This window comes from Ruegeria sp. BI7 (assembly GCF_056537925.1).
Genome location: NZ_JBQFSK010000016.1, coordinates 1 through 42,626 on the forward strand (window position 1 = coordinate 1; position 42,626 = coordinate 42,626).

Here is a 42,626-nt window from a genome sequence, read left to right on the forward strand (position 1 = left end):
GCGAGGTCGAATTCCGCCAGATCGCCGACTGGATCATCGAAGTGGTCGACGGGCTGGCCGCCAATGGCGAAGACGGCAACAGCGCCGTCGAAGCCAAGGTCAAAGCCGAGGTCGCAGACCTCTGCGCGCGCTTCCCTCTCTATCCGAACCTGTAAGACGAAGGACCCTTACCCATGAGCTTTCATAACATCGACCAAGCCCCTGCCCGCCTGAACCGCAGCGAACTGGCCGTTCCGGGCAGCCAACCCGGAATGTTCGAAAAGGCCGCACAATCAGATGTAGATGTGATCTTCCTCGATCTGGAAGACGCGGTCGCGCCTGATGAAAAGGAACAGGCCCGCAAGAACATCATCGAGGCGCTGAACGATATCGACTGGGGCAATAAAACCATGTCGGTGCGGATCAACGGGCTGGATACGCATTATATGTATCGCGATGTGGTGGATGTGGTCGAACAGGCTGGCGAACGGCTGGACCTGATCATGATCCCCAAGGTTGGCACCGCTGCGGACGTCTATGCGGTCGATATGCTGGTAACGCAGATTGAGGACGCCAAAGGCTACAAGAAACGGATCGGGTTCGAACACATCATCGAAACCGCGCTTGGGATGCAGAATGTCAGCGAGATTGCGGCAGCTTCCAAACGCAATGAAAGCCTGCATTTCGGAGTGGCTGACTATGCGGCCTCGACCCGCGCACGAACCACGATCATCGGCGGCGTGAACCCCGATTATTCCGTGTTGACCGACGCAGATGCCGATGGTGGCCGTCTGACCCATTGGGGTGACATGTGGCACTATGCGCTGGCGCGCATGGTGGTTGCGGCACGCGCCAACGGACTGCGTCCAATCGATGGGCCATTTGGCGACTTTCAGGATCCCGACGGCTATCGAGCGGCTGCCAAACGCGCAGCGGTTCTGGGATGTGAAGGCAAATGGGCCATCCACCCCAGCCAAATTGCCCTGGCCAATGAGGTCATGTCACCATCCGAGGCCGAAGTCACCAAGGCACAGCGCATTCTTGTCGCCATGGCCGAGGCTGAATCGGCGGGCAAAGGCGCTGTGTCTCTGGATGGCCGTCTGATCGATTATGCCTCAATCCGTCAGGCCGAAGTGCTGGTCGAAAAAGCAGGCCAGATCGCAGCGGCTTGATCCGAAGGGCTTAGGCTACCTAAATAGGACAGCGCCAAACGGTTTTGTGGATCGGCCACTGGTACAGTTTGGCGCTGCGTTTTTCTGGTCACTCAGCGAGAAGACTTGAAAGTTTGTCCGCGCCCTGCCGCAGTGTTTCCAGAAACGACATCAGGCTGCCGACATCATGGCGTTGGGTCGGGGCGTGAACCGATAGCGTCCCTACCAACCTGCCCTGCCCGTCTTGAACAGGCACCGCAAGTGCGGACATTCCGGTCATGAATTCCTCATCATCGGTAGAATACTGATTGTCGGAAATGCGTTGGACTTCGGCCTTTACTGCATTGGGGTCCGTTAGCGAACGCTCGGTCTGCGGTTGCAATTTTCCGGCCGAAAGAAACCCGTCCAGCGTTTTCTGACGCAGCGTGGACAGGTACATTTTGCCACTGGCCGTACAGTGAAACGGAACCTGCGTGCCCACGGGCAACTGAATGCGCAGGGGCCATTTGGTTTCGACCCGGTCCAGATAGATCATCCCCTCGCGGTCGGGAATGGCGAGGTTGCAGGTCTCTCCCACCTCCTCGGCCACGCTGCGCAATATGGCCAGGCGTGCAGTCCGCAAATGTTCGGCAGACATGGTGTTGACGGACAGCAGCCGCAAACGACGGCCAGGGCCATAAGATCGACCGTCCAGATCGCGTTGCAAAAACCCCTCGGCCTCGGCCGTTTGCAGCAATCGGTGAACGGTGGGTTTTGCCAGACCCAATGCATCGATCAGGTCTGACGGTTTAACAGCTACCCCGCGCCGAGCCACCTCTTCAAGGATCAGCAACAGGCGCAGGTTCGTTGGGATCTGAGTTTCTTTTTCTTGTGTTTCCGTCTCGGCCATCCCGCAACATTCTAGTTATTTGGCAGCAGGATCAAGGCCAGATCGGGCACCAGCGACACCAAAATCCAGACCGACAACAGAGCCACCAGATAAGGCACCGTATACCGCAGCAGCCGGAAATAAGGCACGCCCGTCACACCCGACGCCACATACAGGTTCAGCCCGTAAGGTGGCGTGATGAACCCGATAGAAGCACCCACAAGGAAAATCACCGAGAAGTGGATCGGATCAATGCCAACCGAGGCGGCAATAGGCGCCAAGATCGGGGCGAGAATAATCGTGACCGGAAGGCTTTCCAGTACCATGCCCGAGAAAAAGACGATCACCATCGAGGTGAACAGCACCGCATGATAACCACCCATCGAGGTCACGAAGTTCCCGATGGTCTCTTGCGCGCCGAGCAGCGACAAGATTTGCTGCATCACAACCGAAATTGCGATCAGCGGTGCAAGAATGCCAGTGATCTGGGCAGAGCGGATCACGATCGAGGGGATCTCGGGGATCGTGAAGCCTTCGACCACGAACATCTCGGCATAGCTTTTCTCGGTCGGTGGAATATCGTTCCGGGCACCCATGATCCGGTTGATCGGATAACTAAGCAAACCGGCGATGACGCAGAAGCCCACGGTCACACCCGCCGCCTCGGTCGGGGAAAACTTGCCCGTGTAGATGCCCCACAGCACCAACCCGATGGCGAAAAAGCCCAGCCATGCACCAAACGCGGTTTTCAACACCCGGTTCAGCTGCAACGGGATCAAATATCCCCAGCCGTTGATCCGGCAGATGATCCAGCAGGCAAATTGCATACCAAACACCATCAATGCGCCGGGCAGGATACCCGCCACAAACAGCTCGGAAATCGGCAGGTTCATCAGGAACCCGTAAACGATGAAGATGATCGACGGTGGGATGATGATCCCAACTGTACCACCCGCCGCTGCTGTTGCGGCGCTGAAGCGTTCATCGTAACCGCCCTTGACCATCTCAGGGTGCAGCATCGACCCGATTGTCGCGGTTGTTGCCGAGTTTGACCCCGAGATCGCTGCAAAAAGCCCGCAGGCACCCAGCGATGCCATTGCCAGCCCGCCGCGTATCCAGCCCAGACAGGCATATGCAAAATCACTAAGCCGCCGCGCGATGCCGGATTTGTTGATCAGGTCGCCAGTCAGGATGAACAGCGGCATCGCCAGCAGGGCGAAACCTTTGTTGAACACATTCAGCAGCTCGGCCCCCATATTGTCCAGCGTCAGGCCCAGCACAAACGAGCAGCCAATAACCCAATAGCCGATGACCAGAAGCACTGGCACGCCCAGCATGAACAGAAAGGTGACCCCAAGCGAGATCAGTGTGACCATGGTTCCGTCTGTCATCAGTCTGCTCCAATCACGGCCTGCTTGATCAGCGGCTCACCTGTTTTCCAGTTGTGCAGATCGTCGGCGAGGTTCTGAAACACCCGCCCGACCATCAAAAAGAACGACAGCGGCGCGGCCAACAGGAACCACCACTGCATGATGTTGTCAGTACCCAGAACGATCTGAAAGTTTGATGCCGACAGCGCCACCAACCGAGTGGTGGTCACAATGACGATCACTGCGAAGATGAACCAAAGGACAGCATCTAGGAACAGGCAAGCCAGTTGCCCGCCGCGTGGCATAGAGGTGCGAAATTCGCTAAAGCTTAGATGCGTGCGTAGCCGCACGTTATAAGACGCGCCGAACCACGCCATCACCATGAACAGCAGTGGCGGGATCGTTGTTGACCAAGGCTCCTGATCGTTGAACACGAACCGGTCAATCACGCCCCAAAAGATGATGAAGGCAATCGCAAGGTAGGAATAAACCATCACTGCACGTTCAAAGTGGCGTTCTACAAACGGCACTTTTTGGTAAATCCACATGATGAGGAGCCCACCCAGGGCCGAGACGATTGCGCCTACGACCCATGTTGCGTCGGATTCCAGCGCGGATTGAATCTCGAATGAATCGAAGGTGAGTAAAGCACTGAATATCGCGCCGACATCTGCCCAAAATGACATGAACCCCGTCCTCCCAGTCGGTGTTTAGTGGAACCGGCCCACCCGGGCCGGTTCGTATTAAGCTTAGGTTAGGCTTCGCCTCTCCACCAACGGCGTGGCTCGACGTTTTCCGCAATTGTATCGGCGGGAATCTCACGCGCGATGTCGTAGATCTCCTGATATGTGTCGATACCACCGGCCCATTTGTTAATGCGCTCGCGCCATTGCGCCCAGGGCTCGGGGTTGTAATTGGGGGCACACATTTCTTCGGCCAGTTTAATTTGGTCGTCCGCCAGGAAGGCCGGGCGTACGCCGTTTTCGGCGAAGATCGTATGCGGCAGTTGCGGTTCCGAGAAACCAACGGTGTTCAACAGCGCGGCTTCGTTCGCACCTTGGATCAGCGCCTGAGTGAAGTAGGACGATTCCATCACCGCATCCTGCAACTCACCGCCCAGACCATCAAAGACTTTAGCCGACATCGAGGTATGTTCAGTACCGCAGAAGAATTTCAGGTTCACCGATTGTGACACCACAGGCGCCATGTTGGCGTAGGCCACAGCCGATGCCCAAGTTTCGGCGCCGTCGATCAGGCCGGTTTTCAGCGCGTCCAGCGTTTCCTCCCACGCGACAGGTACCGGATTCAGGTTCAGCAGTTGCATGGCGATACGGCCAAGTTGCGTACCCGTCACACGGTTCTTGGTGCCAAATAGTTCTTCCAGCTTTGTGACGGTTGGCTTGTCGGCAAAGTTCGCGCCCATTTGCAGACCGCGCAGTTCACAATGGGTGAACAGGAATTTCAGACCGTGCCGTTTTTCCAGCGGATCGCGCAGGATGCGCTGGCTCGCCGGGCTGTAGAAGAAGTGGTACTGCGCCGCGCGGCTGGGGAACATATAGGCATAGTCCAGCACGTTCAGATAAGGCGCACCCCCCGCCGAGTTCTGGGTCGAGGCCGCATAGATATCGACAATGCCCTGCTGGGTTTTCTCTACACAGCTCAACTGACCGCAGATCTGGTTGTCGCCGATGAACTCGATGCGAATCTCACCATCGGTGCGCTCTTCCAGATCACGCGCAAATTCGATTGCGCCCGCACGTTCGATCAGCAGGTTGCGGGTATTAAAGCCCGAAGCTCCGAATTTCAGCGTGTGTTTGGGTTCTTTCGAAAAGCGCTTTTCGTAGGTTGATTCGGCAGCCTGCGCCAGATTCGCAAGGCTCATCGCCCCACCGAACCCACCTGCAGCCAGCAGAGTCGAGCTCATACCGTAACGGCCTGCCACGCGGAAAAAATCCCGCCGTGAAATACCACTTAGTTTCCGTCCGATCTCCATTGCTTACCTCCCTGATCGCAAATAATGAGACGTTTTGTATCAAAAAAGGCTAGTATATTTCTCATCGTTTGGCTAGAACTTTTTGAAACCAGTTTCAGGGAGGTGATCATGGAAGTAGACTATGCAGTTGTCGGGGCCGGGTCTTCGGGCTGTGTCATCGCCAATCGCCTGAGCGCCGACCCAAACGTGACCGTTGCTTTGCTCGAGGCCGGCGGTCGCGACACCAATCCGTGGATTCACATCCCGGTGGGCTATTTCAAAACCATGCATAACCCTTCGGTCGATTGGTGTTATCGTACTGAACCTGATCCAGGGCTGAATGGGCGCTCTATTGACTGGCCGCGTGGCAAGGTGCTGGGCGGGTCTTCGTCGCTGAATGGGTTGCTGTACGTGCGCGGCCAGAAAGAGGATTACGACCGCTGGCGTCAGATGGGCAACGAAGGTTGGGGGTGGGACGACGTACTACCCTTGTTCAAGCGCTGCGAGGATCAGGAGCGTGGCGAGGATGAATTCCACGGCGTCGGTGGGCCATTGTCGGTGTCAAACATGCGCATCCAACGGCCAATCTGTGACGCCTGGGTCGCAGCCGCGCAGGCCGCAGGGTATCCGTTTAATCCAGACTACAATGGGGCTGAGCAAGAAGGTGTAGGGTATTTCCAGCTAACCACGCGCAATGGCCGCCGCTGTAGCGCTGCCGTGGCGTATCTGAAACCCATCCGCGATCGACAGAACCTAAACATCATCACAAAGGCCCTGGTGACACGGATCACGCTGGAGGGCAAAAAGGCGACCGGATTGGTCTATCGGGATCGTTCGGGCGCCGAGCAAACCCTGAAAGTTCGGCGCGAAATCATCCTGTCCGGTGGTGCGATTAACTCGCCCCAAATCTTGATGCTGTCGGGGATCGGCGACCCGGACCACCTGAAGGAAAACGGCATCGAACCGCTGCACGCCCTTCCCGGTGTCGGCAAGGGATTGCAGGACCATTTGCAGGCAAGACTGGTGTTCAAATGCAATGAACCCACGTTGAATGATGAGGTCCGCAGCTTGTTCAATCAGGCGCGTATCGCTCTGAAGTACGCCCTGTTCCGTGCCGGTCCGATGACCATGGCGGCCAGCCTGGCGACGGGGTTCATGAAGACCCGCCCCGACGTTGAAACTCCGGACATTCAGTTCCACGTCCAACCATGGTCCGCCGACAGCCCCGGCGAGGGTGTGCATCCGTTTTCGGCCTTTACCATGTCGGTCTGTCAGCTGCGCCCGGAAAGCCGGGGTGAGCTGCGCCTGAACGGGCCAGACCCTTCAAAATACGTCAAAATAATCCCGAATTACCTGTCGACCGAAACGGATTGTCGAACCATCGTCGACGGCGTGAACATCGCCCGCGGGATTGCTAAGCAGAACCCGTTGCATTCGAAGATATCCGAGGAATTCAGGCCCTCGGCGGATCTGAGCTGTGACGATTACGAAGGCACGCTGGATTGGGCCCGGTCAAATTCGACCTCGATCTATCACCCGACCGGCACCTGCGCGATGGGCAACTCTGAGGCATCGGTTGTCGACGCAAAGCTAAGAGTCCACGGAATTGCCAATCTGCGGGTGGCGGATTGTTCGATTATGCCCGAGATCGTCAGCGGTAATACGAACGCTCCTGCGATCATGATTGGAGAAAAGGCCAGCGATTTGTTGGCAGCGGATGCCTAGACGGCAGCGCGAACTGCTTTGTAAAGCGAGCGAAACCGGCCAAGCCGGTCCGACAATGCGCCCATTTCCGCAGGATCGAACCTGACAGATCCTGCGGGCTGGATGGCAAGGTCCTCAATAGTCAGCGCTTTGTCACCGCAAGCCGCCAAACGTGCCGCGCCATAGGCGGGCCCGGAATCCGCCCCCTCAGATCGAAGGATGGGTTTGCCTGTCACCGTTGCAATCAACCCAAGCAGCAGGTCGGACCGGCTGCCGCCGCCGATAGCGGCCAAATCCGACAGGCCGTCTATCGAGTCGCCAAAACTCTGGGCGGCGTCGGCGAAACAAAACGCGATGGCCTCAACCACCGAGCGACAAATTTCTGCACGCGTTGTCGCGTCTTCCAGTCCAAAGAAACAGGCGCGTATATGCGGATCGCCGTGGGGGCTGCGTTCGCCTGTCAGATAAGGCAAGAAAATCGGCACACGGTCTTGCGGTGCTGTTTCTGCCATTGCGATGACTTCCGCCGCGGACAATCCAAGCTGCCCGCCGATCCACGCGATTGGCCTGGCGCCGTTTAGCATTGCCGCCATCTGGAACCAGCGATCAGGGAGTGTATGCGCAAACGCATGCACATATCGTTCAGGGTTTGGCTTATATACGCTATCCGCAACGAATAACTGACCGGAGGTGCCCAGCGAAATAAACCCTCGCCCCGGTTCAGTTGCTCCCAGCGACACTGCGCCGGTGGCCGCATCCCCACCTCCTGCTACAACAGGTACGCCGGGCTTCAGTCCGGTCTGGTTGGCCGCATCTGCCGAAATTGTGCCCACAACTTCGTGCCCATCGGAAATTTGCGGCAGCCAGTGGGTCGCAGCATGGGTCGCCTCGGCGATCCCGCTGTGCCACTGCCGCGCGGCTTGATCCAGCCAAAGGGTGCCCGCCGCATCACAGGGATCCGTCGCGAGGACCCCGTGCAGGCGCAGCCCGATATAATCCTTCGGCAACAGGATATGAGCGATGCGGTCATAGTTTTCAGGCTCATGCCGCTTCAGCCATGTAATCTTGGGCGCAGTGAATCCCGGCAGGGGCAGAACGCCCGCGATCTGACCGATCTGCGGCAACGCATCGCGAAGTTCACCGCATTCCTGCGCCGAACGGCTGTCATTCCACAAAATGGCCGGACGGATTGGGTACAAGTCCTGGTCAAGCAGTACGGCTCCATGCATTTGACCCGACAGACCGACGGCCCGAACTTCCGCCAACGCGATCTGTTCCCCCAGCTTGCGCAGCGCATCGCAGGTGGCGCGCCACCACAGGTCAGGATGCTGTTCCGACCATCCAGGCTGTGGCGAAGAGGTTTGCATTTCAACCGATGCCGTCGCCATTATCCGCGCCGTGCCGGCGCAGACAACCTTGACCGCTGATGTGCCGATGTCGATCCCGAGATACATTTACATCCCTTGCCCTGCGTCCGAGGTGCGGCACATGTCCGGCTATTGATTTTTTAGCGCGCGCAAAGAATATGTAAAGCTATGATAAGATCAAAGCGGCAAAGATCCGCAGGTAGATTGGCATGACCAAGATTAAAAACATGGAAGAGTTCGCGACCCTCAGCGGGATATCCCGGCCGACGGTTTCGAAATATTTCCACGACCCGGACAGCGTGCGGCCCACAACGCGGGCGCGCATCGAAGAGGCGTTAGAGCGTTTTGACTATCGCCCTAATATTTACGCCATAAATCAGAACCGGAAGCTGACCAAGAATATTGGTATCGTCGTGCCCTATCTGGCTGATCCCTTTTTTGCCGAGATCGCGCGCTATCTGGAGCAATCCTGTATCGCGGCGGGGTATCGCCCGTCTCTGTTCAGCTCCCATGGCGAGCAAAAACTGGAGAATGAGATACTCGACAGCTTACGGTCGCTGAAACCAGCAGGTGTTCTGTTAGCACCGCTGGGCCGCGCGTCGGATCAGTCAGCGATTGAAAAATTCTGCGCCGATGTTCCAACGGTTCTGTTCGACAGTAACCTTGATGGTATGGGGGCTGCTTTCATCGGTTCGGACAATTTCAGCTTTGTGTCACAAACCGTGGAATACATGACCCGCACCGGGGAACCACCATCGTTCTTTGAAATGCGCACCCCAGCCAACCCAAATGCCAACAAACGGCGCATAGCCTATGTCGACGTTATGGAGCGTTTGGGGTTTGAACCGCATATCATCAAGATTGACGGCACAGGATGGGCCTTTGAAGAGATCGGTCGGCAAGGTGCGCGAAAAGTGCTGGAAGAACGTAGCCTGCGGACCGACTCGGTGCTGTGCAGTAATGACCGTCTCGCCATCGGATTCCTGGCGGCCTGCTACGAACAGGGGATTCGGGTTGGGCGCAAGGAAGATTGCACATTACGATTGGCCTCAAATGACGATCATCCCTTCGCAAAATTCACATGTCCGTCCCTGACAACGGCGGCGCATGACTATGACAATGTGGCGGCCCGCAGTGTCGAAACACTGTTCGAACTTATTGAAAGCGGTGGGAAATTTGAAAAACGAACAGAAACTTTGTTTCCCGCAAGACTTGTTTTACGCGAGTCCGCCTGAACACTAAATTTAACGCGCGTAAAGTTTTTATTGACGCCGCGACAATTTATGAACTAGGCTTCCTGCACAGCATCCAAGCTCAGGGAGGACAAGGATGTATCTGAAAAACGCACTTCGTGCGGCGACGGCGTTGACATTCGTCGCCACGGCAGCGGCCCACGCGCAATCCATCACCATAGCGACCGTGAACAACGGCGACATGATCCGGATGCAGGGCTATACCGACAAATTCACCGAGGCGACCGGCATCGATGTCGAATGGGTGACGCTAGAAGAAAACGTGTTGCGCCAGCGCGTGACCACCGACATCACCACCAAAGGTGGCCAGTTCGACATCATGACCATCGGTATGTACGAAACCCCGATCTGGGGCGCCAATGGTTGGCTGGTGCCGCTGGAAGGAATGTCCGCTGAATATGATGTGGATGACATCCTGCCCGCGATGCGCAACGGGTTGAGCCATGAGGGGACGCTGTTCGCGGCTCCGTTCTATGGCGAAAGCTCGATGATCATGTATCGCACTGATCTGATGGAGAAAGCCGGTCTGGAAATGCCTGATGCGCCGACCTGGCAGTTCATCCGAGAGGCGGCTGCGGCGATGACGGATCGAGACAACGACATCAACGGTATTTGCCTGCGTGGCAAAGCCGGTTGGGGTGAAGGTGGCGCGTTCATTACCGTGACCGGAAATTCTTTTGGTGCCCGCTGGTTCGACGAAGACTGGAAGCCCCAGTTTGATCAGCCGGAATGGAACGAAGCGCTGACTTTCTTCGTCGACATGATGAGTGAATCCGGCCCCGCGGGTTACGCTACTAACGGGTTCAACGAAAACCTGTCGCTGTTCCAGCAGGGCAAGTGCGGCATGTGGATCGACGCCACTGTCGCGGCATCGTTTGTAACCAATCCTGACGACTCGACTGTGGCCGACAAAGTCGGCTTCGCCTTAGCTCCGAATTCGGAAGGCGTTGACAAGCGCTCCAACTGGCTTTGGGCATGGGCGCTGGCCATCCCTGCAGGCACCGAACAGGCGGATGCTGCCAAGCAGTTCATCGAATGGGCAACCTCGAAAGACTACATTGAGCTGGTGGCCGAAAACGAAGGCTGGGCCAACGTCCCGCCGGGTGCGCGTACATCACTGTACGAGAACCCCGAGTATCAGAAGGTTCCGTTCGCCCAGATGACACTGGATTCGATCCTGTCGGCTGATCCAAATGATCCGACGGTGAAACCGGTGCCCTATGTCGGCATCCAGTTTGCTGCTATCCCTGAATTTGCAGGCATTGCTACGCAAGTGAGCCAGGAATTCTCGGCCGTTTACGCCGGACAGCAATCGGTGGAAGAGGCGCTGGAAAAAGCGCAGGCCTTCACCGCAGAAGAGATGGAAGCCGCAGGTTACTGACGTCTTCTAATTGCGGGTGGGCAGAGGTTTGCCCCCCGCCCTAGCCTTCCACAATCCACGTTTTTCTCGCAGGCTGGTATGCGCCTGAACAGAGAGGTCTTGCGCCATGGCAACCCAACATTCCCGATCAGTGGCCCGCCTAATGATGGCACCCGCCGTGATCCTGCTGCTTGGCTGGATGCTCGTGCCGCTGACAATGACGCTGTATTTTTCCTTCAAGAAATACCTGCCCCTACGCGGTGGTGATCTGGGCTGGGTCGGCTTTGACAACTACGTCCGGTTTGTGTCCTCCAGCTCGTTTTGGCCTGCCGTGCAGGCGACGCTGATGATCGTTGGTGGTGTACTGGTGATCACCGTGATTTTGGGCATCCTGCTTGCCATTCTACTGGATCAACCAATGTGGGGTCAGGGTGTTGTCCGCATCCTTGTGATTGCACCTTTCTTTGTGATGCCTACGGTCTCTGCGCTGGTCTGGAAGAACATGTTCATGGACCCGGTGAACGGTCTTCTGGCGCATCTGTGGCGCTTTTTTGGGGCCGAGCCGATTTCATGGCTGTCCGAGGCCTCGATGACGTCTATCATCATGATCGTGTCGTGGCAGTGGCTACCCTTCGCCACGCTGATCCTGCTGACTGCCATCCAGTCGCTGGACAGCGAACAGCTGGAAGCAGCTGAGATGGACGGCGCGCCAGTTCTGAAGCGCTTTTACCATATCGTCTTGCCGCATCTGAGCCGCGCAATCACGATTGTGATCCTGATCCAGACGATTTTTCTATTGTCGATCTTCGCCGAGATCTTCGTGACCACCGGCGGTGCATTCGGCACCCGCACACTTACCTACCTGATCTTCCAGCGCGTGTTGGAAAGCCAAAACGTCGGCCTTGGATCAGCCGGAGGTGTCTACGCCATCATCCTTGCCAATATCGTTGCCATCTTCCTGATGCGCATCGTCGGCAAAAACCTGGACGCGTGAGGAGATAAGACCCATGGCCCGCACCGTCACACCCCGCCGCAAATCGCTGAACACCGCCCTTGCCTGGGCCGTTGGACTGCTGATCTTTTTCCCGATCCTCTGGACCATTCTGACCAGTTTCAAGACCGAGGCACAGGCGATTGCCAGCCCGCCCCTGTTCCTGAATTTCGATTGGACACTTGAGAACTATGCCATCGTGCAAGAACGGTCAGACTATATGCGGTTCCTGTGGAATTCCGTCATCATCGCAGGCGGATCGACCATTCTTGGTGTAATCATCGCGGTCCCCGCCGCATGGGCGATGGCCTTTGTACCGTCCAAGCGCACAAAGGACATCCTGTTGTGGATGCTCTCCACCAAAATGCTACCTGCCGTTGGCGTATTGTATCCGATCTACCTGCTGTTCATTCGTCTGGGACTGCTAGACACACGCGGTGGACTGGTCGTGGTGCTGATGCTGATCAACCTGCCGATTATCGTCTGGATGCTCTACACATATTTCCGCGAAATCCCCGGTGAAATTCTGGAAGCCGCACGGATGGACGGGGCGACACTGAAAGAAGAAATCCTTTACGTATTGACGCCCATGGCCATCCCCGGCATCGCCTCGACAGTTCTCCTGAACTTCATTCTGGCGTGGAACGAAGCGTTCTGGACCCTCAACCTGACCGCCGTCGACGCGGCACCGCTAACTGCCTTCATTGCCAGCTACTCCAGCCCCGAGGGCCTGTTCTTTGCCAAGCTTAGCGCGGCCTCGACCATGGCGATTGCTCCAATCCTCATCCTCGGCTGGTTCAGCCAGAAACAACTTGTCCGCGGCCTGACCTTCGGCGCTGTGAAATAAGGAAGACGACGTATGGGACGTATTCAACTTAAATCCGTGACCAAAAGCTTCGGCGACGTGCAGGTCATTCCACCGCTGGATCTGACCATCGAAGATGGCGAGTTCACTGTCTTCGTCGGCCCTTCGGGGTGTGGCAAATCCACCTTACTGCGCCTGATCGCGGGGTTAGAGGATATCACCTCGGGCTCTGTCGACATCGACGGGGCGGATGCCACCGATGTGCCGCCTGCCAAGCGTGGCTTGGCGATGGTGTTCCAGTCTTACGCTCTGTACCCGCATATGACGGTGCGCAAGAACATCGCATTTCCACTGCGCATGGCCAAACTTGATCAGGCTGAAATCGACAAACGCGTCGAGGGGGCGGCAGGTGTACTGAACCTGGCTGACTATCTTGATCGTCGACCCGGACAATTGTCGGGCGGGCAGCGCCAGCGTGTTGCCATTGGCCGCGCCATTGTGCGCGAACCTGCGGCGTTTCTGTTCGACGAACCGCTGTCCAATCTCGATGCCGCGTTACGGGTGGGCATGCGGCTTGAGATCAGCGAGTTGCACGAGCGTCTGGCCACAACAATGATCTACGTGACACATGATCAGGTCGAGGCGATGACCATGGCCGATAAGATCGTGGTGCTTCAGGCCGGTGTCATCGAACAGGTCGGCAGCCCACTAGAGCTGTACCGCAGCCCGCGCAATTTGTTTGTTGCAGGCTTCATCGGCTCGCCCAAAATGAACTTTATCGAAGGTGAAGAGGCTGCGAAACACGGGGCCCACACCATTGGTGTGCGCCCTGAACATATCACGGTATCCGAAAGCGACGGGCCATGGTCTGGTGTCGTTGGCGTATCCGAACATCTGGGGTCGGACACCTTCTTTCATATCCACGAAACCGGGTTGGCCGAAACCATCACCGTGCGCGCGGATGGAGAGGTCGGATTCCGTCATGGAGATCGTGTCCATCTGGCCCCACGAGCAGATGTCATTCATCGGTTTGACGCACAGGGATTGCGCTTCGAATGACGCGTTTGGCCGGCAAAACAACTCTAATTACGGGGGCCGCGCGTGGTATCGGCCTAGCCTTTGCCAAAGCCTATGTTGCCGAGGGCGCGCGTGTTGCGATTGCCGATATCGACATCACCCGTGCGCGAAAGGTCGCAGCCGAAATTGGTGATCCCGCGCTGGCCATCGAGATGGACATAACCAACCAGTCCAGCATCGATCAAGCAGTTGCGCAAACACTCGCGCATTTCGGACCCATCGAAATTCTGGTCAACAACGCCGCGATTTTCACTGCCGCCCCGATCACCGAGATCGAGCGCGCCGATTTCAACCGTGTTTTTGACATCAACGTCGCCGGAACCCTGTTCACCATGCAGGCGGTTGCACGACACATGATCGCGCACGGGGTCAAAGGCCGCATCATAAATATGGCCTCTCAGGCCGGACGGCGTGGTGAACCTCTGGTTGCGGTCTATTGCGCCAGCAAGGCGGCGATTATCTCGCTGACGCAATCGGCAGGGCTGAACCTGATCCAACACGGGATTAACGTGAACGCCATCGCACCGGGCGTTGTTGACGGCGAACACTGGGACGGTGTTGATGCGTTCTTTGCCAAACACGAAGGCAAAGCCCCCGGGCAAAAAAAGCGCGAAGTGGCGGCGGCTGTTCCCTATGGCCGTATGGGCCGCGCCGAAGATTTGACCGGAATGGCCGTTTTTCTGGCTTCGGACGAGGCCAAATACATCGTTGCGCAAACCTATAATGTCGATGGCGGAAACTGGATGAGCTGATGGATCCTCTGGCGAACGCAAAACCTCCGGTACCGCTGGGTCGTAATGCCCTTACGGACTTGCCTGCAGCAGTCAGAAGGCCATCGTATAGCCACGCTGAATTGCGACCGGGTATCGTGCATATCGGTCTTGGCAATTTCCACCGCGCACATCAGGCCTGGTACATCCACCGTTTGATGCAGCAGGGCCTGGCCAAGGATTGGGCGATTATCGGCGCAGGTGTTCGGGCTTATGATGCCGGGATGCGGGAAAAGCTGGTCAGTCAGGATTGTCTGACAACGCTGATCGAACTTGACCCGTCCGGCATGTCCGCTGAAATCATTGCCCCGATGATTGACTATCTGCCGATCGAACCCGGGAACGCGCCGTTGATCCAACAAATGTCCGATCCAGCGATCCGCATCGTGTCCCTGACCATCACCGAAGGGGGGTATTTCCTGGACGCCAATACCGGGGCGCTAGACACTACCCACCAAGATATCCGCCACGATGCGCAAAACCCTGACCAACCTTTTACGGCTTTCGGCGCCATCGTTGCGGCGCTTGGGCAGCGTCGAGCGCATGGCTTGAAACCTTTTACCGCGCTCAGCTGCGATAATCTGCAAGGCAACGGAACGATCCTGCGTAACTGTATCGTCGGATTGGCGCGGTTGTCTGACCCTGATCTGGCCGACTGGATCGAACAGAACGGGGCATTTCCGAATTCGATGGTGGATTGCATCGTGCCGGCCACAACACATCAGGTGATCTCGCAATGCCGCGCCCTGGGTATCGAAGACCGCGCCCCGGTTTCGCATGAGAATTTTCGCCAATGGGTGATCGAGGATGATTTCTGCGCTGATCGTCCCGCGCTTGAAAAGGTTGGTGTGACACTGACCCGCAATGTACATACGTACGAGGCCATGAAGCTGCGTGTTCTGAATGGCGGCCATCAACTGCTTGCGAATGTTGGGGAAATACTGAATGTCCCGACGATTGCCGACTGTATGCAGGATGACGATATCACGGCCTTTTTCAAAAAGGTTCAGGCTGAGGGTATATTACCCCATGTCGCGCCGGTGCCTGGAACACCACCTGCTGACTATCTTGAACTGGTCGCGAGACGTTTTGCGAATACTGCCATTCACGACACGACACGCCGGGTTGCCTTTGACGGCTCGTCCCGCCATCCCGGATTTTTGCTGCCGTCGCTGCGTGACGCACTGGCGTTAGGATCGCCAGTGAACGGGCTCGCCCTGGCCGAGGCGTTCTGGTGCCGGATGTGCGCGGGCCTTCGCGAAGACGGAAGCGAAATCGCGGATAATGACCCCTTTTGGACCGAATTGCATGACGCTGCTCTAGCCGCGAAAGCGGACCCCTTGATCTGGATCGCACAAAGCAAATTCTACGGAGATATCGGCCGGGAAGAACGTTTTGCAACAGCGTTTTCCCAATGGCTCAGGACCATCTGCCAACGGGGAAGCCGGGCGGCAATTGCGCAATACCTCGGATAATCCGGTGGCTGGCCTTCGGCTTTCGAGGTCAAATATTCGCGATAAATTTTGAATATCGTGCAAATTCGGGCAAAAATACTGGCAATGTCTGCAAATAGGTTTCATCGCGTAACCTATGTTGCGCTCGGAGGTTGGCTTGAAACCCACAATTTCGCAGGAAACCATCGCCAAATGGCAGCGGATCGTCGATCTGATTGCCCGGGTTGCCGATGTCCCTGCAAGTCTCGTGATGCGGACACATGCGCCTCATCATTCTGTTTTTGTCACAAGCAGAAGTAACAACAACCCCTATGAGGTAGGATGCGGTTTTACCCTGAGTGAGAAGCTTTATTGCTATGGCGTTTTGAAACGCGATGGCGAACTGACGGTCGAAAATGCAACCCAAGACCCGGAATGGTGTGACAATGACGACCTAGAACACGGGATGAGTTTCTATATCGGCTATCCGCTCAAATGGCCCGACGGTACGATTTTTGGAACAATTTGCGTTTTGGATTTGCGCCGTAACCAACGCGCATTGCTGTTCCGCGAGGGCCTGCAGGAATTCGCCAGGGTCATAGAATCCGATCTTTCGTTGCTGGTTGAGATTGACCGCCGCACCGCGCTTGAGGCCGAATTGCAAGCCACGCTGGATCAACTGGAACAGCGCGTGGCCAACCGGACCGCAGATCTGGAAGAGGCAAATGCCGCGTTGCGGGTATTGCTGAGCAGTGTCGAAACTTCGCGGCAGGAATATGATGCCAAGATTCTAAGTCAGATAAAGGGGTTGGTGGTTCCGCATCTGGCAAAGCTGCGTGGCCGAATGGACAGCGACCCTGCCGGTCGGATTTATCTGGACCTTGCTGAAGAAAGCTTGAAATCCATCACCTCTGAGATGAGTGGGCAACTGACCACGATCTTTGAATCCCTGACACCAACCGAACAGGAAATCGCACAGTTGATCATGCGGGGACAGACGACCAAAGATATTGCGAGAACGCTGTCACGCGAACCCAGCACGATCGAGTTTCACCGCAACAACATACGCGCAAAGCTTGGATTGAAACGCAGCGGTAAGAACCTGCGCAGCCTGCTGTTGTCGATCCAGTGAACATGGGGAATCCCCCCATGTTTCCCCCGTATATTTTCGATGCACTGTTTAATAAACGAGGTTGGTACCCTGTTTCTGTTCCGGCAAAGACCGGAACGAGAGACAACAGGGAATACCAAAAATGGAAAGAGATGACCTGAACCTTAAGCCGACGCTATTGCGTGGTGACAAGGATGAGTTGACGCCGGGCCTGTCGCGGCGGTCCTTTTTTATGGCGGCGGGTGCTGCCGGTGTTGGTGGGGCGGCCTCGCTGCTGACCACGACATCTGCCAAGGCGCAATCCACCGACTGGACACAACCCGGCAACAATAACGGCGTGATCGAATTGCAGAAAACCACGGGACAATCCGTGGATGGGACCGTCGGGATCGACTATTACGGTCACTGCGCCATCAAGATCACATCACCCGGTGGTGCCACCGTTCTGTTCGACCCCTGGCGCGACGACCCTTCGGGTGCGTGGGGTCTGTGGTTCAAGAATGAATTCCCGGAAACGCCGGTCGATATCTGCATGTCCACGCATACGCATTTCGACCATGACGCCATTCACCGCCCGGTTTCGACCATGGTTCTGGACCGGATGGTCGGGAACTTTGAATTCGCCGACATCAAGATCACCGGTTTTGCGGACAAACACGTGTGCCGCGCGCCGGGCTGGTACGACTGGACCAACGCACTGGGCGAGTTCGGAGTGCAAGCCTGCCCGCCGGACAATGTCAGCCACATGGACATGGTGGTTTATCTGATTGAAACCGGCGGCATCCGCACACTGATCTGGGGCGACAACCGGCACGATCCGCCACAGGAATTCTGGGATGCGATTGGCCAGGTTGATGTTCTGACATTGCCCGTCGACGGGTCGCAGCACATTCTGGACTATAAACAAGGCAACGACATCGTCGAAAAGCTGAAGCCCAAGATCATCATTCCAACGCATTACCTGAGCGAGACCACAAGCTATACGCTGACCACGCTTCAGAATGCGGATGAATGGGTGAAATCGCAGAAAAGCTACAAGATGCTGGATTCGGCCAGCCTGTCTCTCGAATCGGGTGATGTGGCAGGAATGGATCGCGAGTTCCTGTATTTTGGGCACAACGCACACACAGCCTGACCTAGGCAGGCCGGTAGGGCGGTTACCTTCGCGCGGGCCGCCCTGCCACAAACTCACGTAAAGCTGACGTAGCCTCAGGGCGAATTCACCTTCAGCCGTTTAGCCGCCGCTGAACATCTTCGTCGTATTCACCCGCCGCCATTCGCTTGAACGCCCTTTTCCAACCATCCGCCAATTCCGGCATCACCGCCAATTCCTCGGCCTCGGCACGGGTCGCTTTTCTGAGCAACCGGGACGACACGTTGCGCGGTGAAAACCCAATTTCGTTGTCCAGGGGCGTTTTCTTATCGAAAACAAAGATGCTCTGTTGTCAGAGCTTCGACCGTTTCAATGATGTCCTTCTCCAATTTGCGCGCGGCGGGTGACAGCGCCGATCCCGCTTTGCGCAACAGATGAATGTGGCGCTTTAAGGTCTCATCGGCTAGTGGACGGAACACAAGGTCGCTCGGACCTGAAGAGATTGCGGCCATTTCAGGCAGGATAGTCACGCCAATACCGGCCCTGACCATCCCCAGAATGGAGGTCAGGTTATGGGCCGATAAACGCGATCTGGCGTGTATCTTTTCGGATTCTGGACCCGGAATGCCGTCGGATAAGCTATTGGCGATCAGACGTTCATTCTCCAGCGCTTTCCAGTTGACGGGGCCGGTGCCCCTGGCCAACGGATGATTTGGGGCAACCAGAACGCCGAACCGGTCGGTCAGCAAAAGCTGGCTGTGCAGACTAGACCCGTTGACGCCCAGTGTTGCGATACCGATATCAATTCGACCGCGTGACAATTCATGCAAAACCGATTTTGAATCCATATCGCGCAGGTCGATCCGGACTTTGTCATATGTGTCTATTTTACGGGCAAAAACCTGCGGAATGATTGTGCCAGCCACTGACGGTACTGTGGCAATTCGAACATGTCCCAAACTGGCGTCAGCGAAATTTTCGATGGCCCGTACAGTATTGTCGAAATGCTGAACTTCCTGCTCTGATTGTTCGAGAACAAATTCTCCTAGTGCAGTGAGCTTGTTTTTCCGGTCCGTTTCGAACAGCGGTTCCCCAAGATGGGTTTCCAGCTGTTTCATCATCATCGACACCGCAGAAGGTGTTCGTTTCAGGACCAAAGCCGCGTCCGTCAGGTTGCCGCAACGCGCGACGGCGACAAAGCCACGAAGCAATTCGATTTTGAGTGTCATCCGATCATTTCAATTTAGTTGAAGTAATGTTCAATAATTTTAGTTTGATTGATTACCCCAAAGAGGTCCATACCTGATCGATACTTTCTGAATGAGGCGACACAGCTATGGCTGACATCCAAAAGAACCTGATCGCTGGCGAGTGGCTGGCAGGTGAAAGCGAAATCGAAAACCGCAACCCATCTGATCTGAGCGACTTGGTTGGTTTGTTTGCTCAGGCCAGCGCCGATCAGCTAGTGACAACGCTGGATCAGGCGCGTGTCGCACAAGCCGAATGGGCGGCTTATGGGCTTGAGCGCAAACAGGCGGTTCTGAACGCCATCGGCAACGAATTGATGTCCCGTGCCGAAGAGCTGGGCACCCTGCTCAGCCGGGAAGAGGGCAAGCCTCTGGCCGAGGGCAAGGGCGAAGTCTATCGCGCCGGTCAGTTCTTTACCTATTACGCTGCCGAATGTCTGCGCCAGATTGGTGAGAACGCTGATTCAGTACGTCCCGACATCGAGGTTGATGTGCGCCGCGAGGCCGTAGGCATTGTCGCCATCATCAGCCCGTGGAACTTCCCCACGGCAACCGCTTCGTGGAAAATCGCTCCGGCGTTGTGTTATGGCAACGCCGTTGTGTGGAAACCTGCCAACATTACGCCCGCCTCGGCGGTGGCCCTGACCGAGATCATCAATCGTCAGGATATCCCTAAGGGTCTGTTCAGTCTTGTGATGGGATCGGGCCGATCAATCGGTCAGCGTCTTGTCGAAAGCCCTAAGGTCAACGCGATTTCTTTCACCGGCTCGGTTCCGGTCGGCAAGGGTATCGCGACGGCGGCCATCCAGAACCTAACCAAAGTTCAGATGGAAATGGGGTCGAAAAACGCTCTGGCCGTTATGGACGACGCCGATCTGGATCTGGCGGTAACGCTGGCCCTTGGCGGGGCGTTCGGTGGCACAGGGCAAAAATGCACGGCCTCCTCTCGCCTCGTGGTACACGCAGGCATTCACGACGCGTTTGTAGAAAAGCTGGTTGCGGGTGCGCAGGCGATGAAAGTCGGCCACGCGCTGGAGGAAGGGGTTCAGATGGGTCCGGTCGTCAGCCAGCAGCAGTTGGCTGAAAATCTGGCCTATGTCGATCTGGGCAAATCCGAAGGCGCGGAACTGGCTTGTGGCGGGCAGCGTTTGGATATGCCGCATGACGGCTTTTACATGTCGCCCGGCGTGTTCCTGAACACGCGCAACGATATGCGCATCAACCGCGAAGAAATGTTCGCGCCACTGACCAGCGTCATCAAGGTTGGCAGCTATGATGAAGCGCTGAGCGTCGTCAATGACACTAATTTCGGCCTGACCTCGGGCATCGTGACCAAATCGCTGGCTCGGGCCACGCATTTCCGCCGCAACGCGCGCACCGGCGTTGTCACGGTGAACCTGCCCACCGCAGGCACTGATTATCATGTGCCGTTCGGTGGCCGCGGCGACAGTTCGTACGGCCCGCGCGAACAAGGCAAAGCCGCGGCTGAGTTCTACACAACGGTCAAGACCGCCTATATCAGCGCCGGAAAGCCGGATTGATGCTGATCGATTGCCTGCAATACGCCAACTGGTCGGAGAAAATATTCCGTCAATTGCGCGAAGGGGGCGTGGACGCGATCCACGTCACCATCGCCTATCACGAAAACTTCCGCGAAACGGTTCTGAATTTTGAGAAATGGAACCGTTGGTTCGAGAAATACCCCGACCTCATCATGAAGGGCCGCTGGGCCAGCGACATTGACGTGGCCCGAGAAACGGGGCGGACGGCGGTGTTCTTTGGCTTCCAGAACCCCTCGCCCATCGAAGACGATATTGGTCTGGTCGAAATCCTGCACGATCTGGGCGCGCGGTTCATGCAGCTGACCTATAATAACCAGTCGTTGCTGGCGACGGGCTGTTACGAGGCCGAAGACACCGGCATCACCCGCATGGGCAAGCAGGTCATCAAAGAGATGAACCGCGTTGGTCTTGTGGTGGACATGAGCCATTCGGCAGATCGTTCAACCATCGAGGCGGTTGAGATTTCCGAACGTCCCATCGCCATCACCCATGCCAATCCGCATGAGTGGTCGCCTGCCCTTCGCAACAAGCGGGACATGGTTATTCGGGCCGTAACAGAAAACGGTGGGATGCTGGGCTTTTCGGTCTACCCTCATCACCTCAAGGACAAATCCGACTGCACGCTTGAGAGTTTCTGCGAAATGATCGCGCGGACTGCGGACAAATACGGCGCTCAGCATTTGGGGATCGGCACCGACCTGTGCCAGGATCAACCCGACAGCATCGTGGAATGGATGCGCGTCGGTCGCTGGACCAAAGAGATTGACTATGGTGAGGGCTCTGCCTCAGCCCCCGGTTTCCCGCCCATGCCAGATTGGTTCCGGGACAATCGCGACTTTGGAAATATCAGGAATGGCTTGGGCAAGACCGGCCTGAACGCCGACGAAATCGCCGGAATAATGGGAGGCAACTGGTATCGCTTCTTTAATGACAACTTCGGGCCGCCGGAAAACTGAGGAGGCATGGCCGAATGACTGACGTTTCCCAACGCGACCCAAAGCTGGTGATGCGCCTTGCGCGCCTTGGATCGATGCACCAGTCGCGCCTATCCTTCATGCGTGTTTTGACACGGCGTCTGGCCCGAGAGAACTGGCGGTTCGAGCAGACTGCTTTCGAGATTGATGAAAACGGCGTCGGCCATGCTGTCTATACAGCGCACGGGCCTGATGCGTCATATTCGTTGATCGCCTATGCCCATGACCTGCCGCCTGAAAAACGGTCTGATCGAGTGATTGCCGAAGCCTGGGACGCCACATTTACATTGTTCGATGGTGTGCCGACTGCGGATGACATCGAACGCCTTTCGCATAACATCCCGGTTCAGGAAGCCGGGCGCGTGACCGGCACAGAACTATCGGTCTCGCGCGCGAACCGGTCGGTGCGCCTGTGGGAGCATGTCGTCAGCGAACTGGCTGGCGGACGCCAGCCGTCCGTCGCGAAAATTGAGGACGTCGGTTACCTGATGCGCACGACAGCCGTTTACGGCTCGGGCAAACTGGGTGCTGCGGATCGTGAGATGATCGCCGACCGCCCCGAATTTCGTGCGCCTTTCCAGGTTGAGATGTTGTCGGTCTATCTGACGCGCTGGTTTGTGACCGATCTGGTGCAATACATGGCAGACCTGCGAGCGGCAAAAGACGGAACCCGCGCGGCGCGCCTGGACCCAGGGATTGCCCGTTCGATTGGCATCGGCAACTCGACAGGTCTGGGCATGGCGCCGTTTCTGTTAAACCACCCGGTGCTGTTCAACAATTGGATGGCAGCACGCGAACGGGCTATTCAGGCCGTCCGTGCGGTTCAAAAGGCAACCGAGGCTGAAATCACCCTGTTCCGGGAAATGCTGACGCGCAACACGCAGATCGTCGAAACCTGGCATTCGGAACACCCGATCCAGATTGAGAAACTGGCGGCCCTTCGTGGGGATGTCGCCAAGGTTACCGACTATCTGGCCAGTGCCAATCTTGATGCGGATTATCCCTGGGATACGCTTTACACATGGGCCGAGACGAACCTGACCCTGGAAGGGCAGGAATGGATTGCCTCGCTTATTCTAGAACCTTACGGGGACCTGGTAGACGGGTTTGCCGAAAGTATGGCGGCAGATAACACCGCGACTTTCCGGATAGCGGGTGCGATGAAGATCGGCGATTTGCGGACGCTGCTGAAGGACATTTATGGCTGGGCGATCGAGACAGATTGGACCACTCCGGCCAGCAAGGCTCGCGCTTGGTATGTTTCCGAGGAAAAGCTGGAACCGCGCCTAGGTGAACGCTTTGAAGAACCTATAGAGGAATATGAACAGCCTCTGGCCCCCGGGCGGGATGCCGCACTGTTGTATCAGGCTCTGGCTCATTGGTCGGACGAGGCACAGGTTGCGGATTTTCTTCTGCGCCACCCTGAACACCGCCACGTCCTGCGTCGGGCCCAGATCGTAGGTCGCGCACCCTATGCTGAAATTCGGGACAATACGATCTCGGATCGAGTACTTCCGATCGACATGTTGCGCTGCAAGCTGTCCTTCTTTGGCGCGACCAAGTTTGATCCTCGATCGGACCGCTGGGTTCGGATCTGCATGTATGGGAATGCTCCCCTGCCCTACGAATTGAATTCTGAAAACGCCGATTTCTGGGTATTCCCCGAACTTGAAGAGGCCGTGGCATGAGCCATTCGTTGAATGAAATCGAAGCTATGAGCAAACGCGCCGCGCGCGGTGCCGGCCTGTCATGGGGGCTGGCCGAAGAGGCGGCCAAAGGCACGCGCTGGCTGTCGGCTTTCGGGTTCTCGGGGGCTGGGATGTTGGCCGATCTGCTGGAAATGAACGACCGCATTCCGTCGATTGACGTGTCGCCCGTCTCTCTTAGCGCCGAAGTATGGCATGCTCCCACACGGCGTATGAGTCCGCTGATCGCCGGGGCATCGCTGAGCGATTGTGCCGTGCGGCTGATGAATCGGGGATCGATCACCATGGAGAACGTCAGCCTGCCCCTGTTGGCAGTGCCGTTCATGGGCGGTGCCGCGTTGCGTCTGGGCGTGCCAGTTTCTGCCGAATGGCAGGGGGCCCGCTTGGCCACCGACGGACGGCAGGTTTGCGTACAAGCCACGCCCGATGCGCTTGAGGCGCGCCACGCAAACAAGCTGGTCTTTTCCGCGCCCGCCGACATGACCGGGCGTCGTGAACCGGTGCTGCGCGCCGATGTGTCAGAGGAAAACTGGAACAGGCTCAGCGCCTTTGCCCATCGCACGTTCGCCCCCGCAACCGAGGAAAGCCGCTTGCGCGGCGCCGGTGCGGGATTGAGCGACAACGACTGAAATGCGGCTCCTGCACCGGGGCGCTTACAACTCTTACGAACGGGAATATATGATGATCGCCACTGAAACCCTGTCACTGTCCGAGATTGAAGACCTGGCCTTTCGCGCGCTTGTCAAAGCCGGAACATCCGAGGAAAACGCGCGTCCTTTGGCGGTCGCCACTGCAATGACCGAAGCGGATGGGGTGGCGTCACACGGGTTGGCTTATATTCCGATCTACGCTCAGCATGTCGAATGTGGCAAGGTGGACGGCACTGCAAAACCGGTGGTCACACAGCCTCGCCCTGCCGTTGTCACAGTGGATGCCGCCACTGGCTTTGCCCATAGTGCTATTGATTTGGGGTTCGAGAAACTGATCCCGCTAGCGCGTGAACAAGGCGTTGCAGTTCTGGCTGTCAACAACTCGTATAATTGCGGTGTTCTGGGCGTGCATACACAGCGGTTGGCGCAGGCCGGGCTGCTTGGGATCGGATTTACCAATGCCCCTGCCTCGATTGCCCCGTCGGGTGGCGCGAAACCCGTTGTCGGCACCAATCCCTTTTCGATTTCCGCCCCCGATGCCGATGGCAATGCCGCGCTGCTAATCGATCAATCCGCCAGCACAATTGCCAAGAGCGAGGTGATGAAGCACGCCCGCGAAGGCAAATCTGTGCCCGAAGGCTGGGTGCTGGACGCCAATGGCCAACCCACCACCGACCCCGAGGCTGGCCTGAAAGGTTCGATGGTGCCATCGGGCGGTTACAAGGGTGTCGGCATTGCCCTGACCGTCGAACTGATGGCTGCCGCGATGGCGGGTGCGACGTTGGGTTCCGTGGCCAGCCCATTCTCGGGTACGGCTGGTGGCCCGCCGAAAACCGGTCAATTCTTTATTGCCATTGACCCGCAGGCGACTTCGGGCGGGCTGTTTCAGGCCAAGCTGGCCGCTCTTATCGAGTCGGTCCGCTCGCAAGACGGTGCCCGCCTGCCAGGCGATGGTCGCAAGACATACAGAGAAGGGGCTGCAAAGGAAGGTGTCGCAGTGAACGCTGCCCTTCTTGAAAAGATCCGTGCGCTTTTGTGACGCGAAAGGGCAATAAACGGACGGAGAATAACAAACTGATATGCGCACCCCCTATAGATTTGGCGGGAATGGCGCACTTCAAAAAATAAAAAGGCCATTTACCGACAAGGGAGAACAGAGATGTCGATAAAGGAACCGTTTACGGACTTAGAAATAAAGACCGCGGATGATGGTTTTTATGAGAACTACAGCGTCCCGATTGCGCTGATAAGCAAGGCGATCATGGTTGCTCTGGTGCTTTGGGCTTTGGTCTTTCCGGCCAATGCCAACGGCACCCTGGGCAGCTGGAACGGCAAATTGCTGGAGAGCTTCAACGGCTTTTACGTCATCATCGTGGGCTTTTTCTTTTTGTTTCTGGCGGTGGTGGCCATCCTTCCGGGCACCGGTAAGCGTGTCATGGGCACACCCGGAGAAAAGCCCGAGTTTTCGAACTTTTCGTGGTTCTCGATGATGTTCGGGGCCGGTCTTGGCGTGGGCCTGATGGTGTTTGCAACGGCCGAGCCGTTGGGGTTGTGGGGCTCAAACCCCGTTGTGGTTGCCGGGGATGTTCCGGGCAATGAACCCGAGGCGATCCAATCGGCCTATCGCTATACGTTCCTGCACTATGGTTTTCACGCCTGGGCGATCTATGTGGTGACGGGCCTGTCTTTGGCCTACTACGCCTATACGCGTAACATGCCACTGACGATCCGCGCGGCGCTGACGCCGCTGTTCGGCAAGCTGATGAACGGTTTTCTTGGTCATGTGGTTGACGTTTTGGGCGTGGTTGCGACCATCCTGGGTGTTTCGGTCACCATTGGTTTTGGTGTCAGCCAGTTTATCGACGGGGTCTATGCGATCACCGGTATGCAATGGGTAATGGACCTGAGCGGAGACGTTCCGGCACCATCCAAGGTGGGCTTGATCGCGGGTCTGGTCGTTATCATGGCACTTTCGATCATTTCGGCGGTTTCGGGTGTCGGCCGCGGGGTTAAGTATCTATCAAACCTGAACCTTGTGTTGTCGATTATCCTGCTGGGAACTTTTGTGGTGTTCGGCTCGTTTGTCTTTGCAATGACCACCTATGGGTCGGCGATGGTCGACTATATCTTCCACTTCATCTCGCTGAGCTTTGGCGCCTATGGGCCGCTGTCGGCAGAAGCTTTTGCTGCAGCACTGCCCGCAGAAGCACAGGCCCATGCGGCAGACCTGATGGGGGGTGCTACCAACGCCTGGGGCAGCTTTGATGGCTTCAAGAGCGGTCTGGAAGGTGCAGCAGCTGAACTGGACGAAGCAACTCTGGCCGCAGCTTATGCCGCCGGTGAACAGGGCCGTCAGTTTGGTTGGCAGTCGGGCTGGACCACGTTCTATTGGGCTTGGTGGATCGCGTTCTCGCCGTTCGTTGGCTTGTTCCTGGCACGCATCTCAAAGGGTCGTACCGTGCGTGAGTTCATCCTGGGTTGCGTGTTCGCACCGGCATTGGTGTGCTTTGCCTGGATGACAGTCCTGGGCGGCACCGCGATCGATCTGGAACTGGCAGGCGCGGCCGAGGGCGCGATCATTGGGGCGTCGAACACCAACAAGCTGTTCGTGACTTTGTCCTACATGATCGACGGTGGGTTGTTGTCAATGCTGAACGTCATGTGCGTGATCCTAATCATGACCTTCCTGGTTACCTCTGCGGACTCCGGGATTTTGGTGATGAACACAATCATGTCGGGCGGCAGCCAAGAGACCGGCGTCAAACATCGCATCATCTGGGGTGTGATCCTGACCGCCGTAATCGGTGCGCTGATCTTGGCAGCGGGTGAGAACAACCCGATGGACGCATTGCGCAATGCGATGATCATCGGCGCGCTGCCGTTCACTATGGTGATGGGTTTGATGTGTATTTCTCTGGCCAAGGCGCTTTATCGCGACGGGCAGCGGGACAGGCACGAAGACGCCGGAACACAGGCAGCTGAATAACTGAAGCCAATAAACCAATCAGCAACGCCGCCCCCTCGGGCGGCGTTTTTTTGCGTCTGTCCAGCTCTTATAATGGGTCTGGAAACTATCGTAAATTTGCGGTGGGTTCAGTATCGACAGGGCTGCGTAGGTCGCCCGCGTGGACCTAGACGTGGTCAACCAAATCACTTTGCCCGCCCCGAAGCATGAGCTGTGCAAGCCTAGTTTGATCTCAGCTTATTCATAAATAGCTGCGGCACCTTCCGCGCGTTTTTCATGATCAGAGTAGGCGCACCGCCAACCTGATTGCGCCGGATTGCCTTATAATCTTCCGTCGATTTCCTGAGAATTCGACGGACGCTGCCGTTACTGGCCCCGCCAAGGCGCATCTTGGCCAATACTTCCGGAAGATAGGCTGCTGAAATGCAGCCCTGGCCGAAATAACGCAGTATGCTGTCATAATCTGCTGAGATCTGGAAGCTGTCATCATAGCCACCCCACCGCGTGATGACATCGCGTTTGATAAATAAGCTCGGATGTGGTGGCATCCATCCACGTTTCAGATTGTGCGGGCCATAGGGTCCAGAAACCCAATGGCGCACCACCTTGTTGGTATCCCGCGCGGACACATATTCCAGATCACCATAGACCGCGTCTGCGCCGGTTTCCTCAAAGACCTGTGCAACACGAGTCAAAACCTCAGCATGTGCAAAAAAGTCATCAGAATGCAGCAACCCGACCACATCACCGGTTGCTCGATCAGTGGCGCGGTTCAGTGCGTCATAGAGCCCCCGATCTGTTTCACTGACCAGCCGCATGCGGGGATCGTTTCGGGCATTAAGCAGCTCTAGCGTGCCATCACTAGAGCCTCCGTCCTGAACCACGTGTTCGTAGTCGTCGTAGGTTTGTGCATCCAGGCTTTGCAAGGCATCTGGAAGGGTGGCCGCACGGTTCCAAACTGCTGTAACGATAGAAAATTTCATGCATAGTTCCAAAGAAAAACAAACGTGAATATCAATTTTTTACAACGTTCTTAGCCTTGCTGAGGCTCGACCAGAAAGCGAGGCTGTTTACCTTTTTGTATCCCCGCAATGATCCGTCCTGCCAGCAACGACTGAAACGTCAATCGCACGTTAAACCAAGACGTTTTGACAGCCTTAATCGCTGTAATATTTGGACGCATATCTTCCGTAGGAATATCCGTAATGCTTGGCGCTTTGGACATTGATCTGACCCAGAATAAGACCGGTTAAGTGCTGATTATCGGTGTGGAACAGGCGCATTGCCTCGGTGATGTCTTGCGCGGATGTGTCATTCCACTTGATGGTCAACAGCACCGCATCCGCATTGCGTGCAATCAGGCGTGCGTCGGATACCAGCAATGTTGGCGGTGTGTCGATCAGTATGACGTCATAGAGTTTGCGCATGTCGTCCAGAAAAACCTTGAACCGTTCTGATGCAAATAGGTCCGCCGCATTTGCCGAGGTCTCTTCACCAGCCAGAATATCGCAGTTCAGCAACGGGTCGTGAAAGATGACCTCTTGTGGCGTGGCGTCCCCGGACAGAACCGACACGATCCCTTTTTGGGGTGCGCCCTTGAGCTGCGCTGTCATGGTCAGGCGTCGGATATCGCCTTCGACCAGCAAGACCTTTTTGCCGATACCGACAAAGTTCTGGGCCAACGCCAGTGAGTTTGTCGTCTTCCCCTCGCCTGGCAGCGATGAGGTCATAACCACAACTTGTGGTGGGCGGTCCACGTTGGACAGCATAAGCGAAGTTCTCAGGTTGCGCACCGCCTCGGCCGTGGCAGAGGACGGCTTGTCGGCCAGATATTCCAAAACCTTGCGGCGCCCGCGTGCAGGAAAGATCGGGATCTGACCCAAAACGCTGTAGCCGGTCTTGCGTTCCAAATCCTGCGCAGAGCGATAGCCTTTGCGTCGCGCTTCAGCCAACAAGACGAACCCGCCGCCCAGCATGAAGCCCAGTATGGCCGAGAGCATTAGAATTCGGGATTTTCGGGGCGAAGTCGGGATGCTGGGAATAACGGCGCGTGACAATTGCCGACTGTCCGCCTTTTGAATCCCTTCCTGCGCCGATGTCTCTTTCAGCCGCGCCAGGAAATATTCATAGAGCAGCCGAACCGCTTCGGCCTCACGCACCAATTGCTGCAACGTAATCAGGTCCGCATTCTGCTGCGCGATCTTTTGCCCAAGGTCTTCTGCCGATTGTGTCAGGGCCTGAACCTGCTGCGTTGACCGTCGCACCTCAAGCGCTGTGCGCGCGAGAAGACGTTGAAAAGCGGTGTCAAAGACTGTCTCCCCCGTACCGGAATCCTCGATTTGCGTGAAAAGGCGTTGCAACTGCGAGTCCTGGCTGGCTTCAGCCTGAGCCGCGCGGTTGTCTGCGGAAGACAGTGCGTCATACCGAGACTGTGCCGTGACACGGGTTGCCTCGGCAGATACACGACGTTCACGAAGATCTTTCAATCGCACTTCCTGCAACTGTAGAGCTTCGGGTGAGATCAGCGCAGTCGTCCCATTGAAGTCGCTGACTTTTGCCTCAGCCGTTTCCAATTCGACTTGCAGCTCGGCCACACGATCGGTCAGCCACGCCGTCGCCTGTTCGGTGGCCTCAAATTTTACCTCGATCTGGTTCAGTACGTATAGTTCGACGATCGTGTCGGCTATCAGAGCTGACTTGCGTGCCGATTCCGTCTCGACCGTAATTTCGAACACCAAGCTTTGCGGCACGATTTTGACCGAGAGCTTCTTGAGCAGGGCCGTAATCACGCTGTCCCGGGTTTTCTGCTGGGTCAGTTCCTCGGCCACCTGCTCGGGGTCGCTTCCGGTGCCAAGAACTGATTTGACGAACTGTTTGACCCCATCGAATGCCGAGTCTGGCAGAAGATCAGAATTGAACTCGGGATCAGAAACGAGGTCCAGCTTGTCCACGACCTTGCCCATCAGACCGCGGGACTGCAGCACTTCCAATTCGGAATTGACTTCAGCGGTGTCTCCGGCCAGACCGCCAACTACGCTTTGAAGGTCAACCACGCTGGCTTGATCGGTTTCCAGCATGACCACCGCAGTCGACCTGTACAGTGGCACGGCGACGACAAAGGCGTAATACCCTCCGATCAAAATGGCTATGGCGGTGGCTAGGGCAATGATCCACTTTCCACGCCATAATGTGCCTATCAAAACTCCTAAATCGACCACGTCATCTTCTGGCGCGTCACCCATTGGTGAGCGGCTCGAATTGAACTGTGCTTCGTGTATTGGAGATTGCTTCATATCAAATAAATTATCCCAAATGCCGGATACACGCGAAACGCGTTTGAAGCCGCTCTCTACAAGGTTCCAGGGCATAAATAAAGGCCCGCCCGTATGCCAAACTGCCGGTTCAAAAAGCCGCGGTGAAAACCACCTTGCCCCTGCATTTCATGCCTGCTGTTTGGGTCGGTTCAAACCAGGCTTCCAGCCACTTCCCCCTTATCTGACTATGGGCGCATGACTTCCGATCAACCCGTACGGTCGCCTAATTTAAAATCAATAATCTTAGAAAATTATTCCGGGTGAAGAACGATCAAATCTCAACCCATGACTGAATGCTAACGTCATGCATCAAGTTAGAATGAGTACCCGCAAAGCCCGGGTTTCTGAACACGCAGCTACGGAAATCTGAGGGCAAATTGGCATCTCATCCAATGAAGTCGCACCAATCCAATAAGTTGGAGATCAACAGAATGTCCCGCGCAGTAATTGCCAGCAAGGCTGAACCAGCCTTTGTCAATCAACCCAGGCATCAAACAACCGATGAAGTGAAAGGGGTTGTTAATAATGATTAATCTTGGCCTTTCCATCACATCATTGGCGACGCGCAATGGTCCTGGCGGTATTAAAAACTTGAACCCGTCGCTTTGGCTCGACCCCGCCGATATGCGCTCACTGTTTCAGAACTGGGCAGGGACGATGCCCATACTGGGTCCGGGTCAACCGGTGGGGTTGATGCTGGATAAATCGAACGATCTTAGACCTGGCCCTGACGCTGTCACGGACGGGGGGTTAAACGATGGTGAGGCTCATTGGAATACGAACGGTGATGCAACCATTTCAAACGGACAAGTGCGCATCCACTCACCCGATGGGTCGTATTCAAACGTCGTGCAGACTGATATTTTAACGGTCGGAGAATGGTACCGACTAGAATATACAGTGACCGCATATGGCTTTGGAGGCCTGTCTATCAGCGGTGTGACGGGCAACCCGCCCTTGCCTACCACAATAGGTCGGCACAGTGTTATTATACAATCTAAGGTAGAATACCTTAGCATCAAGCGGCGATCGGGACCGACGGATATAACCATTGCTGATATAGCGGCCCGTAGCATTCCCGGATACCACGCCGCGCAGAAATTTAATGACGACCGGCGCCCTTTTCTTGCCCGGCACCCGATGAGTGGGATCAGGAACTTGATGGACAACTCTGCGAGTTTTGCAGGGTGGAACGATAATGCTGGATCTCTTACTGCGACTGCACTGGGAACGCCAGAAATAGAGATGGTGAAACTGGCGGCGAGGGTCGGCCAGAGTGGTCTGACATTTGTTGCCCTGCCTTCGGCTGTCCAAGCCACACAGACTGTTACATTCTCTGTTGTTGCCTCGGCGGCGGAATATCCAATCCTGCACTTTACTGGTGGCGACGGGTTTGCTGCGTCGCGCGGGGCCTTCGAAGTCGATTTGACGACGGGCGCAATCCTGTCCGGTTCAGCTTATGTTGAAAGCCTTGGCAGCGGTCTTTTCCGGGTATCCACACAATTGGACTACAGCGGCACGGGCAATCAAAACCTCTATCTTCGACCCCGAGAGGAAATGGGGGTCGATGTTCTGGGGGATGGTGTGAAGGGCATTCTGCTTGCACAGGCTCAGCTTGAAATCGGATCCGCACCGACACCGTACCAGAACCGTATCAATCAGTATGACGTCACTGAATCTGGGCAGCGCGCTTTCTGGTATCTTTCGAATGATCAAATTGACGACGAACTTGTCGTTGAGTTCCCTGACCTGGGATCGGACGTCACTGAATTTTGGGCAGATGAGAACGGGGTCACGATCCGTGGCGGCCAGCTTATCGGGGCGGGTAACAGGGTGGTGCCGGGTGGTGCGTCTCTTTTTGCCTATGGCGCAATTGGGCGCGCGTTGTCAGGACCGGAAACCGAGCAATTGCGGAAATTCCTTGAGCTGAGGGCGGCGGTCAGGAGTTAAAGCGCAAACTGGTACTCTTCGATGAGTGGTTTTGCTTAGAAATCGCCTCTTGCGGTTGACCGCAGGAGGTATTCCGCCAAACCGAAACCAATGCGCGGGTTTAAGCTCAGGCCATGGTTGGGCGAATTGCTGTCCGCTGATTGGCCAGGTCTGGGATCGGTCACCGCTCTTGTTTGTCGGCCGAAACAAGACAGGTGCACCCGAATGTCAGACGGCCGCGCCACCTGTCTATGTAATCGAATGACCAGCCCAGAAATTCTGGACAAGTTAAATTTCGGATTTCCCATTTTTTTCAAACTGTTTTTTAATACTCTAGAGCCTACGTTTCGAACGACCCGTTTCCCATGTCGCCACGGCTCATGCAGGAAAGTGAACTCAATGACCGAAGCCTATATCTGCGATTATATTCGAACGCCGATCGGCCGTTTTGGTGGTACTCTGGCCCCGGTACGCCCTGACGATTTGGGCGCGATTCCTATACGTGCCTTGATGGCGCGCAATCCACGCGTTGACTGGGATGCTGTCGATGACGTGATATTCGGTTGCGCCAACCAGGCCGGTGAAGACAATCGCAACGTGGCGCGCATGTCATTGCTGCTTGCGGGCATGCCTGTGGCTGTCCCTGGTACGACCATTAACCGCCTGTGTGGGTCCGGTATGGATGCTGTGATCAACGCCGCGCGGGCGATCCGCTGTGGTGATGCCAACCTGGTGGTCGCTGGCGGGGTTGAGAGCATGTCGCGCGCACCCTTTGTTATGCCCAAGGCCGAAAGCGCCTTTTCACGAGCGAATGCTGTTTATGACACCACCATTGGCTGGCGCTTTATCAACCCGGTGATCAAGTCACAGTACGGTGTCGACTCCATGCCGGAAACTGCTGAGAACGTCGCCGAGGATTTCAATGTGACGCGTGACGCGCAGGACGCATTCGCGCTTCGCAGTCAAGAGCGCGCGGCCAAAGCTATCGCGTCGGGTCGGCTGGCACAGGAAATTACTCCGGTCGAACTGCCGCAGCGAAAAGGCGATCCAGTTCTGTTTGCAACCGATGAGCATCCCCGCAGCACGACGCTGGAAAAATTGACCAACCTGCCCGCGCCTTTCCGTAATGGTGGAACAGTCACGGCTGGCAACGCCTCGGGCGTCAATGACGGGGCTGCCGCGCTGATCATCGCCTCGGCTGAGGCCGCCAGGACATACGGACTGACCCCGATGGCCCGCATCGTTGGCGGGGCGTCGGCGGGTGTGGCCCCTCGGATTATGGGTATCGGTCCGATCCCGGCCACGCAAAAGCTGTGCGCCCGTTTGGGTCTGAAACCCGAAGACTTCGACGTGGTTGAACTGAATGAGGCTTTTGCCGCGCAAGGTATTGCAGTTCTGCGCGCCCTAAGTCTGGCCGAGGATAGCGCGCATGTGAATCCTAATGGCGGAGCCATTGCTCTAGGGCACCCGCTGGGCATGACCGGGGCCCGGATCGCTGGAACGGCGGCACTGGAGCTGTCGTTGGACGGCCACAAACGCGCGCTGGCCACCATGTGCGTTGGTGTTGGTCAGGGTATCGCCATCGCGCTGGAAGCCGTCTGATCGATTTACGAAAGCTCGGTAGAGCTGAGGACGCAGGAAAAACTGGCCGATAGATGTTTCAAAATAAAACTGCGCCGGGGCCTTTCGACTCCGGCGCAACCATGCTTCCAGATTATTGCGTCACTATTGGATGCCCATGAGCATCTTCGGGAGGAACAGTGACAATTCCGGAAGGAAGGTAACCAAAAGCACCATGGGCAAGTGACCAAGGCACAGGAACTTCAGCGTAATGCCGATGTAACGGTCCAGTGTGATTTTGCTGACACCAGCTGCCATATAAAGCATCGGCGCGCAGGGCGGAGACACGTTGCCCAGGCCAAGATTGGTTCCGACAATCGCCGCAAAATGGATTGGGTGAACGCCCAGTTCAGATACCACCGGCAAAAGCACAACCGCCGCCAGAACGCTGCCCGAAATGTCGTCCACGATCATTCCCATCAGCAGGAGAACAAGGTTGATCAGAAGCAAAAGCAGGATCTTGTTGTCAGACAGGTTCAGCAACAGATCGGCAATCTGGCCAGGAACTTGCTGAAGCACCATCGAGCGGCTCATCATGAACAGGAAGAACAGCACGGTGATGATCGAGCCTGTTGTGATCGCGGCCTGAATAGTGCCTTTCCAGAAACTGGCAGGTGTTAAACCACGGTAGATAAAGAACCCAACAACGGCCGCATAGACCAATGCAATTGCAGCAGCTTCGGTCGGGGTTGCGATCCCGCCATAGATCGTGCCGAGAATGATCAGCGGCATGAGCAGGGCCCAGAAAGCCTCTTTACCGGATTTGGCGATCTTGACCTGTACTTCCTTCATCGGCAGCTTCGGTTCGACCTTGATGTCGTCGTTTTTGCGCAGGAAGACGAAGTTCAGAACGATGTATAACAGCGCCAGCATGATACCAGGAATTACGGTCGACAGGAACGCGGCACCCACCGACAGGCCACCGGTCACCGCGAAAACGATCATCGGAATCGACGGCGGGATCATCAGTGCCAGAACCGAAGAACAAGCAACCAGAGCGGTTGCGTGACCCACCGGGTAGCCTTCCTTCACCATACGCGGGATCATGATCTGACCGATGGCTGCAATCGCCGCCGAGGACGACCCCGAGATGGCGCCAAACAGCGCGCAAGTGACGATGGTTACAGCGCCCAATCCGCCCTTGATCCGCCCGACAAAGGCGTTGACGAAATCCAGCAAGCGGTTCGAGATACCGCCTTCGGCCATGATCGTTCCTGCAAGAACAAAGAGCGGCAAAGCCAAAAGCGCAAAGCTTGTTGTGGTTTGATAGGCATAAGGAATCAGGAATGAGATATTCGAACCCGTTCCAATACCGAACACCAAGGCCCCAATGCCAAAGGCAAAGGCGATGGGCATTTCGAGCAAAAGCAGGATAACGATGATTGCAATAGCAATAGCGAAGATCAGCATCAGTTTGCCCCTTCCGGATTTATCATCTTAATGGCGACAAATTGATTTACTGCCTGCATCAGCAGCGCCAGGATGGTGCCGGCAAAACCGATGACCAGCGAAAAGGACCAGATGCCCTTGGGCCAACGCAGATATGAGCTGAGACGCCCCTTCTCGATTTCGAAGAAGGCATATTTGATTGCAAAGTAACCGAAAACCACGCACGCAATGATGCTGAGCAAGGTCATGACCAGTCGCACCGATTGCACGACCTTCGGGGATTTAACAACCAAGGTCAGAATGCCGCCGTGGATATGTTCCCCTTGCCGCGTGACATAGGCCATCGCGGGAAAGTAAATCCAAGCCCCAAACAACAGGGCCATTTCTTCGATCCCGACAAAGGGCGAATTCAAACCGTATCGCAGAACGACCTGTGCGAACATCAAAACAGCGAGGCTGATGCTGAACAAAGCAAGGCCGTTCGCCTGTATCCCAGCGTAGATTTTTTCGATTTTCAGAAATAATGCGTAGCCATTCGACACGTCCCACTCGGGGATCGCGGTGACATGTTCGGGCGGTTCGGCGACGGTCACTTCAGGGTCATAGATATAGGACGCACCGGGCTCGACCGGGTCCCGAGGATGCTGCCTAGATTCTCGTTCCATTTTGTCCTCCCAATTTAAAGCAGTGGGCCCGCCGGATGGCAGGCCCAACAAAGTCTTGTCACTCGATTCCGGCGGCTTTTTTCAGCTTGCCCATGATTTCCGGGCCAACCAGTTTTTCCATTTCCGGCCATTCCGTCTCGTGAACGATCTTGGCTGCCGCTGCGATTTGCTCGGGGCTCAGCTCGATCACTTCGATGCCTTCGTCGCGAGCCTTTTGCAGGAACTCGTTGCTCTTGCTTTCAGCCTCATCCCACGACCACAGAACGGTTTCGTCTGCAGCAGCCTGCAGGGTTGCACGATCTTCGTCCGACAGACCTTCCCACCAGCTTTTGCTGACCAACCAGAAGGCGGTCTCGAAATAGTCGTTGGTCAGGATGTTGGTTTCCAGAACGTCACGCAGGTTGTAGGTCTCAACCGCGGTCGAGAATGCGCGCGCGTCAACCGTGCCCAGCTGCAGCGAGGTGTAGACTTCGGCCAGCGGGATCGGCACAGCGCCGAAGCCCAGGTTGTTGAAGCGGTCAACCGCAATCGAAACCGGGGGAACGCGGATCTTCAGGTTTCCACCGTCGGCAGGCAGGTTCAGCGGCTTGGCGCCAACGCCTTTGCGGATCACAACCGAACCGAAGTCGGTCGGAATGATGCCAATCGCGTGCAGGTCCAGATCATGCAGGATGTCATTGTAGATTTCCAGCATGTCACCGCCGGGGCCGTAGACCGTGCGGGCATCTTCCCAGTTTGATACAACGTAACCCAGCCAGGACAGGTCCAGACGCTGGTCGAATTCAGATGCGCCCCAGGTCAGGGTCATCGGAACAACGCCCTGCATCGACTGTTCGAACAGCGACGTCCAGTCGCCCAGGTCGCCACCCGGGTGGTAAGCGATACCAAAGTTCGAGTCGTCCCCTAGGGTGTCCTGGAATTTTTCGGACATCGCGTGGAAGATATGGTCGGTTGTCATTGCGTGCGCCAGGATGAACCTTTCCTCAGCGCTGGCCTGTGTTGTGAAGGCGGATGCGGCAAGCAAAGCTGCGCCACCCATCGCACCAAGGGTGCGGCGGTTAATCTTCGAAAACATTCAGGTCTCCTCCTCAGTTAAAAATAACCCCCCGTCGATCGGCAGGGATTTGTCTTTGCTCTTGCTCAGCAAAGCTCCGGGGCGACGAACTCATACCCGAGATCATCGACCACAGCCTTGTATGTCACCTTCCCATGGGCCACGTTCAGGCCTGCCATCAGGTGACGATTATCCGCGAGCGCTTGCTTCCAGCCGTTATTCGCAATGGCCAGAGCATGCGGCAGTGTGACGTTGTTCAGCGCGTAGGTAGAAGTGCGCGCCACAGCACCAGGCATGTTGGCAACGCAATAATGAACCACATCGTCGACAACGTAGGTGGGATCGGCGTGCGTGGTGGCTTGGGACGTTTCAAAGCAGCCGCCCTGATCAATGGCCACGTCCACGACAACCGCACCGGGTTTCATCTTCGAGATCAACTCGCGGGTGACCAGCTTTGGTGCTGCGGCACCCGGGATCAGAACTGCGCCGATGACAACGACCTTGCCGGGTTTCACACCGGGTACGCCGCCCAGCAAAACGCCGCGACCGCCTTTGGCTTTTTCCAGCGCACCAGCGCCGGCATGGATAGACATGCGGCCGGCAACCCGGCTCATCGGTTTCAACAGCGGCAGGCCGCCATTTTCGTCGGTGACGGTTTCATAAGCAATGCAAACGGCGCCGGATTTGACCAGGTCTTCGGTTTGTTCCGGATCAGGGGCTAAGTGCAGATAGGTGTACAGGATCTGACCTTCACGCAGCATGGCGCGCTCGACCGCCTGAGGCTCTATCACCTTTACGACCATTTCCCCATTGGCAAAAATCTCGGCTGCGGTTTCGGCAATTTCCGCACCTGCTGCACGATTTGCATCGTCGTCAGAACCGATCCCGGCGCCAGCGTTGGTCTCTACAATCACGTTGTGACCATTCGCCACCAATTCGGCGACGCTTTCAGGGGTCAATCCAACACGGTACTCGTGGTTCTTAATTTCCTTGGGAACACCAATGAACATTTTCATTGCTCCATTTTTCGGATGATTGCCTGAGGGCTGGCATGAGTTTGACGTCGTCATGTGCAAGCCGGGTGTCAGGAATTCTGTCGTGCGCTAGCGGTTACCTTTCATCCATGGGGGCGAGTGAATTTACGGGTGGTCGCGCAGGATATCGGTGAGGGTGTCGAACAGCGTGTCGATTTCCTGTTCAGAGATGATCAGCGGGGGCGAGAGCGCAATGATGTCTCCGGTGACGCGGATCATGATTCCCGCGTTCCAGGCCTTTTTCATCACTTCCATGGCCCGCGCACCCGGGGCGCCCTCACGGGGGGCCAGTTCGATGGCTCCCACAAGGCCAAGGTTGCGCAGGTCAACGATATTGGGCAGTCCGGCAAGGCTGTGCAGACGCTTTTCCCAATGCGGTGCAAGTTGAGCCGCACGGGCGAAAAGGCCGTTTGTTTCGTAGCTTTCCATCGCGGCCAACGCAGCGGCGCAGGCAATCGGGTTGGCTGAATAAGTATAGCCGTGGAACAGTTCAATCGGCGCATCCGCATTTTCCATGGCGCTTTCATAGATGCGGTTATGGACAAAGACCGCTCCCATCGGGATGACGCCATTGGTCAGGCCCTTTGCCGTGGTGATGATATCCGGGGTGACGCCAAAGTAATCCGCTGCAGTGGCCTCGCCCAACCGTCCAAAGGCGGTGATGACCTCATCAAAGATCAGCAGGATGCCGTATTTGTCACAGATCTCGCGCAGCTTCTTCAGGTAACCAATGGGCGGCATCAGAACACCTGTTGAACCGGCCATCGGTTCGACAATTACTGCGGCGATGGTTGAGGCATCGTGCAATGCGACAATGCGTTCTAAATCTAAAGCAAGCTCGGCCCCGTATTCAGGACAGCCTCTAGAAAACGCATTCTTTTCGATGTCGTGCGTGTGGCGCAAATGGTCGACGCCCGTCAGAAGCGTCCCGAAATGCTTGCGGTTGCCGACGATCCCGCCAACCGAAATTCCACCAAACCCTGTGCCGTGATAGCCGCGCTCACGACCGATCAGACGTGTACGGGCCCCGCCGCCGCGCATCCGGTGATAATGCAGGGCGATTTTCAGGGCTGTGTCCACCGATTCAGAACCTGAATTGGTGTAAAAGACATTGTCGATGCCTTCGGGCATCATCGAAGTCAATTTTGACGAGAGTTCAAAGGCTTGCGGATGCGAGAACTGAAAGCTGGGCGCATAGTCAAGCTCGTGCGCCTGCTTTTGAATGGCTGCCGTGATCAGTGGATCACGGTGACCGGCATTGACACACCACAAGCCTGCGGTCGCATCCATGATCTGGCGGTCATCGACGCTGGTATAGTACATTCCTTGCGCCGATTTGATCATGCGGGGATTATTCAAGAAGTCCCGATTGGCCGTGAACGGCATCCAAAAGGCAGATGTATTATTCGTCTTTTGGACCACTTCGATTCCTCCCCAAGGTGCCTGCGAGTTCCGGTTGGCTTTCTCGCACGGCGACTGGAAGGTGGTCATTCCGGATTCTTTAGGATTTCTAACCTATTGATTCATCGCAGAATTCATGCCAAAGTGCTTTGGATATGAAGCAGAAAAGCACTGGCCCCGATTTTGAAACGGCAAAACGCCTTCGTGTGATTCGAACCGCCAAGGGGCTAAGTCAGAGGAAATTGGCTAAGCTGGCGGGCGTTGGCAGCGGAACAATCTCACTCATAGAAGCGGGCGCCACCCAACCTTCTGTCGCCTTGTTGAAGAAAATACTACAGGGGGCGGATATCAGCCTTGGCTATTTTTTCAGCTTTGATTTGAAAGATGCGGATAAGGTTTTCTTCCGGCAAAACGAACACAGGGATGTTGGCGCATCTGGCGTTTCCTACTTTCTTATCGCAGGAGAGCGGCAAAATCGCAAAATTCAAATGCTTCTGGAAGAGTATGGTCCGGGCACGGATTCCGGTCGATCAGAACTTTCCCACAACGGCGAGGAATGTGCCGTGGTGATTTCGGGGCAGCTGGAGGTGACCGTAAATGGCGAAACCGCTGTATTAGGTCCGGGGGACGCTTACTACTTTGACAGCGAATTGCCCCATCGTTTTCGCAATACAGGCGATACACAATGTGTTGTTGTCAGCGCCTGTACACCCTCTACTTTTTAAACCTGCCTTGTACCTCTCGCCAACGTGATTTGGCACAGAAGGCCTGGGGCAAGACTTTGGGGCTATGAAAAACCTGTATATCATACTCGCCCTTGCGCTTTCAGCTACAGCAGCCGTTGCACAGGATTTGCATGGGCGGGATACGGCCAGCAATTGGCGGGTCACACACCAAAGCAAGTTCGGTATCTGGAGCTCCATCTGCGATGAGCGAGAGGAATACGGTAAACTGGTGCAGCGGTGCTACCTGCGCTGGGTCGATGTTTTTTCCGGTCGACCGAATTTCGGAGGTCAATTCATATTCATTACGCCCGAAGATGATGGGTTCCAGGTTGAATTCGGGATCGAGCCGGGGACGGTCTTTCATCCAAACGGGTTTCGTATCGAACGCGAAGGTACACCGGTGTGGCGTACACGTTGGCCCGGATGCCTGACGGGTGTGGGATGCCGCTTCGATGGGGTCGATGCTGACGAGTTGATCGAACAGATGACCCAAGGCGGTGCGTTTCTTTTTGACTTCCGCGATCGGCACGGTATTTCCAGATCGCTCAACTGGCCCCTTGAGGAGTTTAGCACGGCTTGGGAGGATTTCTTGGATCAATTCCGAAAGCGCCCCCTTATCGAATAAGGTGATCTTTCGCAGCCCAAGTGAACATCGGGTTATGGCTCGCTACGTCCGGGAGAGCTTTATGTGTGAAAAAGAACGCGATGACCAATAGGGCTGTAATGCTCGACTGCGTTATATTGAAGAGCGCGGCGATTGGGTTGATTACCCCTGCCCTATTCCTTGGCTTGGCAATTGAATCCGACGCCTTGCATCGCTGTACGACGCAGACAATTACACGTCACGAAAACCGCGCGTAGATGGGTTCGCTAGACTGGGCTCCTTCGGGCCCTCTCCAACCTGCTTAGGACCCTTTAAACAGATCTAAAGTGGTCCGGTAAGACGGTGAACCAGACGCCTTAAAATCCGATTCATTTAAGGCTTGAGGCAAATTTAACTCAAAAATATTGACACTCTCGTGAAGTGATTGATAAACGGTTAACAAGAGAAGTGCTCTCTTAAAACGAGTATAAAAATAATTATTTTAAGGCTCTTGAGCAGTTATGTTTGATTTTAATTTACCCGAGCACGATCTCGGGGAATCCACCGCCTTTGCGCGGGCTCCAGACTCTGCACCAGGTGTCTTTTTTACCTTCGCAAAACGTGCGTTTGATCTTGTCCTGAGCGTATTTGTTCTGTTGCCTCTCGCGGTGATTTTTGGAATCGTCCTTCTCGTCTTGAACCCAATTTGGAACAAAGGGCCTCTGTTTTTCTCTCAGGTGCGTATGGGGAAAAACTGCGAACCATTCACAGCATACAAGTTTCGCAGCATGCGCCCGGCCAAGAAAATTGAACGGGGTGCTGATTGCCCGTTGGAAGAGGGCAGAATTACCCAGCTTGGTCGCATCTTGCGCAAGTCCCGTATTGATGAATTGCCGCAAATTATCAATGTTTTTAAGGGTGAAATGAGCTTGATAGGCCCTCGGCCTGATTACATCGAGCATGCCCGAGAATATATGTCGCTTATACCCGGATACCAGGCGCGTCACCTTGTGCGCCCAGGAATCAGTGGTTGGGCGCAGGTTGAACTTGGGTATATCGAAGGTACAGATGCGACACGCCGAAAAGTACAGGCAGATCTGTACTACATCGCAAATACCGGGCTGATCATGGAAGCTTGGATCGTGTGGCGCACCATTTCGATCATGCTACGCCGAAGCGGAGCTTGAGCAATCTCCGTCGGTAGAGGCTTTCGGAAGATCCAGAGTTTCCCAGCGATCAAGATCTGAGGCGCCTGCCGCAGGTCAGGCAAGCTGATCAAGCTTGAAGAAAGTCAGGAAACTATGGCCTTCCGCCCTTTTTCGAAGGGGAGAAGACTTGAGGATGACTCTACTTTACCGTGTTTTACAATACGCAAAAAATGGATATCAAATTGTCTTTTTACAGAATTGCCACATGGTGTTTTGAGGATATTTTTTTGGCGGTTTGTTTCGGGACGTTTGTTTTGAAAGTTGTTAGTGAGGCGCCGATCGAAAAAGCGATAGAT

At 56.0% G+C, this 42,626-nt stretch carries 37 protein-coding genes and 1 pseudogene; 23 read left to right on the forward strand and 15 right to left on the reverse strand.

Annotation, left to right across the window (positions count from 1 at the left end; genetic code table 11):
* Positions 1-155: pseudogene (gene glyA, locus ACR0JB_RS21220) on the forward strand (serine hydroxymethyltransferase); the annotation flags it as partial.
* Between the two features lie 18 nt (positions 156-173).
* Positions 174-1,151, forward strand: coding sequence for an HpcH/HpaI aldolase/citrate lyase family protein (locus ACR0JB_RS21225; protein ID WP_170400087.1), 978 nt, complete (start codon positions 174-176; stop codon positions 1,149-1,151).
* 88 nt (positions 1,152-1,239) lie between these two features.
* Here the strand turns inward: ACR0JB_RS21225 and ACR0JB_RS21230 are convergent, their stop codons facing one another.
* The 4 genes from ACR0JB_RS21230 to ACR0JB_RS21245 form a co-directional block, all read right to left on the reverse strand.
* Positions 1,240-2,019, reverse strand: coding sequence for an IclR family transcriptional regulator (locus ACR0JB_RS21230; RefSeq protein WP_170400086.1), 780 nt, complete (start codon positions 2,017-2,019; stop codon positions 1,240-1,242).
* A gap of 11 nt (positions 2,020-2,030) precedes the next feature.
* Positions 2,031-3,389 carry a TRAP transporter large permease gene (locus ACR0JB_RS21235; protein WP_170362727.1) on the reverse strand — a complete coding sequence of 453 codons (1,359 nt, stop codon included), beginning with the start codon at positions 3,387-3,389 and terminating at the stop codon, positions 2,031-2,033.
* Positions 3,389-4,054 carry a TRAP transporter small permease gene (locus ACR0JB_RS21240; RefSeq protein ID WP_170351953.1) on the reverse strand — a complete coding sequence of 222 codons (666 nt, stop codon included), beginning with the start codon at positions 4,052-4,054 and terminating at the stop codon, positions 3,389-3,391. The genes ACR0JB_RS21235 and ACR0JB_RS21240 overlap by 1 nt, the downstream gene beginning before the upstream one ends.
* Before the next feature lie 68 nt (positions 4,055-4,122).
* Positions 4,123-5,361 (reverse strand): TRAP transporter substrate-binding protein, encoded by a 1,239-nt coding sequence (locus tag ACR0JB_RS21245; RefSeq protein WP_170400084.1) that lies wholly within the window; start codon positions 5,359-5,361, stop codon positions 4,123-4,125.
* 108 nt (positions 5,362-5,469) lie between these two features.
* On the opposite strand from ACR0JB_RS21245, the gene ACR0JB_RS21250 reads away from it, so the two are divergent.
* A complete protein-coding gene (locus ACR0JB_RS21250) occupies positions 5,470-7,065 on the forward strand; it encodes a GMC family oxidoreductase (protein WP_170400082.1) in 1,596 nt (531 codons plus the stop codon).
* On the opposite strand, the gene xylB is transcribed toward ACR0JB_RS21250, so the two are convergent.
* Complete coding sequence (xylB, locus tag ACR0JB_RS21255) at positions 7,062-8,498, reverse strand: xylulokinase (RefSeq protein ID WP_170400080.1); 1,437 nt, start codon at positions 8,496-8,498, stop codon at positions 7,062-7,064. The genes ACR0JB_RS21250 and xylB overlap by 4 nt on opposite strands.
* Before the next feature lie 122 nt (positions 8,499-8,620).
* Here xylB and ACR0JB_RS21260 point away from each other — a divergent pair, with 122 nt between their 5' ends.
* The 9 genes from ACR0JB_RS21260 to ACR0JB_RS21300 all read left to right on the forward strand — a co-directional run bounded on the left by ACR0JB_RS21260 (position 8,621) and on the right by ACR0JB_RS21300 (position 18,346).
* The gene (locus tag ACR0JB_RS21260; protein WP_480790280.1) at positions 8,621-9,646 is read left to right on the forward strand and encodes a LacI family DNA-binding transcriptional regulator; all 1,026 of its coding nucleotides are present in this window, start codon (positions 8,621-8,623) and stop codon (positions 9,644-9,646) included.
* A 94-nt stretch (positions 9,647-9,740) separates the two neighbouring features.
* Positions 9,741-11,045 (forward strand): ABC transporter substrate-binding protein, encoded by a 1,305-nt coding sequence (locus ACR0JB_RS21265; protein WP_170351958.1) that lies wholly within the window; start codon positions 9,741-9,743, stop codon positions 11,043-11,045.
* A gap of 106 nt (positions 11,046-11,151) precedes the next feature.
* Positions 11,152-12,018: a carbohydrate ABC transporter permease gene (locus ACR0JB_RS21270; protein ID WP_480790281.1), complete on the forward strand. Its 867-nt coding sequence runs from the start codon at positions 11,152-11,154 to the stop codon at positions 12,016-12,018.
* Positions 12,019-12,031: 13 nt separating this feature from the next.
* Positions 12,032-12,862 (forward strand): carbohydrate ABC transporter permease, encoded by an 831-nt coding sequence (locus ACR0JB_RS21275; protein ID WP_170351960.1) that lies wholly within the window; start codon positions 12,032-12,034, stop codon positions 12,860-12,862.
* Positions 12,863-12,874: 12 nt separating this feature from the next.
* Positions 12,875-13,879 carry an ABC transporter ATP-binding protein gene (locus ACR0JB_RS21280; RefSeq protein ID WP_170400076.1) on the forward strand — a complete coding sequence of 335 codons (1,005 nt, stop codon included), beginning with the start codon at positions 12,875-12,877 and terminating at the stop codon, positions 13,877-13,879.
* A complete protein-coding gene (locus tag ACR0JB_RS21285) occupies positions 13,876-14,649 on the forward strand; it encodes an L-iditol 2-dehydrogenase (protein WP_170400074.1) in 774 nt (257 codons plus the stop codon). The genes ACR0JB_RS21280 and ACR0JB_RS21285 overlap by 4 nt, the downstream gene beginning before the upstream one ends.
* On the forward strand, positions 14,649-16,142 hold the full coding sequence (locus ACR0JB_RS21290) for a mannitol dehydrogenase family protein (RefSeq protein WP_480790282.1): 1,494 nt from the start codon (positions 14,649-14,651) through the stop codon (positions 16,140-16,142). Before ACR0JB_RS21285 ends, ACR0JB_RS21290 begins: the two co-directional genes overlap by 1 nt.
* Before the next feature lie 136 nt (positions 16,143-16,278).
* Positions 16,279-17,232: a helix-turn-helix transcriptional regulator gene (locus tag ACR0JB_RS21295; RefSeq protein ID WP_254437506.1), complete on the forward strand. Its 954-nt coding sequence runs from the start codon at positions 16,279-16,281 to the stop codon at positions 17,230-17,232.
* A 121-nt stretch (positions 17,233-17,353) separates the two neighbouring features.
* The gene (locus ACR0JB_RS21300) at positions 17,354-18,346 is read left to right on the forward strand and encodes an MBL fold metallo-hydrolase (protein ID WP_366554077.1); all 993 of its coding nucleotides are present in this window, start codon (positions 17,354-17,356) and stop codon (positions 18,344-18,346) included.
* A 91-nt stretch (positions 18,347-18,437) separates the two neighbouring features.
* Here the strand turns inward: ACR0JB_RS21300 and ACR0JB_RS21305 are convergent, their stop codons facing one another.
* Entirely contained in the window at positions 18,438-18,575 is a 138-nt protein-coding gene (locus ACR0JB_RS21305) for a hypothetical protein (RefSeq protein ID WP_170351966.1), read from the reverse strand.
* A gap of 55 nt (positions 18,576-18,630) precedes the next feature.
* The gene (locus ACR0JB_RS21310; RefSeq protein WP_170362743.1) at positions 18,631-19,533 is read right to left on the reverse strand and encodes a LysR family transcriptional regulator; all 903 of its coding nucleotides are present in this window, start codon (positions 19,531-19,533) and stop codon (positions 18,631-18,633) included.
* A gap of 107 nt (positions 19,534-19,640) precedes the next feature.
* Between ACR0JB_RS21310 and ACR0JB_RS21315 the strand changes: the two genes are divergently transcribed.
* The 6 genes from ACR0JB_RS21315 (at position 19,641) to ACR0JB_RS21340 (ending at position 27,429) form a co-directional block, all read left to right on the forward strand.
* A complete protein-coding gene (locus tag ACR0JB_RS21315) occupies positions 19,641-21,092 on the forward strand; it encodes an aldehyde dehydrogenase family protein (RefSeq protein WP_170507853.1) in 1,452 nt (483 codons plus the stop codon).
* The gene (locus ACR0JB_RS21320) at positions 21,092-22,069 is read left to right on the forward strand and encodes a membrane dipeptidase (protein ID WP_170507854.1); all 978 of its coding nucleotides are present in this window, start codon (positions 21,092-21,094) and stop codon (positions 22,067-22,069) included. Before ACR0JB_RS21315 ends, ACR0JB_RS21320 begins: the two co-directional genes overlap by 1 nt.
* 14 nt (positions 22,070-22,083) lie before the next feature.
* Complete coding sequence (locus ACR0JB_RS21325; protein ID WP_170400061.1) at positions 22,084-23,775, forward strand: hypothetical protein; 1,692 nt, start codon at positions 22,084-22,086, stop codon at positions 23,773-23,775.
* Positions 23,772-24,422, forward strand: coding sequence for a DUF3726 domain-containing protein (locus ACR0JB_RS21330; protein ID WP_170400059.1), 651 nt, complete (start codon positions 23,772-23,774; stop codon positions 24,420-24,422). The genes ACR0JB_RS21325 and ACR0JB_RS21330 overlap by 4 nt, the downstream gene beginning before the upstream one ends.
* Positions 24,423-24,474: 52 nt before the next feature.
* Positions 24,475-25,482 (forward strand): Ldh family oxidoreductase, encoded by a 1,008-nt coding sequence (locus ACR0JB_RS21335; RefSeq protein WP_170379794.1) that lies wholly within the window; start codon positions 24,475-24,477, stop codon positions 25,480-25,482.
* 120 nt (positions 25,483-25,602) lie between these two features.
* Positions 25,603-27,429 (forward strand): BCCT family transporter, encoded by a 1,827-nt coding sequence (locus tag ACR0JB_RS21340; protein WP_170351972.1) that lies wholly within the window; start codon positions 25,603-25,605, stop codon positions 27,427-27,429.
* Between the two features lie 200 nt (positions 27,430-27,629).
* Here ACR0JB_RS21340 and ACR0JB_RS21345 read toward each other — a convergent pair whose 3' ends face one another.
* On the reverse strand, positions 27,630-28,391 hold the full coding sequence (locus ACR0JB_RS21345; RefSeq protein WP_170400057.1) for a glycosyltransferase family 2 protein: 762 nt from the start codon (positions 28,389-28,391) through the stop codon (positions 27,630-27,632).
* Between the two features lie 174 nt (positions 28,392-28,565).
* Positions 28,566-30,701 carry a GumC family protein gene (locus ACR0JB_RS21350; protein ID WP_480790283.1) on the reverse strand — a complete coding sequence of 712 codons (2,136 nt, stop codon included), beginning with the start codon at positions 30,699-30,701 and terminating at the stop codon, positions 28,566-28,568.
* A 1,182-nt stretch (positions 30,702-31,883) separates the two neighbouring features.
* Here ACR0JB_RS21350 and ACR0JB_RS21355 point away from each other — a divergent pair.
* Both ACR0JB_RS21355 and pcaF read left to right on the forward strand, forming a co-directional pair.
* Entirely contained in the window at positions 31,884-32,672 is a 789-nt protein-coding gene (locus tag ACR0JB_RS21355) for a phage head spike fiber domain-containing protein (protein ID WP_480790284.1), read from the forward strand.
* Between the two features lie 378 nt (positions 32,673-33,050).
* Complete coding sequence (gene pcaF, locus ACR0JB_RS21360; RefSeq protein WP_170400051.1) at positions 33,051-34,253, forward strand: 3-oxoadipyl-CoA thiolase; 1,203 nt, start codon at positions 33,051-33,053, stop codon at positions 34,251-34,253.
* 123 nt (positions 34,254-34,376) lie between these two features.
* Here pcaF and ACR0JB_RS21365 read toward each other — a convergent pair whose 3' ends face one another.
* The 5 genes from ACR0JB_RS21365 to aptA all read right to left on the reverse strand — a co-directional run bounded on the left by ACR0JB_RS21365 (position 34,377) and on the right by aptA (position 39,799).
* Positions 34,377-35,681, reverse strand: a complete 1,305-nt coding sequence (locus tag ACR0JB_RS21365) for a TRAP transporter large permease (protein WP_170400049.1) — start codon at positions 35,679-35,681, stop codon at positions 34,377-34,379.
* Positions 35,681-36,325, reverse strand: coding sequence for a TRAP transporter small permease (locus tag ACR0JB_RS21370; protein ID WP_480790285.1), 645 nt, complete (start codon positions 36,323-36,325; stop codon positions 35,681-35,683). Before ACR0JB_RS21370 ends, ACR0JB_RS21365 begins: the two co-directional genes overlap by 1 nt.
* Positions 36,326-36,383: 58 nt before the next feature.
* Positions 36,384-37,400 carry a TRAP transporter substrate-binding protein DctP gene (dctP, locus tag ACR0JB_RS21375; protein WP_170400045.1) on the reverse strand — a complete coding sequence of 339 codons (1,017 nt, stop codon included), beginning with the start codon at positions 37,398-37,400 and terminating at the stop codon, positions 36,384-36,386.
* Between the two features lie 65 nt (positions 37,401-37,465).
* The gene (locus tag ACR0JB_RS21380) at positions 37,466-38,389 is read right to left on the reverse strand and encodes an alanine dehydrogenase (RefSeq protein ID WP_170400089.1); all 924 of its coding nucleotides are present in this window, start codon (positions 38,387-38,389) and stop codon (positions 37,466-37,468) included.
* Positions 38,390-38,518: 129 nt separating this feature from the next.
* On the reverse strand, positions 38,519-39,799 hold the full coding sequence (gene aptA, locus ACR0JB_RS21385) for an omega-aminotransferase AptA (protein WP_254437504.1): 1,281 nt from the start codon (positions 39,797-39,799) through the stop codon (positions 38,519-38,521).
* 170 nt (positions 39,800-39,969) lie between these two features.
* Here aptA and ACR0JB_RS21390 point away from each other — a divergent pair, with 170 nt between their 5' ends.
* From ACR0JB_RS21390 to ACR0JB_RS21400, 3 genes are all read left to right on the forward strand, one after another.
* Entirely contained in the window at positions 39,970-40,539 is a 570-nt protein-coding gene (locus ACR0JB_RS21390) for a cupin domain-containing protein (RefSeq protein WP_170400041.1), read from the forward strand.
* A 64-nt stretch (positions 40,540-40,603) separates the two neighbouring features.
* Positions 40,604-41,164, forward strand: a complete 561-nt coding sequence (locus ACR0JB_RS21395) for an invasion associated locus B family protein (RefSeq protein WP_170400039.1) — start codon at positions 40,604-40,606, stop codon at positions 41,162-41,164.
* Positions 41,165-41,643: 479 nt separating this feature from the next.
* Positions 41,644-42,309, forward strand: coding sequence for a sugar transferase (locus tag ACR0JB_RS21400; protein ID WP_480790286.1), 666 nt, complete (start codon positions 41,644-41,646; stop codon positions 42,307-42,309).
* Positions 42,310-42,413: 104 nt separating this feature from the next.
* On the opposite strand, the gene ACR0JB_RS21405 is transcribed toward ACR0JB_RS21400, so the two are convergent.
* Positions 42,414-42,626: hypothetical protein (locus ACR0JB_RS21405; RefSeq protein ID WP_480790287.1), on the reverse strand; the 213-nt coding region annotated here is incomplete at its 5' end.

What these genes read in the sequence shown, in the direction of transcription:
- ACR0JB_RS21225 (WP_170400087.1), top strand. Translation starts at nt 174, where the DNA reads ATGAGCTTTCATAACATCGACCAAGCCCCTGCCCGCCTGAACCGCAGC.
- ACR0JB_RS21230 (WP_170400086.1), bottom strand. Translation starts at nt 2,019, where the DNA reads ATGGCCGAGACGGAAACACAAGAAAAAGAAACTCAGATCCCAACGAAC.
- ACR0JB_RS21235 (WP_170362727.1), bottom strand. Translation starts at nt 3,389, where the DNA reads ATGACAGACGGAACCATGGTCACACTGATCTCGCTTGGGGTCACCTTT.
- ACR0JB_RS21240 (WP_170351953.1), bottom strand. Translation starts at nt 4,054, where the DNA reads ATGTCATTTTGGGCAGATGTCGGCGCGATATTCAGTGCTTTACTCACC.
- ACR0JB_RS21245 (WP_170400084.1), bottom strand. Translation starts at nt 5,361, where the DNA reads ATGGAGATCGGACGGAAACTAAGTGGTATTTCACGGCGGGATTTTTTC.
- ACR0JB_RS21250 (WP_170400082.1), top strand. Translation starts at nt 5,470, where the DNA reads ATGGAAGTAGACTATGCAGTTGTCGGGGCCGGGTCTTCGGGCTGTGTC.
- xylB (WP_170400080.1), bottom strand. Translation starts at nt 8,498, where the DNA reads ATGTATCTCGGGATCGACATCGGCACATCAGCGGTCAAGGTTGTCTGC.
- ACR0JB_RS21260 (WP_480790280.1), top strand. Translation starts at nt 8,621, where the DNA reads ATGACCAAGATTAAAAACATGGAAGAGTTCGCGACCCTCAGCGGGATA.
- ACR0JB_RS21265 (WP_170351958.1), top strand. Translation starts at nt 9,741, where the DNA reads ATGTATCTGAAAAACGCACTTCGTGCGGCGACGGCGTTGACATTCGTC.
- ACR0JB_RS21270 (WP_480790281.1), top strand. Translation starts at nt 11,152, where the DNA reads ATGGCAACCCAACATTCCCGATCAGTGGCCCGCCTAATGATGGCACCC.
- ACR0JB_RS21275 (WP_170351960.1), top strand. Translation starts at nt 12,032, where the DNA reads ATGGCCCGCACCGTCACACCCCGCCGCAAATCGCTGAACACCGCCCTT.
- ACR0JB_RS21280 (WP_170400076.1), top strand. Translation starts at nt 12,875, where the DNA reads ATGGGACGTATTCAACTTAAATCCGTGACCAAAAGCTTCGGCGACGTG.
- ACR0JB_RS21285 (WP_170400074.1), top strand. Translation starts at nt 13,876, where the DNA reads ATGACGCGTTTGGCCGGCAAAACAACTCTAATTACGGGGGCCGCGCGT.
- ACR0JB_RS21290 (WP_480790282.1), top strand. Translation starts at nt 14,649, where the DNA reads ATGGATCCTCTGGCGAACGCAAAACCTCCGGTACCGCTGGGTCGTAAT.
- ACR0JB_RS21300 (WP_366554077.1), top strand. Translation starts at nt 17,354, where the DNA reads ATGGAAAGAGATGACCTGAACCTTAAGCCGACGCTATTGCGTGGTGAC.
- ACR0JB_RS21310 (WP_170362743.1), bottom strand. Translation starts at nt 19,533, where the DNA reads ATGACACTCAAAATCGAATTGCTTCGTGGCTTTGTCGCCGTCGCGCGT.
- ACR0JB_RS21315 (WP_170507853.1), top strand. Translation starts at nt 19,641, where the DNA reads ATGGCTGACATCCAAAAGAACCTGATCGCTGGCGAGTGGCTGGCAGGT.
- ACR0JB_RS21320 (WP_170507854.1), top strand. Translation starts at nt 21,092, where the DNA reads ATGCTGATCGATTGCCTGCAATACGCCAACTGGTCGGAGAAAATATTC.
- ACR0JB_RS21325 (WP_170400061.1), top strand. Translation starts at nt 22,084, where the DNA reads ATGACTGACGTTTCCCAACGCGACCCAAAGCTGGTGATGCGCCTTGCG.
- ACR0JB_RS21330 (WP_170400059.1), top strand. Translation starts at nt 23,772, where the DNA reads ATGAGCCATTCGTTGAATGAAATCGAAGCTATGAGCAAACGCGCCGCG.
- ACR0JB_RS21335 (WP_170379794.1), top strand. Translation starts at nt 24,475, where the DNA reads ATGATCGCCACTGAAACCCTGTCACTGTCCGAGATTGAAGACCTGGCC.
- ACR0JB_RS21340 (WP_170351972.1), top strand. Translation starts at nt 25,603, where the DNA reads ATGTCGATAAAGGAACCGTTTACGGACTTAGAAATAAAGACCGCGGAT.
- ACR0JB_RS21345 (WP_170400057.1), bottom strand. Translation starts at nt 28,391, where the DNA reads ATGAAATTTTCTATCGTTACAGCAGTTTGGAACCGTGCGGCCACCCTT.
- ACR0JB_RS21350 (WP_480790283.1), bottom strand. Translation starts at nt 30,701, where the DNA reads ATGAAGCAATCTCCAATACACGAAGCACAGTTCAATTCGAGCCGCTCA.
- ACR0JB_RS21355 (WP_480790284.1), top strand. Translation starts at nt 31,884, where the DNA reads ATGGACAACTCTGCGAGTTTTGCAGGGTGGAACGATAATGCTGGATCT.
- pcaF (WP_170400051.1), top strand. Translation starts at nt 33,051, where the DNA reads ATGACCGAAGCCTATATCTGCGATTATATTCGAACGCCGATCGGCCGT.
- ACR0JB_RS21365 (WP_170400049.1), bottom strand. Translation starts at nt 35,681, where the DNA reads ATGCTGATCTTCGCTATTGCTATTGCAATCATCGTTATCCTGCTTTTG.
- ACR0JB_RS21370 (WP_480790285.1), bottom strand. Translation starts at nt 36,325, where the DNA reads ATGGAACGAGAATCTAGGCAGCATCCTCGGGACCCGGTCGAGCCCGGT.
- dctP (WP_170400045.1), bottom strand. Translation starts at nt 37,400, where the DNA reads ATGTTTTCGAAGATTAACCGCCGCACCCTTGGTGCGATGGGTGGCGCA.
- ACR0JB_RS21380 (WP_170400089.1), bottom strand. Translation starts at nt 38,389, where the DNA reads ATGTTCATTGGTGTTCCCAAGGAAATTAAGAACCACGAGTACCGTGTT.
- aptA (WP_254437504.1), bottom strand. Translation starts at nt 39,799, where the DNA reads ATGCCGTTCACGGCCAATCGGGACTTCTTGAATAATCCCCGCATGATC.
- ACR0JB_RS21390 (WP_170400041.1), top strand. Translation starts at nt 39,970, where the DNA reads ATGAAGCAGAAAAGCACTGGCCCCGATTTTGAAACGGCAAAACGCCTT.
- ACR0JB_RS21395 (WP_170400039.1), top strand. Translation starts at nt 40,604, where the DNA reads ATGAAAAACCTGTATATCATACTCGCCCTTGCGCTTTCAGCTACAGCA.
- ACR0JB_RS21400 (WP_480790286.1), top strand. Translation starts at nt 41,644, where the DNA reads ATGTTTGATTTTAATTTACCCGAGCACGATCTCGGGGAATCCACCGCC.